Annotated in this window: 61 protein-coding genes (1 of these 61 only partly in view); 27 read left to right on the top strand and 34 right to left on the bottom strand. The window is 68.8% G+C overall.

The features are described from left to right. Together QZH52_RS10180 and QZH52_RS10175 are read right to left on the bottom strand one after the other, a co-directional pair. On the bottom strand, positions 1-44 hold the 5' end (the start) of the coding sequence (locus tag QZH52_RS10180; protein ID WP_301807662.1) for a beta-keto acid cleavage family enzyme. It extends 1,021 nt beyond the left edge of the window; 44 of the gene's 1,065 nt are visible here — the first part of the coding sequence; it begins with the start codon at positions 42-44; its stop codon lies beyond the left edge, outside the window. A gap of 93 nt (positions 45-137) precedes the next feature. Beyond that, positions 138-1,097: a Bug family tripartite tricarboxylate transporter substrate binding protein gene (locus tag QZH52_RS10175; RefSeq protein WP_301807660.1), complete on the bottom strand. Its 960-nt coding sequence runs from the start codon at positions 1,095-1,097 to the stop codon at positions 138-140. Between the two features lie 270 nt (positions 1,098-1,367). Between QZH52_RS10175 and QZH52_RS10170 the strand changes: the two genes are divergently transcribed. Then, entirely contained in the window at positions 1,368-1,613 is a 246-nt protein-coding gene (locus QZH52_RS10170) for a hypothetical protein (RefSeq protein ID WP_301807656.1), read from the top strand. Here QZH52_RS10170 and QZH52_RS10165 read toward each other — a convergent pair. Both QZH52_RS10165 and QZH52_RS10160 read right to left on the bottom strand, forming a co-directional pair. Then, complete coding sequence (locus tag QZH52_RS10165; RefSeq protein ID WP_286526013.1) at positions 1,585-1,845, bottom strand: hypothetical protein; 261 nt, start codon at positions 1,843-1,845, stop codon at positions 1,585-1,587. The two genes, QZH52_RS10170 and QZH52_RS10165, sit on opposite strands and share 29 nt — an antisense overlap. Before the next feature lie 103 nt (positions 1,846-1,948). Beyond that, on the bottom strand, positions 1,949-3,124 hold the full coding sequence (locus QZH52_RS10160) for an NnrS family protein (RefSeq protein ID WP_301807653.1): 1,176 nt from the start codon (positions 3,122-3,124) through the stop codon (positions 1,949-1,951). 44 nt (positions 3,125-3,168) lie between these two features. Here QZH52_RS10160 and QZH52_RS10155 point away from each other — a divergent pair, with 44 nt between their 5' ends. The 3 genes from QZH52_RS10155 to QZH52_RS10145 are packed head-to-tail and all read left to right on the top strand — an operon-like array spanning position 3,169 to position 5,538. Then, positions 3,169-3,723: an RrF2 family transcriptional regulator gene (locus QZH52_RS10155; protein ID WP_301807651.1), complete on the top strand. Its 555-nt coding sequence runs from the start codon at positions 3,169-3,171 to the stop codon at positions 3,721-3,723. Between the two features lie 55 nt (positions 3,724-3,778). Next, the gene (locus tag QZH52_RS10150) at positions 3,779-4,903 is read left to right on the top strand and encodes a 3-deoxy-7-phosphoheptulonate synthase (RefSeq protein WP_301807648.1); all 1,125 of its coding nucleotides are present in this window, start codon (positions 3,779-3,781) and stop codon (positions 4,901-4,903) included. Then, entirely contained in the window at positions 4,900-5,538 is a 639-nt protein-coding gene (locus tag QZH52_RS10145; protein ID WP_301807645.1) for an ABC transporter ATP-binding protein, read from the top strand. The genes QZH52_RS10150 and QZH52_RS10145 overlap by 4 nt, the downstream gene beginning before the upstream one ends. Before the next feature lie 3 nt (positions 5,539-5,541). On the opposite strand, the gene QZH52_RS10140 is transcribed toward QZH52_RS10145, so the two are convergent. From QZH52_RS10140 to QZH52_RS10130, 3 genes are all read right to left on the bottom strand, one after another. Beyond that, complete coding sequence (locus tag QZH52_RS10140; protein WP_301807641.1) at positions 5,542-6,042, bottom strand: SET domain-containing protein; 501 nt, start codon at positions 6,040-6,042, stop codon at positions 5,542-5,544. A 63-nt stretch (positions 6,043-6,105) separates the two neighbouring features. Then, entirely contained in the window at positions 6,106-6,546 is a 441-nt protein-coding gene (locus tag QZH52_RS10135; protein WP_301807636.1) for a nuclear transport factor 2 family protein, read from the bottom strand. Between the two features lie 34 nt (positions 6,547-6,580). Beyond that, on the bottom strand, positions 6,581-8,602 hold the full coding sequence (locus QZH52_RS10130) for an NADPH-dependent 2,4-dienoyl-CoA reductase (protein WP_301807633.1): 2,022 nt from the start codon (positions 8,600-8,602) through the stop codon (positions 6,581-6,583). Positions 8,603-8,688: 86 nt separating this feature from the next. Here QZH52_RS10130 and QZH52_RS10125 point away from each other — a divergent pair, with 86 nt between their 5' ends. Both QZH52_RS10125 and QZH52_RS10120 read left to right on the top strand, forming a co-directional pair. Beyond that, positions 8,689-9,216, top strand: coding sequence for a PadR family transcriptional regulator (locus tag QZH52_RS10125; protein ID WP_301807631.1), 528 nt, complete (start codon positions 8,689-8,691; stop codon positions 9,214-9,216). Between the two features lie 69 nt (positions 9,217-9,285). Then, positions 9,286-9,780 (top strand): H-NS family nucleoid-associated regulatory protein, encoded by a 495-nt coding sequence (locus tag QZH52_RS10120; protein ID WP_301807629.1) that lies wholly within the window; start codon positions 9,286-9,288, stop codon positions 9,778-9,780. 122 nt (positions 9,781-9,902) lie between these two features. Here the strand turns inward: QZH52_RS10120 and QZH52_RS10115 are convergent, their stop codons facing one another. Continuing rightward, on the bottom strand, positions 9,903-10,196 hold the full coding sequence (locus QZH52_RS10115) for a hypothetical protein (RefSeq protein WP_301807626.1): 294 nt from the start codon (positions 10,194-10,196) through the stop codon (positions 9,903-9,905). On the opposite strand from QZH52_RS10115, the gene QZH52_RS10110 reads away from it, so the two are divergent. After that, positions 10,195-10,503, top strand: a complete 309-nt coding sequence (locus QZH52_RS10110; RefSeq protein WP_301807624.1) for a hypothetical protein — start codon at positions 10,195-10,197, stop codon at positions 10,501-10,503. The genes QZH52_RS10115 and QZH52_RS10110 overlap by 2 nt on opposite strands. A gap of 11 nt (positions 10,504-10,514) precedes the next feature. Here QZH52_RS10110 and QZH52_RS10105 read toward each other — a convergent pair whose 3' ends face one another. The 4 genes from QZH52_RS10105 to QZH52_RS10090 form a co-directional block, all read right to left on the bottom strand. Next, positions 10,515-10,862, bottom strand: coding sequence for an SH3 domain-containing protein (locus QZH52_RS10105; RefSeq protein WP_301807621.1), 348 nt, complete (start codon positions 10,860-10,862; stop codon positions 10,515-10,517). Positions 10,863-10,867: 5 nt separating this feature from the next. Beyond that, positions 10,868-11,104, bottom strand: a complete 237-nt coding sequence (locus QZH52_RS10100; RefSeq protein ID WP_301807619.1) for a YMGG-like glycine zipper-containing protein — start codon at positions 11,102-11,104, stop codon at positions 10,868-10,870. 11 nt (positions 11,105-11,115) lie between these two features. Further along, positions 11,116-11,499: a hypothetical protein gene (locus QZH52_RS10095; RefSeq protein WP_301807613.1), complete on the bottom strand. Its 384-nt coding sequence runs from the start codon at positions 11,497-11,499 to the stop codon at positions 11,116-11,118. A gap of 99 nt (positions 11,500-11,598) precedes the next feature. Continuing rightward, the gene (locus QZH52_RS10090) at positions 11,599-12,429 is read right to left on the bottom strand and encodes a class I SAM-dependent methyltransferase (protein ID WP_301807611.1); all 831 of its coding nucleotides are present in this window, start codon (positions 12,427-12,429) and stop codon (positions 11,599-11,601) included. A gap of 118 nt (positions 12,430-12,547) precedes the next feature. Here QZH52_RS10090 and QZH52_RS38870 point away from each other — a divergent pair, with 118 nt between their 5' ends. After that, entirely contained in the window at positions 12,548-13,357 is an 810-nt protein-coding gene (locus QZH52_RS38870; RefSeq protein ID WP_436411560.1) for an META domain-containing protein, read from the top strand. 101 nt (positions 13,358-13,458) lie between these two features. Then, on the top strand, positions 13,459-13,815 hold the full coding sequence (locus QZH52_RS10075) for a hypothetical protein (RefSeq protein ID WP_301807610.1): 357 nt from the start codon (positions 13,459-13,461) through the stop codon (positions 13,813-13,815). 4 nt (positions 13,816-13,819) lie between these two features. Here QZH52_RS10075 and QZH52_RS10070 read toward each other — a convergent pair whose 3' ends face one another. From QZH52_RS10070 to QZH52_RS10040, 6 genes are all read right to left on the bottom strand, one after another. After that, positions 13,820-15,244, bottom strand: coding sequence for a cytochrome P450 (locus tag QZH52_RS10070; RefSeq protein ID WP_301807608.1), 1,425 nt, complete (start codon positions 15,242-15,244; stop codon positions 13,820-13,822). After that, positions 15,244-17,055: an FAD-dependent oxidoreductase gene (locus QZH52_RS10065; protein WP_301807604.1), complete on the bottom strand. Its 1,812-nt coding sequence runs from the start codon at positions 17,053-17,055 to the stop codon at positions 15,244-15,246. Before QZH52_RS10065 ends, QZH52_RS10070 begins: the two co-directional genes overlap by 1 nt. A gap of 83 nt (positions 17,056-17,138) precedes the next feature. Beyond that, the gene (locus QZH52_RS10060) at positions 17,139-17,762 is read right to left on the bottom strand and encodes a TetR-like C-terminal domain-containing protein (RefSeq protein WP_436411559.1); all 624 of its coding nucleotides are present in this window, start codon (positions 17,760-17,762) and stop codon (positions 17,139-17,141) included. Further along, positions 17,755-18,408 carry an ATPase gene (locus QZH52_RS10050; protein WP_301807597.1) on the bottom strand — a complete coding sequence of 218 codons (654 nt, stop codon included), beginning with the start codon at positions 18,406-18,408 and terminating at the stop codon, positions 17,755-17,757. The genes QZH52_RS10060 and QZH52_RS10050 overlap by 8 nt, the downstream gene beginning before the upstream one ends. Then, positions 18,408-18,755, bottom strand: a complete 348-nt coding sequence (locus QZH52_RS10045) for a type II toxin-antitoxin system prevent-host-death family antitoxin (protein WP_301807594.1) — start codon at positions 18,753-18,755, stop codon at positions 18,408-18,410. The genes QZH52_RS10050 and QZH52_RS10045 overlap by 1 nt, the downstream gene beginning before the upstream one ends. A gap of 62 nt (positions 18,756-18,817) precedes the next feature. After that, positions 18,818-19,129, bottom strand: a complete 312-nt coding sequence (locus QZH52_RS10040; protein WP_366919288.1) for a plasmid stabilization protein — start codon at positions 19,127-19,129, stop codon at positions 18,818-18,820. Between the two features lie 358 nt (positions 19,130-19,487). On the opposite strand from QZH52_RS10040, the gene QZH52_RS10035 reads away from it, so the two are divergent. Next, complete coding sequence (locus QZH52_RS10035) at positions 19,488-19,691, top strand: hypothetical protein (protein ID WP_301807589.1); 204 nt, start codon at positions 19,488-19,490, stop codon at positions 19,689-19,691. A 15-nt stretch (positions 19,692-19,706) separates the two neighbouring features. Here the strand turns inward: QZH52_RS10035 and QZH52_RS10030 are convergent, their stop codons facing one another. From QZH52_RS10030 to QZH52_RS10005, 6 genes are all read right to left on the bottom strand, one after another. Next, complete coding sequence (locus QZH52_RS10030) at positions 19,707-20,837, bottom strand: YihY/virulence factor BrkB family protein (RefSeq protein WP_301807587.1); 1,131 nt, start codon at positions 20,835-20,837, stop codon at positions 19,707-19,709. Between the two features lie 264 nt (positions 20,838-21,101). Further along, positions 21,102-22,040 carry a 2-hydroxyacid dehydrogenase gene (locus tag QZH52_RS10025; protein WP_301807585.1) on the bottom strand — a complete coding sequence of 313 codons (939 nt, stop codon included), beginning with the start codon at positions 22,038-22,040 and terminating at the stop codon, positions 21,102-21,104. Between the two features lie 2 nt (positions 22,041-22,042). Continuing rightward, on the bottom strand, positions 22,043-22,516 hold the full coding sequence (locus QZH52_RS10020) for a type II 3-dehydroquinate dehydratase (protein WP_286369681.1): 474 nt from the start codon (positions 22,514-22,516) through the stop codon (positions 22,043-22,045). Between the two features lie 6 nt (positions 22,517-22,522). Beyond that, a complete protein-coding gene (locus QZH52_RS10015) occupies positions 22,523-23,140 on the bottom strand; it encodes a glutathione S-transferase (protein WP_436411564.1) in 618 nt (205 codons plus the stop codon). 2 nt (positions 23,141-23,142) lie between these two features. Further along, on the bottom strand, positions 23,143-24,120 hold the full coding sequence (locus tag QZH52_RS10010; RefSeq protein ID WP_301807580.1) for an NAD(P)H-quinone oxidoreductase: 978 nt from the start codon (positions 24,118-24,120) through the stop codon (positions 23,143-23,145). Positions 24,121-24,169: 49 nt separating this feature from the next. Next, positions 24,170-25,318, bottom strand: a complete 1,149-nt coding sequence (locus QZH52_RS10005) for an ABC transporter ATP-binding protein (RefSeq protein WP_301807578.1) — start codon at positions 25,316-25,318, stop codon at positions 24,170-24,172. A 278-nt stretch (positions 25,319-25,596) separates the two neighbouring features. On the opposite strand from QZH52_RS10005, the gene QZH52_RS10000 reads away from it, so the two are divergent. Both QZH52_RS10000 and QZH52_RS09995 read left to right on the top strand, forming a co-directional pair. After that, positions 25,597-26,847, top strand: a complete 1,251-nt coding sequence (locus QZH52_RS10000) for a flavin-containing monooxygenase (protein ID WP_301807574.1) — start codon at positions 25,597-25,599, stop codon at positions 26,845-26,847. A 5-nt stretch (positions 26,848-26,852) separates the two neighbouring features. Next, positions 26,853-27,995, top strand: a complete 1,143-nt coding sequence (locus QZH52_RS09995) for an alpha-hydroxy acid oxidase (RefSeq protein WP_301807571.1) — start codon at positions 26,853-26,855, stop codon at positions 27,993-27,995. On the opposite strand, the gene argE is transcribed toward QZH52_RS09995, so the two are convergent. The 4 genes from argE to QZH52_RS09975 all read right to left on the bottom strand — a co-directional run bounded on the left by argE (position 27,992) and on the right by QZH52_RS09975 (position 31,307). Next, the gene (gene argE / locus QZH52_RS09990) at positions 27,992-29,173 is read right to left on the bottom strand and encodes an acetylornithine deacetylase (protein ID WP_301807568.1); all 1,182 of its coding nucleotides are present in this window, start codon (positions 29,171-29,173) and stop codon (positions 27,992-27,994) included. The two genes, QZH52_RS09995 and argE, sit on opposite strands and share 4 nt — an antisense overlap. A gap of 18 nt (positions 29,174-29,191) precedes the next feature. Beyond that, on the bottom strand, positions 29,192-30,151 hold the full coding sequence (locus tag QZH52_RS09985) for a LysR substrate-binding domain-containing protein (RefSeq protein ID WP_301807565.1): 960 nt from the start codon (positions 30,149-30,151) through the stop codon (positions 29,192-29,194). 65 nt (positions 30,152-30,216) lie between these two features. Beyond that, positions 30,217-30,888 (bottom strand): DUF1028 domain-containing protein, encoded by a 672-nt coding sequence (locus tag QZH52_RS09980; protein ID WP_301807559.1) that lies wholly within the window; start codon positions 30,886-30,888, stop codon positions 30,217-30,219. A gap of 5 nt (positions 30,889-30,893) precedes the next feature. Further along, entirely contained in the window at positions 30,894-31,307 is a 414-nt protein-coding gene (locus QZH52_RS09975) for a RidA family protein (protein WP_286369672.1), read from the bottom strand. Between the two features lie 295 nt (positions 31,308-31,602). Between QZH52_RS09975 and QZH52_RS09970 the strand changes: the two genes are divergently transcribed. Genes QZH52_RS09970 through QZH52_RS09960 form a run of 3 tightly spaced genes read left to right on the top strand, consistent with a single transcriptional unit; the run spans position 31,603 to position 34,334 of the window. Further along, positions 31,603-32,631 (top strand): ABC transporter substrate-binding protein, encoded by a 1,029-nt coding sequence (locus tag QZH52_RS09970; RefSeq protein ID WP_301807551.1) that lies wholly within the window; start codon positions 31,603-31,605, stop codon positions 32,629-32,631. Positions 32,632-32,662: 31 nt separating this feature from the next. Next, the gene (locus QZH52_RS09965) at positions 32,663-33,511 is read left to right on the top strand and encodes an ABC transporter permease (RefSeq protein WP_301807548.1); all 849 of its coding nucleotides are present in this window, start codon (positions 32,663-32,665) and stop codon (positions 33,509-33,511) included. Between the two features lies 1 nt (position 33,512). Beyond that, a complete protein-coding gene (locus QZH52_RS09960) occupies positions 33,513-34,334 on the top strand; it encodes an ABC transporter permease (protein WP_301807545.1) in 822 nt (273 codons plus the stop codon). Between the two features lie 5 nt (positions 34,335-34,339). Here QZH52_RS09960 and QZH52_RS09955 read toward each other — a convergent pair whose 3' ends face one another. Continuing rightward, positions 34,340-34,726 (bottom strand): VOC family protein, encoded by a 387-nt coding sequence (locus QZH52_RS09955; RefSeq protein WP_301807543.1) that lies wholly within the window; start codon positions 34,724-34,726, stop codon positions 34,340-34,342. Positions 34,727-34,903: 177 nt separating this feature from the next. Here QZH52_RS09955 and QZH52_RS09950 point away from each other — a divergent pair, with 177 nt between their 5' ends. Further along, on the top strand, positions 34,904-36,712 hold the full coding sequence (locus tag QZH52_RS09950) for a tetratricopeptide repeat protein (RefSeq protein WP_301807541.1): 1,809 nt from the start codon (positions 34,904-34,906) through the stop codon (positions 36,710-36,712). Between the two features lie 9 nt (positions 36,713-36,721). Here QZH52_RS09950 and QZH52_RS09945 read toward each other — a convergent pair whose 3' ends face one another. The 3 genes from QZH52_RS09945 to QZH52_RS09935 are packed head-to-tail and all read right to left on the bottom strand — an operon-like array spanning position 36,722 to position 40,127. Continuing rightward, positions 36,722-38,350, bottom strand: coding sequence for a rhodanese-like domain-containing protein (locus tag QZH52_RS09945; protein WP_301807539.1), 1,629 nt, complete (start codon positions 38,348-38,350; stop codon positions 36,722-36,724). Then, a complete protein-coding gene (locus QZH52_RS09940; RefSeq protein WP_301807537.1) occupies positions 38,347-38,919 on the bottom strand; it encodes a cysteine dioxygenase family protein in 573 nt (190 codons plus the stop codon). Before QZH52_RS09940 ends, QZH52_RS09945 begins: the two co-directional genes overlap by 4 nt. Continuing rightward, positions 38,916-40,127, bottom strand: coding sequence for an acyl-CoA dehydrogenase family protein (locus QZH52_RS09935; RefSeq protein ID WP_301807534.1), 1,212 nt, complete (start codon positions 40,125-40,127; stop codon positions 38,916-38,918). The genes QZH52_RS09940 and QZH52_RS09935 overlap by 4 nt, the downstream gene beginning before the upstream one ends. Positions 40,128-40,237: 110 nt before the next feature. Between QZH52_RS09935 and QZH52_RS09930 the strand changes: the two genes are divergently transcribed. The 10 genes from QZH52_RS09930 (at position 40,238) to QZH52_RS09885 (ending at position 49,474) form a co-directional block, all read left to right on the top strand. After that, positions 40,238-41,254 carry an ABC transporter substrate-binding protein gene (locus QZH52_RS09930; protein ID WP_301807533.1) on the top strand — a complete coding sequence of 339 codons (1,017 nt, stop codon included), beginning with the start codon at positions 40,238-40,240 and terminating at the stop codon, positions 41,252-41,254. Between the two features lie 37 nt (positions 41,255-41,291). Next, positions 41,292-42,395, top strand: coding sequence for an LLM class flavin-dependent oxidoreductase (locus QZH52_RS09925; RefSeq protein ID WP_301807531.1), 1,104 nt, complete (start codon positions 41,292-41,294; stop codon positions 42,393-42,395). Positions 42,396-42,429: 34 nt separating this feature from the next. Beyond that, entirely contained in the window at positions 42,430-43,263 is an 834-nt protein-coding gene (locus QZH52_RS09920) for a class II aldolase/adducin family protein (protein ID WP_301807529.1), read from the top strand. Positions 43,264-43,283: 20 nt separating this feature from the next. Then, positions 43,284-44,288, top strand: a complete 1,005-nt coding sequence (locus tag QZH52_RS09915; protein ID WP_286530249.1) for an ABC transporter substrate-binding protein — start codon at positions 43,284-43,286, stop codon at positions 44,286-44,288. Beyond that, on the top strand, positions 44,285-45,367 hold the full coding sequence (locus tag QZH52_RS09910; protein WP_301807521.1) for an ABC transporter permease: 1,083 nt from the start codon (positions 44,285-44,287) through the stop codon (positions 45,365-45,367). The genes QZH52_RS09915 and QZH52_RS09910 overlap by 4 nt, the downstream gene beginning before the upstream one ends. Continuing rightward, complete coding sequence (locus tag QZH52_RS09905) at positions 45,361-46,146, top strand: ABC transporter ATP-binding protein (RefSeq protein ID WP_301807519.1); 786 nt, start codon at positions 45,361-45,363, stop codon at positions 46,144-46,146. The genes QZH52_RS09910 and QZH52_RS09905 overlap by 7 nt, the downstream gene beginning before the upstream one ends. Before the next feature lie 7 nt (positions 46,147-46,153). Then, the gene (locus QZH52_RS09900; RefSeq protein WP_301807514.1) at positions 46,154-47,314 is read left to right on the top strand and encodes a c-type cytochrome; all 1,161 of its coding nucleotides are present in this window, start codon (positions 46,154-46,156) and stop codon (positions 47,312-47,314) included. Positions 47,315-47,358: 44 nt separating this feature from the next. Then, positions 47,359-48,315 (top strand): ABC transporter substrate-binding protein, encoded by a 957-nt coding sequence (locus tag QZH52_RS09895; protein WP_301808198.1) that lies wholly within the window; start codon positions 47,359-47,361, stop codon positions 48,313-48,315. A 140-nt stretch (positions 48,316-48,455) separates the two neighbouring features. Then, complete coding sequence (locus QZH52_RS09890) at positions 48,456-48,872, top strand: GFA family protein (RefSeq protein WP_301807511.1); 417 nt, start codon at positions 48,456-48,458, stop codon at positions 48,870-48,872. Positions 48,873-48,937: 65 nt separating this feature from the next. After that, positions 48,938-49,474: a hypothetical protein gene (locus QZH52_RS09885; protein WP_301807508.1), complete on the top strand. Its 537-nt coding sequence runs from the start codon at positions 48,938-48,940 to the stop codon at positions 49,472-49,474. A gap of 45 nt (positions 49,475-49,519) precedes the next feature. Here the strand turns inward: QZH52_RS09885 and QZH52_RS09880 are convergent, their stop codons facing one another. Then, complete coding sequence (locus QZH52_RS09880; protein WP_301807506.1) at positions 49,520-50,965, bottom strand: coniferyl aldehyde dehydrogenase; 1,446 nt, start codon at positions 50,963-50,965, stop codon at positions 49,520-49,522. Continuing rightward, positions 50,962-51,867: a sterol desaturase family protein gene (locus QZH52_RS09875; RefSeq protein ID WP_301807503.1), complete on the bottom strand. Its 906-nt coding sequence runs from the start codon at positions 51,865-51,867 to the stop codon at positions 50,962-50,964. Before QZH52_RS09875 ends, QZH52_RS09880 begins: the two co-directional genes overlap by 4 nt. 115 nt (positions 51,868-51,982) lie before the next feature. Between QZH52_RS09875 and QZH52_RS09870 the strand changes: the two genes are divergently transcribed. Further along, positions 51,983-52,873, top strand: a complete 891-nt coding sequence (locus QZH52_RS09870) for a LysR family transcriptional regulator (protein ID WP_301807501.1) — start codon at positions 51,983-51,985, stop codon at positions 52,871-52,873. Positions 52,874-52,977: the final 104 nt, after the last annotated feature.

The raw sequence follows: 52,977 nt of genomic DNA, 5'->3' as shown, positions 1-52,977 counted from the left end.
GGCTGCTGGTTTTCGGGGAACAGGTGGCCATCGAGGAAGTTCATGGGTACTCCGGCGGAAAGACTTGTGGTTTCGATTTCAGTAGGGAATGTCGCGGGGCGGATTTGAGTCGTCGCACGTTCATGGCCTTGCTCCCTTCACATCCTGATCTCGTACTTGCGCACGATGGCGGCGTTGCGCTCGGACATCTCGCGCGTTTCGCGCTGCAGCGCGGGCGTGTCGGTGTTGATCTCAGGCTCCAGGCCCACGTCGAGCAGCTTCTGGTGCACGGCGGGAGCGCCGGCGGCCTTGGCCACGGCCTTCTGGATCTGGGCCAGCAACTCGGGCTTGAGCTTGGGCGATCCGATCATTCCCACCCAGCCCATGAACTGGACTTCGGGATAGCCCAGCTCTGTCATCGTGGGAACCTCAGGCAGATGCTGCGAGCGCCTGGCCCCGGAGAAGGCGTAGGCCCGCAGCTTGCCCGCCTTGATGAGCGGCACGGAAGTGAGCATGCCGTCGAACATGATGTCCACCTGCCCGCCGAGCACATGCTGCAACGCCGGCGGCGAGCCCGGATAGCCCACATGCTGAAGGTCCAGCCCGGCCTTGTCGCTGAGGATCAGCCCCGCGTAGTGCGAGACGGTGCCAGGGCTGTAGCTGGCATAGGTGCCGCTGCCCTTGCGGGTCCGCAGAGAGGCCAGCAGACTCTTGAAGTCGGTCGCCGCCACCGTGGCGGAAGTGACCAGCACCACGCCCGAGCGCGCCAGCGAGGCAATGGGCAGCACGTCCTTCAGCGCGTCGTAGGGCGGCTTCATCACGTGCGGAATCTCAGCCAGTGCGTTGCTCGCCGTGATGGCCAGGGTGTAGCCATCGGCGGGCGCCTGCAGCATGGCCTGGATCCCGATCGCCGCGCCTGCGCCGGGCTTGTTTTCCACCACCACAGGCTGCCCGGTGTCGCTGGACAACTGCTGTCCCACCACGCGGGCCACGATGTCCATGGTGCCGCCCGCCGGGGCGGCGACGACGAGCTTGATGGGTTTCTCGGGCCACGCCCAGGCCGCGCAGGCGAGGGTCATTCCCAGTGCCGCGGCGGCGGCTCGAACATGCAGTTGCATCGCGGTGTCTCCGTTGTGGTCGACCGCAAGTTTGAGACTTCAAACCCTGCCACGAATTGCAAATTTGGGACATTCACTTGGGAATTTGGGACATCGTGCATTGGGACGCATGTCTTCCTGCCGCCTCGGCACGGCCCGGCGCGGCTTGCTTGCCATGCCGCCGACCCCGCGGACATGCCAATCCCGCGCGCCGTGCGCAATGGTGCAAATGCACTATTCAACCGGGCGACGCGCAGCCCGAGACTGGGGGTAGAAACCCTCAGTCTCGCCATGCTCACGCTTCATCGGAAAGAAAAGATCCTTCGCAAGGCCGGCATCCCGGTGCCGCCGTTTCCAGCCCGCCGCCTGCCGCTGCAGGAGCGCCACCTGCGCGATGCCGCCAGGGTGCCGCAGGAAGAGCGGGATGCGGACGCCGAACAGCGCGCCGCGGTCCAGGCCTGGCGGCAGGCGGTCGATGCCCTGCACGCGGCGCTGGCGGAAGGCCGCGTCAGGTCAGCGCACCCGGAATCGTCATGATGTCCCAGGCGCCGCCGAAGCCGCTCGGCGTCGGCCGCTCGACCACCGGCTGGAAGCTGGCCAGCACCCGGTTGCCCGCCGCCTGCGCCGCCTGGTAGGACGGCAGCGGCCCGCTGCCCGCATCGACCACCTCGCAAGGCCCCAGTCGCAGCCATCCGCCGGGTCGCACGACCATCCAGTAGTAGTGGCCGGCGATGGGTTCTTCGATGACGAGGCTGAGGTCAGGCTTCATGTGCGATGGGTTCAAACTCATGTGCTGGCATGGGATTGAATCGAAGCCGCGCAGGCGCGCCAAGGAAAAAGATCACGCCGGCAAGCCCTATTTGCGGCGCCGGTCAGCCATCGCGGCCGTCCGCCCGCGGGCTGGCGAGCCACGGCGAGAACTGGGCGAGGAAGAGCGCGAACGCCAGCGTCCACGCACCCGCCGCGACGAACAGCGCCGTGCCTTGCCACTGCGGCGGCAGCCCAGGGGCGGCCACCCGCACCAGCGCCGCCGCCATCACCAGCGCATAGGCCGCGATCTCGTTGCGCGAGGCCGTCAGGTCCCGGCCGGTGTGGCCGCGGGCAGTCCGGGTCATCATGCCGATGACCAGGCCGCCGATGCAGCCGACCGCCAGCGCGTGCACGCCGGCGGCGCTGCCGATCCAGCCGGCCTCGGCGGCAGCCAGCAGCGCCAGGCCGGCCGGCAGCCACGCATAGGAGGCGTGAAGCACCCACAGGATCGGCCGCCGCCGGCTCGCCGCCGGCGCCCAGCGGCCGAGTCGCAGTCCTTGCAGGACGGCGGCGACGGCCAGCGTGGCGGCACCGAGCGCGCCGAAGGTTCCCGCGACCCACAGGCCGAGGCCCAGCGCCGTGCAGCCGACGGCCGCCGGCGTCAGCCAGCGCGGCTCGGTGATCCGCAGGCCCGGGGTGACGCTCTGGGTGAAGGCCGGTATCACGCGGCCGGCGACGATCGAGACCAGGATCACGATCAGCGCCAGGCCGCCATGCAGCGCGCGCATCGGATCGGCCCAGGACACGCCGATGGAACCCAGGTGGAATGCCGAATTGGCCGCCGCCAGCAGCGCCAGCACCACCACCACCTTGAGGTTGCGCGTGTTGCGCGCGCGCAGGATCAGGGCGGCGAAGACCAGCGCGGCGGCGACCAGGAACAGGGTGTCGATCGCCGCGAAGACCGGCGCCGGCGCCGCCACCGACGCGATGCGCCCCGCCAGCCAGAGCAGCCAGAGCGCCGCCAGCGGCGCGCCGCGCGGCGTCTGCAGGCCGGTCCAGACCTTGCCCGCGGTCAGCAGGAAACCGACGATCACGGCGGCGACGAAGCCGAACAGCATCTCGTGCGCATGCCAGTAGATCGGCGGCAGCCGGTTCGGCAGTGCGGCGTGGCCGCTCAGGAGTGCCGCCCACAGCGCCATCCAGGCCACGCCGGCGACCGCCGCGCCGAGGTAGAAGGGGCGGAAGGCCAGCCGCAGCAGCGGCAGGCCCGTCGGTGGGGGTGCCTTTAACATATACATGACATGTATCTTAAAGTCGGCACGACTTCAAAGCAATACATAAAATGCAGCTTATGCGACTGACGCTCTTCACCGACTACTCCCTGCGCGTGCTGCTGGTGCTGGCGACCCGCACCGATTCGCTGGTCACGATCGCCGATCTGTCGAAGGCCTTCGACATCTCGAACGCGCATCTCATGAAAGTCACCCATCTGCTGGGCAAGTCGGGCTGGGTCGAGACCGTGCGGGGGCGCAACGGCGGGATGCGGCTGGCGGCACATCCTTCGAAGCTCAGGATCGGCACCATCGTGCGCCACCTCGAGAGCGATTTCGCGCTGGTCGAGTGCTTCGGCGACGACAACCGCTGCGTGCTGACCGGCGGCTGCGAACTGGCCGCGGTGCTGGCGCGCGCGATGCAGGCCTTCCTCGACGAACTCGACCGCTACAGCCTGGCCGACCTGGCGAACGCCAGCCCGGCGCTGATGGTGCTGCCGCTGTGGCAGGCGGTCACCTGGCACGCGCCGGTGCGGCCGCCCAGCATCGAGGTCGTGCCGGGCGTCGCCCAGGCGCTGCTGAGCGAACCCGCCCCCGCCCGGCCGCGGGGCAGGCGCGCCGGCTGAGGGCGCGGTCCGGAGGACAATCGGGGAAATTCCGCTCGAAATCACAGCCACGACCATGTCCCGTCTCGACGATCCCCTCCACGATGCCGAAATCGGCTCCCGCGACAGCACCCTCGATACCACCCGGATCGACGACGTGCGCATCGGCGCGGTGCGCCCGCTCATGACCCCGGCGCTGTTGCAGGAGCGCGTGCCGGTGCGCGACAACACGCTCGCGCTGGTCGAGGGCAGCCGCGCCGCGATCGCCGACGTGCTGCACGGCCGCGACGACCGGCTGGTGGTCGTGGTCGGCCCCTGCTCGATCCACGACCACGACCAGGCGATCGAATACGCGCAGCGCCTCAAGGTGGTGGCCGATTCGCTGCAGGACGACCTGCTGATCGTGATGCGCGCCTATTTCGAGAAGCCGCGCACCACCGTGGGCTGGAAGGGCTACATCAACGACCCGCACCTGGACGGCAGCTTCGCGATCAACGAGGGCCTCGAGCGCGCGCGGCGCCTGCTGCTCGAACTCACCACCCTGGGTCTGCCGACCGGCACCGAGTTCCTCGACTTGCTGAGCCCGCAGTTCATTGCCGACCTGATCGCCTGGGGCGCCATCGGGGCGCGCACCACCGAGAGCCAGAGCCATCGCCAGCTGGCCTCGGGCCTGAGCTGCCCGGTCGGTTTCAAGAACGGCACCGACGGCAGCGTCAAGGTCGCGGCCGACGCCATCCTCGCGGCCCGCGCGCCGCATGCCTTCATGGGCATGACCAAGATGGGCATGGCGGCGATTTTCGAGACCCGCGGCAACGACGACTGCCACGTGATCTTGCGCGGCGGCAAGGCCCCCAACTATTCGGCCGCCGACGTGGCGGCCAGCTGCGAGGCGCTGCTGGCGAACGGCCTCCGGCCCCAGGTCATGATCGACGTCTCGCATGGCAACAGCAGCAAGCAGCACCAGCGGCAGATCGTGGTGGCCGGGGACGTGGCGGCGCAGATCGCGGCCGGCGAGCGCCGCATCACCGGTGTGATGATCGAGAGCCATCTCGAAGAAGGCCGGCAGGACCTGAAGCCGGGCGTCCCGCTCAAGCACGGCGTCTCGATCACCGATGCCTGCATCGGCTTCGCGCAGACGGTGCCGGTGCTCGAAGGGCTGGCGACCGCGGTCAAGGCGCGGCGGCGCCTGTCGAAAGCGTGACGCGCGAGCAGGCCGGCGAGCGACCGGTGCTCGACATCCGCGATCTCGGCTTCGCCTATCCCGGCCAGCCGGCGCTCGCCACCGGGTGGACGGCGTCGATCGGCGCCGGCGTGACGCTGCTGCACGGCGACACCGGCAGCGGCAAGTCCACCTTGCTGCGGGTGCTGGCCGGGACCCTGGCCGCGCGCGGTCAATTGAGTCTGAACGGCGTCCGGCTGGACCAAGATCCCGAGCGCTATCGCCGCAGCGTCTTCTTCGTCGATCCTGCGACCGACGCCTTCGATCCATTGACGGTGTCCGCGTGCACGGCCGCGCTGCGCGAGGGCGACGTCGGCTTCGACGCGGCACTCTGGCAGCGTGTGGTCGACGGGTTCGCGCTCGCGCCGCATCTCGAGAAGTCGATGTTCATGCTGTCGACCGGCTCGAAGCGCAAGGTCTGGCTGGCGGCCGCGCTGGCGTCGAGCCGGCCGCTGCTGCTGCTCGACGAGCCGACCGGCGGTCTCGATGCGGCCTCGATCCGCTGCCTCTGGCGCACCCTGGCCGAGGTGTCGCCCAGCCGGGCCGTCGTGGTCGCGAGCGGCGAACGCATCGATGCGCTGCCGCTGGCCGCGACCCTCGCGCTGCCGTTGCGCTGAACGCTATCGCGCCACCAGGCCGGGATGCGGCTCGGCTTCGGGCGCCAGGTCCAGCATCGTGCCGCGGCAGTTCTCGGCACCGCAGTGGCACGGATAGTCCGCAGGCGATGAGCCGTCGTCGGCCGTGAGGCCGTAGTCGATGAAGAGCTCGTCGCCGGCTTCCACCGGCACCAGGGTCTGGAACCTGAGCTCGAGGCGGCCCGCCTCGTCGTATTCCTCCACCGCCTCGCAGTTCGGATTGCACGAATGGTTCAGGTGGCGGGTGGCGTTGCCGCCCTTGCCGCCATCGATGATCTCCTCGTTGGACAGCATGAACAGATAGGTGAGCTGGTCATTCCACTTGCGGGCGGCGACCTGTTCGGCGGTGTAGCGGCGGCCCTCGTAGAGGCCCAGCAGGGCCTGGGCGGGCAGGTCCCGGGTGGCGAAGGCGCCGAGTCCGTGGACCCCGCTGGGCGACACCCGCAGGCAAGGCGTGGAGGAAGCGGGTTTTCTGGCGGCGGTCATGGCGTGCGGGTCGGAGGGCGTTTGCGGAGCGCAAGGAGCGCTGCGGGCCCGCATCGTACCCGCTCAGCCCGGGCTCTTGAACGCCGGCAGCCTGGCGCCGAGTCGCTCGCCCATGGCCTGCCCGAGCGCCTGCAGGCCGCTCAGCGGGCGCACCATGACCTCGAACTCGACGATCTTTCCGTCTTCGTCGAACCGGACCAGGTCGATGCCCTTGAGCTTCTTGTCGCCGACGCGGGCGCTGAACTCAAGCACCACGTTCAGGCCGTCGTCGCTGGCCAGCTCGCGGTGGTAGGCGAAGTCCTCGAACACGTCGATGACGGTGCCGAGCACCAGCAGCACGGCTTCGGCCGGCGCATACGCGTTGAACGCCATCGGCGAGCGGAACGACGCATCGGGATGCACGATGGTCGCCAGCTGGCTCAGGTCGCGGCGAGCGATCATGTCGTGCCAGGCGGCGAGGGAGGTGGCGACGGCCGGCTTCAGCCGGGTGAGGTTCGAAGTCATCGAGAGTCTCCTGTCCTGAGGTTCGTGAAACGGATCAGATGCTTGCGGCCAGTCGCGTGCCCTGGTCGATGGCGCGCTTGGCGTCGAGTTCGGTGGCCACGTCGGCACCGCCGATCAGGTGCACGCGCAAGCCCTGCGCCTGCAGTTCCTGGTAGAGCTCGCGCTGCGGCTCCTGCCCGGCGCAGATCACCACGTGGTCGACGGCGATCAGTCGGTCCTGGCCGTCGACCGTGATGTGCAGGCCGGCATCGTCGATGCGCCGGTAGCCGACGCCGGGCGTCATCGACACGCGCCTGGCCTTGAGCGAGGTCCGGTGGATCCAGCCGGTGGTCTTGCCGAGCTGGTCGCCGACCTTGCTGTCCTTGCGCTGCAGCAGTGCGACCTTGCGCGGCGCCTGCGCCATCCGCGGGGCGCGAAGGCCACCGGGCTCGGCGTAGGCGGTGTCGACGCCCCACTCGGCGTAGAACTTCTCGGGCGCCATGCTCGGGCTTTCGCCCTCGTGCAGCAGGAACTCGCTGACGTCGAAACCGATGCCGCCGGCGCCGACCACCGCCACGCTGTCGCCCACTTCCCTGCCGTCGCGCAGCACGTCGAGGTAGCCGAGCACCTTCGGATGGTCGATGCCCTCGATCGCCGGCACCCGCGGCACGATGCCGGTGGCCAGCACGATGTCGTCGAAGCCGCCGTTCTTCAGCGCCTCGGCCCCGACCCGCGTGTTCAATCGCAATTGCACGCCGCGCAGTTCGATCTGGCGCCGGAAATAGCGCAGCGTCTCGTTGAACTCCTCCTTGCCGGGCACCTTCCTGGCGATGTTGAACTGGCCGCCGATCTCGCCCGCGGATTCGAACAGCGTCACCGCGTGGCCCCGCTCGGCGGCGGTCACCGCGAAACTCAGGCCGGCCGGCCCGGCGCCGACGACGGCGATGCGCCTGGGCTCGGGCGCCGCATCGATCCGCAGCTCGGTCTCGTGGCAGGCCCGCGGGTTGACCAGACAGGAGGTGATCTTGCCCGCGAAGGTATGGTCGAGGCAGGCCTGGTTGCAGCCGATGCAGGTGTTGATCTCGTCGCCGCGGCCCTCGCGCGCCTTGCGCACGAAGAAGGCATCGGCGAGCAGCGGCCGGGCCATCGAGACCATGTCGCAGCAGCCCTCGGCCAGCAGCCGCTCCGCGACCTCGGGCGTGTTGATGCGGTTGGTCGCCACCAGCGGGATGCCGACCTTGCCCATCAGCCGCTGGGTGACCCAGGCATAGGCGCCGCGCGGCACCTTGGTGGCGATCGTCGGGATGCGCGCCTCGTGCCAGCCGATGCCGGTGTTGATGATGGTGGCGCCGGCCCGCTCGATCGCCTGGGCCAGTTCGATGACTTCGGCGAGCGTCGAGCCGCCCTCGACCAGGTCGAGCATCGAGAGCCGGTAGACGATGATGAAGCGCTCGCCGACCCGTTCGCGCACCCGGCGCACGATCTCCACCGGGAAGCGCATCCGCCGGGCGTAGTCGCCGCCCCATTCGTCGTCGCGGTGGTTGGTGCAGGCCGCGATGAACTCGTTGATCAGGTAGCCCTCGGAGCCCATGATCTCGACGCCGTCGTAGCCCGCGTGCCGCGCGAGTGCGGCGCACTGCACGAAGTCCTCGATCGTCTGCTCGACCTCCTCGCTGCTCAAGGGATGCGGCACGAAGGGGTTGATGGGCGCCTGCAGCGCACTCGGCGCCACCAGCGACGGCTGGTACGAATAGCGGCCGAAGTGCAGGATCTGCATCGCGATCCGGCCGCCTTCGGCATGCACCGCCTGCGTGATGAGGCGGTGGCGATCGGCCTCCTGCTCGGTGGCGAGCACCGCGCCGTGCTTCATCGGGCGGCCGCGCTCGTTGGGCGAGATGCCGCCGGTCACGATCAGTCCGACCTCGCCGCGCGCGCGCTCGGCATAGAAGGCGGCCATGCGCTCGAAGCCCTGCGGGGCTTCTTCGAGGCCGACGTGCATCGAGCCCATCAGTACGCGGTTCTTGAGCGAGGTGAAGCCCAGCTCCATCGGCTTCATCAGGTGGGGGTAGTGGTTCATCGAGGTCTCATGTCTATGCAACGGGTTGCATAAATGTGCCCGAGTTCTCTCGTTCATGCAACTGGTTGCAATTACAATCGCGATCGATGTCATTGCCCCACGCCTTGTTGACCGCGCTGGTCGAGCGGCCCGGTTCCGGGTCCGAACTCGCGGGCCGCTTCGACCGGTCCATCGCCTATTTCTGGCAGGCCACGCACCAGCAGATCTACCGTGAGCTCGCGCGGCTCGAAGATTCGGGCTGGGTGCAGTCGTTGCCGGCAGAGCAGGGCAGGGGCCGCAAGCGCACCTACAAGATCCTTCCTGCCGGGCGCAAGGAACTGAAGCGCTGGGTGCTCGAGATCGAAGACCCCACGCCCTTGCGCGACACCTTGATGGTCCGCCTGCGTGCCGACGCCGCACTGGGGGCGACCGGACTCGACAAGGAGATCGTCCGGCGGCTGGAGATCCATCGGCGCAATCTCTCGGTCTATCGCGAGATCGAAGCGCGTGATTTCGCCGACACGGCGGACTCGCGCCAGAGGCAGGTGCAGCACCTGGTGCTGCAGGCCGGAATCTTGCTGGAGAGCATGTGGGTCGAGTGGTCGAAGAACGCCTTGAAGGTGCTCGGCAGGTAGGCGGAATCGGCCCGGGCGGCACAGGGACTAAGCTATGGCTCCTTTCTCAATCACAGGGTAGTAGTGCCTATGACGACATACGCTCAGATTCAAAAGAAGATCGCATTGCTTCAGCGCCAGGCCGACAGCCTGCGCGACAAGGAGGTCGCCGGCGTGATCGACCGCATCAAGGTCGCGATCTCCCACTACGGATTGACTGCGCAGCAATTGGGCTTCGGCGGCTCGGGTGCGGGTCCCAAGGCGGCGCGGGGCACCAGGAAGTCGACCGCGACGGGGACCCGCTACAGCGACGGCGCCGGCGGCGACTGGTCGGGACGCGGCCCCCGTCCCCGCTGGCTGCGCGAGGCACTGGCGGCCGGCCGCTCCCTTGAAGACTTCCGGGTTTCGGGCGCGGCCGCGAACACCGCGCCACCTGCCAGGAAGGCGGCGCGCGCGCAGCGCCGCCCGTCGACCGTGATCTACCGCGACGATGCCGGCCATTCGTGGACCGGCCGGGGTCCGCAGCCCCGATGGCTCAAGGAAGCGCTGGCCCAAGGCAAGACCCTGAGCGAACTGGCCGGCTGACCGGACGGCGTTCCGGGGAGGCGGGAGATGGCACTTGTCGCGCGAAAGGCGACAGAGTCCTGAACGGTTCCGTGCATTTGTACGCAAATCTCGGTATACAGCGAGTTGTAAACCTTTCGGCTTCATTGAGGTCGTTTCACAATCGCTTCAATCCCGCTCGCCCCGCCCATGAAAGCTACGCCCTTCCTCGGAACATTGCATCGACTCCGCAGTCGCCTTCGGCTCCTGTTCGGCCGGCGCCGGACGGTGCGTTCGGCGCCGCGCGTGGTGGCTTCGGCCGCACCCAGGCTGCGGCCCGAGACGCCGATGCCGACGCCGCCGAGGACGGTGGCATCCCGGCCGATGCCGATCGCGTCCGATGCGTCGATGCCGGTGCGCGAGGCGGCGAAACCGGTCGACGTGCCGGCGGTCGTCATGCCCGTCGTCCCCGCTCCGGTGCCTGCCGTGGCTGCGGCGCCGATCGTGGCCAAGGCAGCCGAAGCGCAGTCGCCGGCCAAGACCATGCGTTCGCTCGAGGAGGTCCGCGCCGACCTCGCCCGGCTGCGCGAGAGTGCCAAGGAGCGGCATGCGCGGGCGCCGGTTGCGCCCCGCCGCGACATCAGCTTCGAGCCGACCGATTTCATGGATTTCGCCAAGCCGGAGCCGGCACCCGAGCGGGACGAGTCTTTCGAGCAGACGGCGTTCCTCGACTTCACGACCTTGAAGCCGCGCGTCGAGCGCTGAGTCCGGCGGCTCTAGCCGGCGGGCCGCACCGGCGTGTCTCTCGGCCGCGCCGGCGGTGGCCGCGACGATCCCCGGTCGTCGACGACCGGGACCCGTCCGCGAACCGGATCCTGCAGGTAGCGTGAATCCACCCAGCCCCGGTGGCGCCGCGTGACCACCTGGCACCAGCGCCAGCTGGCGATGCAACCCGTCACCCGGACCGAGGTGCGTGCGGGCAGGACCGTCATGACTTCGAAGAAGCGATCGGGCCCGGTGCGCATGTTGACTGCGCGCGTGGTCGATGTGTTCAGCGCGAGCACCGACAGCGGCAACAGCAGCAGCGCCGCCAGGACAATGCGCTTGGCCTGCGGTGCCACCACCCGCCTCACCAGCCCATCTGTTGCTGCCTGCCGCCCCTGATGTTGCCGGCCACGCCGCCGGCGAGGCCGCCGATGGCGGCACCGGTCCAGGCGTCGCCGCCCGAGATGGCCGCGATGCCGGCGCCGCCCGCCGCGCCGATCGCCGCCCCGCTCATGGTTCCCTGTTGCTGCGGCGTCATGTCGGTGCAGCCTGCCATCAGCGCGATCGCCGAGACGATCGCCATCCAGTGAAGTCGTTTCATGTCGCTCTCCGTTACTTGTTCTTCTGCAGGCCGGGCAGGGCCATCTCGAACCAGAGGGTGTCGAGCACCGGCCGCTTCAGCTTGGTCGGGTTGGCCGCATACCAGCGGTCGAGGCCTTCGCGCACGCTGTCGAGTGTCTGGCCCTGCATGCCCCTGGCGAGGCGCGGCACGAAGTTCTGCGCATCGGTCGGCGGGTTGGCGGCGAAGTACGCGGTCTGCACCTGCACCAGGTTGGCGATGCCGACCAGGTAGGCTTTCTTGACGGCCTCGCTCGAGGCGGTCCATTGCTCGCCGGTGACCAGCGGAAGATCTGCGGCGCGCGCGGGCAAGGCCGCCATCGCCAGTGACATGCAGGTGGCGGCCAGCGCCGCACGCAGCCGAAGTTTCAGTGTCATGGCGTTCTCCTCGAATGGACGTTGGATGCGGGTGGGCGTCGATATTGCGCTGGGGTTTCGACGCGTGTCAAACACATCGAAGAAGGGTCGCCGAGGCGATCAGTCGCCGGCGCGCCGGGCGCGCACGTGCAGCGACATCGGCGCCACGCGGGTGTCTTCGATCACGGGATGGTTCGCGTGCGGGGCCGTGCCGGCCGTGGGCTCGCCCAGCTTCTCGACGACCAGCCCGGCCGCGGCGAGAAGGTCGAACCACTGGCTCAGCGTGCGGTGGAAGATCGGCGTGCGAAAGGGCGCGACCTCGTGGCGTTCCTTGCCCGTGAGCGTTGAGAACCACCAGCAGTCCACGCGCCCCTCGGTTGATTCGAAGTAGTCGCCGATCTCGATCGCGCGCGCCTTGCCCTTGCGGTTGCGCAGCACCCTGCGGCGCGGCGGCACGAAGCACGGATGCAGGATTGAGAACTGCACGAAGCCACCGGGCCGCAGCACGCGGCGAATCTCCCGCAGCGCGCGTCCCGGGTCCGGCATGTCCATCAGGGACATGAAGGCGGTGACGAATTCGAAGGCGCCATCGTCGAACGGCAGCTGCATCGCGTCGCCGATGGCGTAGTCGATGCCGAGCGGGTCGCAGGCTTCGCTGGCCTGCGCGTAGCGCACAAAGGTGGGTGCGATGTCGACGGCCGACATCTTCGCGCCGAGCCCGGCGAGGTGCCGCGTGTTGGCGCCTTCGCCGCAGCCGACGTCCAGGCCGCGCAGGCCGGCGATCGGCGGCAGCAGCGCGAGAAAGGCGGGCGTGTTGAGGAGGTCACGGAAGACGTCGACGCCGAGCCGGGCCTGTCGAGCCCATGCGTCGGCGTTGTCTTCCCAAAGCCTGGCCACTTCCGTGGCCGCCAGTTCGCGCATCTTGCGCCGTCGCTGCGAAGTCTCCTGCATGACATCATTGGGGCGTCTCGGGATGAGATCGTCGTCCCCTATCGAGGGGAGTCGAGCCGTCGCTGCACGGCCTGACTAAGATGCCGGTCCGATACCTCGAATGTCAGGGACAAGCGAAATGACGAAGCCATCCACCCGTGCTCTGATCTCGACGGCGGTGCTCGCCGCGGGCGCGGCCTGCGGGGCGCAGCCGCTGGGCGCCGCGCCGGCGGCTGCGGCCGCCGAGCCCTCGACCATCGAGGGCCCGACCTGGCGCCTCACCGACCTGCGCGGCATCGATGCCGCGGCGCTGCCGAGCGGTCCGGGCTCGGTCACGGCCCGCTTCAAGGACGGCCGCGTCGATGGCTTCTCGGGCTGCAACCGCTACTTCGGCAGCTATGCCTTCAAGCAGGGCCGCCTCGTGATCGGACCGCTGGCCGGCTCCATGATGGCCTGCGATCCGGCGTCGATGGCGCTGGAGACGGCCGTGCACCGGGCGCTGGCGGGTGCGTTCCGGCCGGTGCGCACCGATGACCGGCTGAGCCTGCTCTCGGATCACGGAGATGTCGTGCTGGCCTTCAAGGCCGAACCGGCGCCGGCGCTGGTCGGGCTGCGCTCGAACATCACCGGCTTCAACAACGGGCGGCAGGCGGTCGTGAGCCCGCTGGCCGGAACCACGCTGACGCTGGCCTTCGGCGATGGCGTCGTCAAGGGCTTCGGCGGTTGCAACAGCCTGCGCGCCAGGTACAGCGTCAACGGCGACCAGATCAGCGTCGGGGCGGTGGCCACCACGCGCAGGACCTGCCCCGGGGAGGGCGTGATGCAGCAGGAGCGCGAGTTCATCGCGGCACTCAGGTCGACCAGGACCTGGGCCTTCAGCGGCGCCTTCCTCGACATGCACCGGCCGGACGGCGAGCGAACCCTGATCGGGAGCCGCGAGGGCGACTAGGGTGAACACCCCCTGGGCCCGGGTGGACATCATCTGGGGGCCTTGGCACCATGCAGTGGCCTGCACGTTCGCGGGAGGTCCTCAACATCATGAAGGTTTGCATGAGAAAAATCGTTCCCTTGGTCGGCGCAGCATTGATCCCACTGATGGCCGGCGCGGCGATGGCGCAGAGCAGCGGCGAGGTCGACCCCGGCCAGGGCAAGGCGCCGCCGGCCGCCAAGACCACGCCGGCGGAGCGCTCCGAAGCACGCACCGAGCGCCGCGCGAGCGGTGGCCAGGCCGCGCGCGGCCCGCAGATGGGCGAGGCCCAGGCCAATCCCCTGACCGCGCCCTCGCAGCCGCGTGCCGAGCGCCAGGCCGCGACCGCCAAGCGCCGCGCCGCGAATGCGGCGGCCAACAAGGAAGGCAAGTTCTCGCGCGGCGGCAACGCCGACGCGCCGGAACGCCAGAAGCCCTGAGTACTCAGCCGCGCGCGCGCAGCCGCATGCGAAGACCCACGGGGGTCATCGTGAAGGCGAGATGCTCGCGCGCCGGCTGGCCGTCGGGCGTCTCGACGCTGGTGATGTCGAAGCAGTTCAGCAACTGCGCCATCGCCATCTTCATTTCAAGCAGGGCGAGGTAGCGGCCCGGGCACATGCGGGGTCCGGCGCCGAAGGGCATCGAGATGCGCTTCGCATTGCCGGCGACGGCGGCGGCCGGCCCTTCGGCCAGCCAGCGCTCCGGCTCGAAGGCCGAGGCGCTCGACAGGTGGGCGTCGCTGACGCTGTCGACGCGCATCAGGTTGATCACCACCGTGCCGGTCGGCACCTGCACGTCGCCGACCCGGGTCTCGCGCTCGGCCTGCAAGGCGAGGATCGGCGCCACCGGCTTGAGGCGCATCGTCTCGTGCGCGCAGGCCTCGACGTAGTCGAGTTGCGCCAGCTGGTCGAAGCTAGGGCAGCGCGTGTCGCCGAGCAGGCCGCGCACCTCGTCGGTGGCGCGCTGCAGCGCGGCCGGATGGCGCCACAGCAGGTCGATCATCCAGGCGATGGTGTTGGCGGTGGTGTCCTCGCCGGCCAGCAGCATCGTGAACACGTTGCCCGCCACCTGCAGGTCGGTGATGCCGCTGCCGGGCTGGTCGGCGGCCGCGATCATCGCTTCGAGCAGGTTGGTCGGGTGGGTGCGCAGCGCCGGGTCGGCCGCCATCCGGCCGCGCGCGTCGGCGATGAACTGCGCCACCGCCTCGTTGACCGCCTCCACGCCGTGCTTGAGTTCGCGGTCGGCCCGGCTGGGCCACAGGCGCCAGGTCGGCAGCGGCGCCAGCATGCGGCGCACGAGGGCCGGGAAGATCTTGTCGAGGTGCTGCTGGATCACGTCGCCGTCGGACTCCAGCGTGTTGACCTCGGCGCCGAACGCGAGCCCGGCGATCGTGTCGACGGTGTAGCGCATCAGGTCGGGCTGTAGGTCGATCGCGTCGCCGCGTCGGGCGGCCGCCTGCCATCGGCCGACCAGCCGCTCGGCGACCTTCTGCAACGACGGGAAATAGTGCCGAACGTGCGCCGGATCGAAGCTGGCCATCACCATGCGCCGCTGTCGCCGCCAGTCTTCGCCGTTGGCGCCGAAGACCCCGGGCTTGAGCCCCATCTCGCTGGCCACGGCCTCGAAGCGGGTGGTGCGCTTGAAGCCGTCAGGGCGGTCGCGCAGCGTGCTGGCCACCGCCTCGTGGTCGCCGACGATGAGCAGCCTGCGGCGCCCCATTTGCAGCTTGAAGAAGGGGCCGAATTCGCGGCACCACTGCTCCAGCTGCTGGTGCATGCGCGAGGTCTCGATCTGCAGCAGGTTGCCGATCAGCGGGGCGCCGCTGGGTCCCGGCAGGTCGTCGATGTGGCGCGGGGCCGTGGTTTCCATCATGCTTTCCTTGTGAATCCGTCGGCGCTCCAGCGCTCGCTGCCGACGCCGTGGTGGACGAAGAAGAGGCCATCGGGGTCGTAGCGTTCCTTGGCCGCGAGCAGCCGCGGATAGTTGCCGCCCCAGAAGGAACGCTGCCAGTCGGGCTCGAAGTAGTTGCTCTCCGACAGGTAGGAGCCGGGTTGCGGGACCAGCCGGCGCAGTTCGTCGAAAGCCCCGCCGATCGCCGCCGCCTGGCGTTGTGCCAGCGCGGCATCGGGCTCGTGCCCCGCGACGCCGGGAAAGGCCGGCGGCCCGTCGGCGCCGCCGATCGCGAGCGCGAATGCGTCGAGCACGGCGGGGTTCATCGCGGTGTCGCGGGCGGCGGCCAGGGCCTCGGCCGGCGCGCCGGCCAGCCCCTTGTTGACGTGCAGCGACACCCCCCAGTGCCGGCTGGCGGCGAACAGCGCGTCACACAGGGCGCTGCGCCGCTCCGGCTGGAGCAGCGCCGCCGGCAGCCAGGCCGACTGGTAGCCATGCAGCACCTGGCCGGCCTGGCGCTGGTCGCCCGGCCAGAACACGTTGCCGGCCGGCGCGCCGGGCCGGTCGTCGGTGCTGATGAAGCCGAACATGCGCTTGAACAGCGTCGGGGACCAGAAATCGCGCGCCGAGGTAGAGACGATCCTGAGCGGCGAGTACTCGGTTTCGAAGGCCTCGGGCGCGGCGTCGACGGCATCGAGAAAGGGCTTCCAGACGGCCTGGGCCTCGGCGCGGGACAGGCCCTGGAACACCATCGCGACGCGCAGCGTGTTGTCGGGCCGCAGGCGGATCTGTTCGCCCCAGTGCGGGTTGTGGAGCGCGGCGGCATAGAAGTCGACGATCAGGCCGACCAGGCGGCGAAAGGCCGGCGCCGATGAAGCCTTGATCGTGAGGTTGACCGCACCGAAGGATTCGGGGAGCGCATGCACCTTCAAGGTCAGGCGGGTGACCACGCCGAGGCTGCCGCCACCGCCGCCCTTGAGGCCCCAGAACAGCTCCGGTTCGCTGCAGGCGTTGGCGATCCGCACTCGGCCGTCGGCGGTGACCACCTCGGCCTCCAGCAGGCTGCCCGAGGCCAGGCCGTAGGCCTTCGAGAAGCTCCCGAAGCCCCCGCTCTGCACCAGCCCGGCGACGCCGACCGTCATGCAGCCGCCACCTTGCACGTAGCCACCGCCGCGGCTGGTGACCGCGTCGTAGACATGGGCCCAGACCGCGCCGGCGCCGACAGAGACGGCCCGCACCGGCGCCGCCCGGCCTTCGCAGCCCTTGCCGACGAAGTCGTCGTGGAGCAGGACTTGGTTCATCCGGCGGGTCCAGACCAGCAGGGAATCGGGCGCGCTGGAGGTGCCTTGGTAGCTGTGCCCACCGCCCTTGACCACCAGCCGCAGCCGGTGTTCACGGGCGAAGTCGATCGCGGCGGCGACGTCGGCGGTGCTGCGCGCGGCCACCGCATGGACGCTCGGGCTGGAGGTCCAGGCGCCGACCCAGCCGAGGGTCTGCGTCAGGCCGATCTCGTCGCCGAGGAAGTAGGGGTTGCGCACCGCGTTGAAGAACTGCGTGCAGGCGGGTCCGGCGGGTGCCTCGAGGCAGGGCGTGAACGGCGACTGCACCTTGACCAGTGCGTCGCCGCCCAACCGTTCGCCCAAGCGCTGCCATTGCGCATCGCTCGGCCAGTCGGGGTCGCCCGGTCGCACCCGGCCGGCCGTGGCGGCCGCGCGTGCTGGCGCCAGCAGACCCCACGGGGTGGCGAAAGGGGTCGCGGCGGCGAGTTGCACCAGACGTCTTCTGCGCATGGGAATGCCTTGGTCGAGGACTGCATGGGTCGAGCGGGCTGAAGTATGCCGAACACGGGGTGCGAAGTCTTGCCCGGGCGGCCTCAGCGGGACGGCGGCTCCGCGGCCAGCGCCACGTTCTCGAGCGCAGCGTCGACCAGCGCCAGCGGGTCGCGGAAACCGGCGGAGGCCTTGAGCACGCCGTGCAGCCGCTGGTCGATGAGCAGCGTCGCGAGGCCATGCACATAGGCCCAGGCCGCGGTCACCCGCATCGCGTCGGACGCCGAGAGCGCGTCCGCGCCGGCGGAGGGCGCCTCGCCGATGGTCGGTGCCATCACCTGCATGGCGGCTTTCGCGGCCTGCGACAGAGACGGCCGGCGCATGTCGATGATCTCATTGCGGAACATCAGGCCGAACAGCGCGGGGTTATCGTGCGCGAAGTGCACATAGGCATGGGCGATGGCGTGGCGGCGCTCGCGCCGGTCGGCGACGCCGTCCATGGCCGCCAGCATGGCGTCGCGCACCAGTACCGTCTCGGCCGCCGCCAGCAGGGTCAGCGGCAGTCCGCCGTGGTGGTAGGGCCTGGATTCCAGCGACCTGGCGGTGTTCGATGCCCGCCACGTGGCGGCCGGGCCGCTGTGCATCGCGTCGCTGCCGCACCGGGTGCCGGACGGCTTCCACGGCAACTGGTTCGGGGCCGACTTCCCGCGCTGAGGGCGCTCAGCCATGCTGCTCGATCGCCGCCTGCAGGATCGGCCGCGCCCATTCGGGCGTCGCCGCCAGCGCCGCCGCATCGTCGGCGGCGGGGAACACCAGCCAGCCCCCGGCCATCTCGAGCAACAGCAACGGGTCGGGAATCGCCTCGCCCGGCGCCGCCTCGGCGCTGTTGTCGAAGACCTGCAGGCGGGCCAGCAGCGGCATCAGGCGGATCAGGTTCATGCGCGACCGGGTCCAGCGCTCGCGGATCTTGTCGGTCGGGATGTCGTGGCCGCCGGCGGCGACCCGGGCCTGGACGCGCCGCAGGTGCATCTCGGTCGTGGCGAGGCCGCAAAAGATCATGACCACGTCGTGGGTGCGCGCGGCCTGAGCGAGCAGTCCGGGGATGGTGCTGGCGCCGAGCGTGGTCTCGAAGGCATGGTTGCGGCGGCCGGCGATGGCGGCGGCGAGTTGGGCGCGGCCGTGTTCCCAGGCGCGGCCGTTGGCATCCTCGATCTCGAGGCCGAGCTGGCCGACCAGTTCGCGCGCGTAGCTGTCAGGGTTGTACCAAGCCAGGCCGTGCTCGACGAGCTGGGCGCCGCCGACCGAACTCTTGCCGGCGCCATTGACGCCGGCCAGCACCAGCACGAAGGGCCGCGCCGCGCCGGCCGCGGCCATCAGAACGAGGCGCCGGCCTTCGGACGCCGGGCCAACCGGCCACGGGCCGCGAACAGATCGCCCACCTGCCGGGCGGCCTCGGGCTGCCGCAACACGGCCAGGCGGCTGTCGAAGCGGGCCGACAGCTCCGCGAGCACCGTCTGCTCGCGGGCACCGAGCGTCTGCAGGTCTTCAATCAGCTGCTGGTAGGTTGCGGCGTCGAGCAGCACCATCTCGACCGCGGCATGGTTGGTGATGGCCACGCTGCCGCTCTGGCGAACCTGGCGCACGACGTCGCCCCACTTGTTCTTGACCTGCGAGGCGTTCTGGCGCGGCAGGTCGTGGAGGGCGGGCAAGGCGGTGATCATGGGCGACTCCGGGTGGAGTTGCCATTATGGCAAAAATAGACAAATTGTGAGTGTTGGCAGGCTCAGCTGCGGTGTTCCGCGTTGCGCTTGCGTGTGGCAGCAGCTTTTCTGGCCGATGCGGAGCGCTCCGCAGCAGAGCGCGAGGCCGCCGCCGCACCGCCCAAACGACCGCCCTTGCGGGCCGGCGCATGGTTTTCGGCTTGGCCGCGTCCGCTGCCGCTTTTCTTGCCGCCACCGGTCTCGGCGTTCACCGTCGCCCAGGCGCGCCGCTCGGCCTCGCCCTTGCCGACACCGCGGTGTTCGTAGCCTTTCTCGATGTGCTCGGCTTGCCGCTTCTGCTTGTCCGTGTAGGACGACTTGTCACCCTTGGGCATGATCGTTTCCTTCTGGTTGAGCAAGGCTCGTTTCTTGCTCGTCCTGCGCCACCTGCGAGTAGGCGGCGAGAGGCGATCCGCGTCGGAGCCGGCTTGCAGAGCATCGACGGGTCGGATCGGCGTTCAGGTGCGCTTAAGGCACGAGGGGTTGAATACGCGAGCAATCCGGATCTGCGGCCATCGTCCTGGCCGCTGAACCTCATCCGACACGAGCCCAGGCTGAGGTCCTACAGTCGCCGGCGCGTCGTGCGTGGACAGTGCGTAACGCCGCCCACCGCGAGACATCTGGATGTCGCTCTTGTCGGCGCCACGCGCATGGCGAGTTGATGCGCACCTTATTTGATTGAGGAGTTTTGCAGTGAAGACGACGTTGCGAGCACTCACCGAGATCAGGCTTCGCCGCTCAGAAGAAGTGTTCCAGGGCCGCGAGCCTGACGGGGGATGCGATCACCTGTGGATCCCCGACAACCGCGTCAACAGAGAAAGGCTCGTCCTGGCCGTGGAGCTTGGCAATCGCCTGCATGGCCCGGCCACCCATTGGATCGAAAAGCGCCAGGCCTGAGGCGAATCCACCGGGTCAATCCGCCCGAAGATCTTTCCTGCTGGCGGCGAGGCGCCTGCGTTGTCGCTGGATGGAGCGCTTCGCGGCGGCGTTGGCGACGACGAGAATCGCGAGCACGATGACCTGCCTTGCGAAGGCGGCTGTCGCCCGCTGGCGGAATCGTTGCGCTCTTTCCAGGGCCAAGGCTGTGGCCTCCGTTTCTTGCGGCCCGGTCGAGGCCACTGTGCGGCTCTCCACGATCGCCGTCCCGGCTTCGGCCACTTCGGCCGCCATTTCGGTGGCCTGCTGCGCCTTCACACCGGCCAGCGATCCGTGCGAGTCGGCGTAAACCTTTGTGAACTCGGCACCCAGGAGAAAGATCTGGGCGGCGTAGTAGACCCAGGCCACTAGCACCACCAGCGAACCGGCCGCGGCGAACGATTCCCGGACGCCGCTCTTGCCGAGATACATCCCGATCGCGAACTTGCCGAGCTCGAACAGGATCGCGGTCACCGCGGCCCCGATCCACACGTCGCGCCAGGCAATGGGCGCTGTGGGCATGAGCTTGAAGATCATGGCGAAGAGGAGGGCGATGATCGCGACGGAGATCGCCTCGTTGAGAATCTGCAGCACAGCCTCCCAGCCCGGCAGCAGGCCGCCGAACCATCCATCGAAGGCAGCCAGGCCGGCGCTCACCATCAACGAGACCATCAGCAGGAAGGCCAGCCCCAAGATGAGGCCGAACGACAGCAGGCGGGCTCGCAGCACCGACCAGACGCCCGAGGGCTTGTCTTTTTCCGGAACGTGCCAGATGCGGTCCATGGCGCTCTGGAGTTCCGCGAAGACGGTGGTGGCGCCGACCAGCAAGACGATAGCGCTGATGATGCCGGCGATCCGGCCTCGCTCGGGATCGGCGACGCTGCGCAGGAGCGCTTCCACGGCCGTCGCGCCCTCCTGGCCGACCAGCCCCGCGACCTGGGCCACGATCTGCGCCTGGGCAGCGTCGCGCCCGAACAGGGCGCCCGCGATGGCGATGACGATCACCAGCAGCGGGGCCAGCGAGAAGATCGTGTAGTAGGAGATCGCGGCGCCCATGCTCGGCGCATAGTCATCGGCCCAGGCGCCCACGGCCTTGCGGCAAAGCGCGAACAGTTGTTTCCAATTCATGACGCGGCCCGCTGGAGTTCGATGACGCACTGTCAGGCGAACCGAAGCCGGTCGAAGGTCGGCAATGCTGCGACTTGGGGTAGGCGGCCTTCCCGTGCGGGGCGTCGCTTGGTACTACTACTGTGGAATGACCTGGTATTGCGGCGGCTGCGGAGCGAGCCGGAAAGTCGTCGCATGCTCGAATCGAGCTTGCTCCCGAAGTCGTCGACGACCTTGACCGCTTTCTTGGATCACATGGCGCAGTTCGCGTGCGCGCCCAGGCCGTCAATACCCGCGCGACGGCTCGATGATGTTGTCCGGCAGTTCGCCTGCCGCGACGCGCAGGATATTGGCCGCAATCTGTTTGGCCGAGGAAGAAGGGATCGCCACGGATGCGAGGTGCGGAGTGATCAGCACGTTGGGCATCTGCCATAGCGCGTCTTCGGCCGGCAGGGGTTCGCGCTCGAAGACATCGAGCGTCGCGGCGCCGATGCGGCCGCTCTGCAGCAGTTCCGTCAGAGCGGCCTGGTCCACCAGGGCGCCCCTGGCGACGTTGACGAAGGCCGCGCCGGGCCGCATCTTTTCGAGACGTTCGCGATCGAAGATCTGCCTGGTCTGCGGCGTGAGCGGCAGCATCAGGACGACGATGTCGGCCTGGCCGATCACGGCATCGAGCGTCTCCATGCCGGCCGAACATTCCACGCCGTCGATCTGCGCCAGGCTGCGCGACCAGCCCAGCGTCCTGAAGCCCTGGCGCTGGATCTCGTGCGCTGCCTTGGCGCCCAGCTGCCCCAGTCCCAGCACCGCGACCGTGATGTCCTCCGGCGAACGCGGGTGGCGATAGGCCCACCTGCCCGCGCGTTGGGCCTGCTCGAAGTGCGGTATATCCCGAGCATGCCGGATTACGGCGAACAGCACGTAGCCGGCCATCATCCGCGCCATCTGCGGATCGGTGATGCGGGTGATGGGGATGTTCGGCGGGAGATCGTCGCGTCCCACCAGCGAGTCGACGCCTGCCCCCAGGTTGATGATCAGCCGCAGCTTCGTCATCCGTTCGAAGATGCCCTGCGGGGGCTTCCAGACCATGGCGTAGTCGATCTCTTCCGGCCGCTCGGCCTGGCCGGCATGAACCACCCGGAGCGCCGGAAGCTGCGCCTGGAGCGCCTGCTTCCAGGTCTGGAAATCGTCGAAGTCGCTGTAGAAGCCCAGGGTGCCGACACTCATTTTCAAGAAGCCTGTTGGTTCTTTCGCACCAGCCGCGCGACCGCCTCGATGGCGAGCTCGTAGCCGTCGCCGCCGAGTCCGGCAATGACGCCATCCGCCGCCTTCGATATGAAGGAGTGATGCCGGAAGGGCTCGCGCTTCCAGATGTTGCTCATGTGGGCCTCGATGATCTTCCCGGGAAACGAGAGCAAGGCATCCAGGATGGGGATGGAGGTGTAGGTCAGTCCGGCCGCATTGATGACGATGCCGTCGGCGACGCCGCGCGCTTCCTGGATCCAGTCGATCAGTTGTCCTTCATGGTTCGACTGCAGGAAACGCAGGCTGACCTGCAGCGAGGCCGCCTTCTGCTCGCAGCGCGACTGCAGCACGGGGAAGCTGTCGGTGCCGTAGTTCTTGTTGGCATCCAGGCCGTAGAGGTTGGCGTTGGGGCCGTTCAGGAACCAGACGGTGATGGGAGAAGTCGAGGTGTCGGTCATGGGTCTTCAAGCTTCGTAGGGTCGGGTGGCCTGCATGGCGGGCAGGTGCTGGAAGGCTTCGTTCCAACGGGCGGCGTTGCCGCATTGCGCGCGCCAGTCCAGTTCGGGAAAGCGGAAGTCCAGGTAGCCCAAGGCGCAGCCGATGGTGATCTCGCCGATGGTGGGCTTGTCGGGGCTCAACCCGGATGCGATGGCTTCGATGGCTTCGAGGCAGGCCGTGACCTTGGTCAACAGGGCTTCGCGCCAGGTGGGCCACTGGAATTCGGCGGGACGCGCGGTCAGCTCGTAGCGCGCCAGCAGCGCGGCGTCGAGCAGGCCATCGCCCAGCGCCTGGCGGCTGAGCGCCGTCCATCGATAGCCGCCAGCCGCCGGAAATATCGTCTGCGTGTCCGCCTGGCTGGCCAGGTACTCGCAGATCACCCGGCTGTCGTAGAGGGCCTGGCCGTCTTGCAGGATCAGGGTCGGGACCTTGGCGAGCGGATTGTGGGCCGCGATGCGCGGGTCGCGCCGAACCGGATGGGCGGCGCTGTCCAGCAGTTGGATCTTGTCGGCCTGTCCGGTCAGATGCGCACACACCATGACCTTTCGCACGAAGGGCGATGTCGGAGCGAAGAGGAGCTTCATCATCAGGGCACCAGCACCAGCTTGCCGAACACCTTGCCGCTTTCCAGCAAGGCATGCGATGCCGCGGCCTCCGCGACCGGAAAGGTGCTGTGGATGCGCGGCGCGATCCGCCGGCTTTTCAGGAGCGGCATCACATGGTGGGCCAGGCGCTTGGCCATGCGGGACTTGTCATGGTGACTCTGCGGACGCATCGTGGAGGAGTGCAGGCTCAACTGGCGCTGCATCAAGGTCAGCAGTTCGATGTTGACCGCCGAGCCCTGCATGAACGACAGGCTGACATGCCGCCCGCCGAAAGCCATGGCTTGCAGATTGCGGCGCACATAGTCGCCGCCGACGATGTCGAGCACCACGTCCACCCCGCGCCCCGCGGTGTAGTCCAGGCAGGCCTGCGTGAAGTCGGTGGTCGGCCAGCAGATCGCCAGATCGGCGCCCAGGGCCGTCAGTTCGGGGAACCGGCTTTCATCGTTGTCGGTCACGATGACCGTGCAGCCGGCCGCATGGGCCATCTGGATCGCCAGCGTGCCGATGCCGCCCGCGGCGCCGTGGATCAGGACCGTCTCGCCCATCGCTAGGCGCCCGAGCTCGAACAGGTTGTGCCAGACCGTGAAGAGGCCTTCGGGCAAGGCCGCCGCCTCGATGTCGGACAGCGGCGCCGGCACCACGAAGGAATGATCGACCGATGCCGTGCACCACGGCGCATAGCCGCCTCCGGGCACCAGGCTCATCAACCGCTGGCCCATCAGCGCGGTGTCGACGCCCGGGCCGCAGGCGACCACCTCGCCGCACACCTCGAGGCCGAGCACGTCGGTGATGCCCGGCGCGGGCTTGGCGATGCCCTGGCGCTGCATGACATCGGGCCGGTTGATGCCGGCGGCCAGCACGCGCAGCAGCACTTCACCGGCGCCGGGCACGGGCATGGGGCGCTCGGCCAGCACCAGCACGCTGGCATCGCCGGGCTCCCGGGCGACGATGGCTTGCATGGAACCTGGAAGGGAGCTTCTGATGTCGGTCATGGGTTTGTCTGGCCTTTTATTTTCGGGAGCTGAAGACGCTGATGCCCTCGTCGAGAAGCGCCAGCCCGGCGACCGAGCCGACGGGCCAGTGCTGCATGGCGGCGAGGCCCGCACTGCGTACCGTGACGACCTGCCGGGCCGTCATCGGGACATCCACATCGACGTAGGTATTGATGTGGTCGCCCTGGAAGACATGGTGGATCACGGTGCCGCTCAGGACCGATCCGGCATGCAGGGTCTCCAGCTGAATGTGCTCCGGGCGAACGTAGACGTCCAGCCTCTCGCCTTCGTGCGATGCGTCGACCAGTCGCGCATGCGGCAGGCTGAGATGGCCGGAGCCCAGGCGCAGCTGGATCTCGTGGGCGGTCTTGCCGTGGTAGTGGGCCGGCAGGATGTTCACGTCGCCGAGAAAGGACGCCACGAACGGATCCTGCGGACTGCGGTACAGGTCGGCCGGCGATGCGATCTGGCGGATGACGCCGGCCGACATCACGGCGATCCGGTCCGACATGGCCAGCGCCTCGCCCTGGTCATGGGTGACGAAGACGGTGGTCAGGCCCAGGCGGCGCTGGATCTCGCGAATCTCGACCTGCATCGAGCCGCGCAGGCTCTTGTCCAGGGCCGAGAAGGGCTCGTCGAGCAGCAGCACCTTGGGCTGGATGATCAGCGCGCGCGCCAGCGCCACACGCTGCTGCTGGCCGCCGGAGAGTTCGCGCGGCTTGCGGTGGCCGAGGCCGGTGAGCTTGACCATGGCCATCGCCTCCTTGACGCGCTGGGCCACTTCGTCCTTGGCCACGCCCCGCATGCGCAGGCCATAGCCGATGTTGCGCTCCACGGTCATGTGCGGAAAGAGCGCGTAGTTCTGGAAGACGATGCCGATCTGTCGCTTGTGCGGCGGATCGCTGGTCACCGGCTGGCCCTCGATGAAGATCTCGCCGCTGTCGGCCTCGGCGAAGCCCGCGATCAGGTTGAGCAGCGTCGTCTTGCCGCAGCCCGACGGACCCAGTAGGGTGAGGAACTCGCCCCGCCTGATCTTCAGCGAGACCTCGTGCAGCACGGTCTGGTCGTGGTACTTCTTGACCACGCCTTCCAGGCTGACGGCCGTGTCGGCCTGCGGATGCGAAAGGCTGGGCTGCGCTGCAGGGTCGGAGTGGACTACTTTCATGCCCGAACGATAAGGCATGGGTACGCGACCGGGTCTTTGCCGAAATTGATGCGGACCCTCGGAAAAACGAAAGGCCTCGACGGCCGCGGGGCACAGGCCTGTGCGAGGGCTTCTGTCGAGAGTCACGCAGGCAGCGCTTTGCTTTTTCCTAAGTCCTGAATCCGAAAAACGTGATTCTCAAATGCGGTGTGCTTCATCAGACTCGCCTGCATCGATGACTGGTGTCTCCAGGTTGCCTGGCGACTTGCATCAGTGGCGATCTTCTTTAGGAAACACACATGTCAGTGGAAAAAATCAATACCTTGGTGGTCGGTGCCGGGCAGGCGGGCATTGCCATGAGCGAGCATCTGTCGCTCATGGGTGTGCCGCATCTGGTGCTGGAGCGCAATCGGATCGCCGAACGCTGGCGCTCGGAGCGTTGGGATTCCCTGGTCGCGAATGGCCCCGCCTGGCATGACCGTTTTCCGGGGCTCAAGTTCGAGGATGTTTCGCCCGAGGCCTTTCCGCCCAAGGAGCGCATGGCGCAGTATTTCGAGGACTACGCCGCCATGCTGAAGGCGCCGGTGCGTACCGGTGTCGAGGTCAGGCAGGTCGAGCGCAACGCGGGTCGCCCGGGCTTCAAGGTGACGACCTCCGAGGGTGTGATCGAAGCGACCAATGTCGTCTCGGCCACCGGTCCTTTCCAGATCCCGGCCTATCCGAAGATCGTTCCCGAAACCGACGCGGTCCAGCAGTTGCATTCCTCGACCTACAAGAACCCGGGCCAGTTGCGGGAAGGCGCCGTGCTGGTGGTGGGTGCGGGAGCCTCCGGCTCGCAGATCGCCGAGGAGCTGCGCAAGGCCGGCAAGACGGTCTATCTCTCGGTGGGCGAGCACTACCGGCCGCCGCGTTCCTATCGGGGCCGCGACTACTGCTGGTGGCTCGGTGCCCTGGGCCTGTGGGACGAGGTCAAGATCAAGCCCAAGAAGCAGCACGTCGCTTTCGCGGTCAGTGGCTACGAGGGCGGCAAGACGGTCGACTTCCGTCGCCTTGCGCACATGGGCGTGACGCTGGTCGGCCTGACCAGGACCTACAAGGACGGCGTCATCGAATTCGAAGAAGGCCTGGCGAGGAACGTCGCGGAGGGCGACCAGGCGTACTTCGACGTGCTGCGCGAAGCCGATGCCTATATCGAGCAGAACGGCCTGCCCTTTGCGCCGGAGCCCGAGGCCTGGGAGCTGCTGCCGGATCCGGACTGCCTGAAGGAACCGATCATGAGCCTGGACCTCGCGAAGGCCGGCATCACGACGATTCTCTGGGCCACCGGCTTCACGTTCGACTACAGCTGGCTGAAGGTCAATGCCTTCGACGAGAAGGGCGCGCCATTCCACAAGCGGGGCATCTCGGCCGAGAGCGGCATCTACTTCCTGGGATTGCCGAACCTGGTCAACCGCGCCTCGTCCTTCATCTACGGCGTATGGCACGACGCGAAGTACATCGCCGACCATATCGTGATCCAGGACGCCTACATGTCGTACGGCAAGACCTGAGCTGCATGGCCGAGATCACTTGTATAGAGGACCTGCGCCGCCTGGCGAGGAAACGCGTGCCCCGCATGTTCTACGACTACGTGGATGGCGGCTCGTGGACCGAGTACACCTACCGTGCGAACGAAGAGGATTTCGGCGAGATCGAGTTTCGCCAGCGCGTGGCGGTGGACATCACCGAGCGCAGCACCGCCAGCACGATGGTGGGCCAGCCGGTCAGCATGCCGGTGGCGATCGCGCCCACGGGCCTCACCGGCATGCAGCATGCCGACGGCGAGATCCTGGCGGCGCGCGCGGCGCAGAGGTTCGGCATACCGTTCACCTTGTCGACCATGAGCATCTGCCCGATCGAGGCGGTGGCCGAGGCGACCGGCCGCCATCCGTTCTGGTTCCAGCTCTATGTGCTGCGCGACCGGAGCTTCGTCGAAGGCCTGATCGAGCGGGCCGGCAACGCGAACTGTTCCGCGCTCGTGGTCACCATGGACCTGCAGGTCTTCGGCCAGCGGCACAAGGACAAGAAGAACGGCCTGTCGACGCCCCCTCGGCCGACCCTGCGCAACCTGCTGAACCTGGCGAGCAAGCCGCGCTGGTGCTGGAACATGCTGGGCACCCGGCATCGCCAGTTCGGCAACATCGTCGGCCACGCGAAGGGCGTGGACAACATCGGCTCGCTGGTGGAGTGGACCCGCGAGCAGTTCGATCCCCGCCTGTCGTGGCAGGACATCGAATGGATCAGGAAGCGCTGGGGCGGCAAGCTGATCGTCAAGGGCATCCAGGAGCCCGAGGATGCGCGGCTGGCGATCGACAGCGGGGCCGATGCGATCGTGGTGTCGAACCACGGCGGGCGGCAGCTGGACGGCGCATCGTCGTCGATCTCCACCCTGCCGCGCATCGTGGAGGCCGTCGGCCACCGGGTGGAGGTGCACATGGATGGCGGCATCCGCTCGGGGCAGGACGTGCTGAAGGCGATCGCGCTCGGGGCGCGCGGCACGTACATCGGCCGCGCCATGATGTACGGCCTGGGCGCCATGGGAGAGAAGGGCGTCAGCACCGCGTTGGAGCTCATCCGGAACGAACTCGATCTCTCCATGGCCTTCTGCGGCAAGACGGATGTCCGCGGCGTCGACCGCGGCATCCTGCGCATGCGCTAGCGGCAGAGGAAGTCGACGAGGGCGGCCATCATCCGGTCGCAGGCCTCGATCTGCGACAGCTCCACGTACTCGTCGGCCTTGTGCGCCACCTCGATGCTGCCGGGGCCGCAGATCAGCACCGGGGTTTCGCGCCAGCTCTGCTTGAACAAGCCGCCTTCGCTGCCGAAATCGACCTTGGTGCAGCGGGTGCCGGGGGGCAGCAAGCTGCTGAGCAGGCGCACTGCCTCCGAGTCCTCGGGCGTGCTCAGGCTGGGATAGCTGTTGGTCAGCTGGATGTCCGGCAGGGGGGCCTCGGGATGCACCGCATCGGCCGCCACGCGTTCGACCAGGCGCTGCAGCACGCGGGCCAGGATCTCCTCGGGCTGGTCCTCGGAGACATGGCGGATCTCGAAGCTCAACTCGCATTCGCTGGGCACGATGTTCAGCGCCCGGCCGCCCTGGATCACGCCGACATGGACCGTGGAGTAGGGCACGCCGTAGCCTTCCTCGCGGGGGCCGGTCTCGGACAGCTCACGCTGCACCTCGCGCACCGAAGCGACCAGGTCGCTGGCCATGTGGATGGCGTTGACGAACCTGGGCGCCAGGCCCGAATGGCCGGCCTGCCCGCAGCAGACCGCCCGGTAGGCCGCCTTGCCCTTGTGGCCGGTGCCGATGCGCATCAGGGTGGGCTCGCCGACGATGCACAGGTGGGGCGCGGGAAGCTGGTTCTCGAGCCGGCGCAGCAGGTGGCGCACGCCGACGCAGCCGATCTCCTCGTCGAAGGACAGGGCCAGTTGCAGCGGTCGCGCCAGCGGCCTGCGGGCCGCGGCCACCATGGCGACGACCGCGCAGGCGACGAAGCCCTTCATGTCGGCCGCGCCGCGCCCGTAGATGCGGCCGTCCTTGTGCGTGGCCTCGAAGGGCGGCGAAGTCCAGGGCTGGCCGTCCACGGGCACCACGTCGGTGTGGCCGGAGAGCAGCACACCGGGCACGCCTTGCGGACCCACCGTGGCGAACAGGTTGGTCCGGCTGGCGTCCTGCGGGTCGGGCGCGAGGATCGATTCGATGCCGGCCTGTGCCAGGATCTCCTGCACCTTGTGGATGAGCCCGATGTTCGGTTTGAGGGACACCGAGGGGAAGGCGATCAGGGTTTCCAGCAACGAGATGCTGGAGATGCTTGCAGAACTTGCTTGATCCATGGCGATGCTTGGGGCGCTTCAGGGCGCCGTGATGTGGGGGTCGAAGAAACTCGCCGCGCTCATGCCGGGGATGTACTGGTCGGAGATGTAGGCGCGGCAGCGTTCCATGAAGACGCGGGTCAGTCGCGACTGCTTCATCGGCTTGTAGGTGGCCAGGCCGAGCTGCATCGGGCGATGGGTGCCGGCCAGGCGCACGCGCACCATGCGCTTGCCGTCGAGCGCCTGGTTCGATTTGGGCCGCACGTTGAACACGGCATAGCCGATGCCGTTGGCCACCATGGAGCGCACCACTTCCTCGGAGCGCGAGCGCGCCACGATGTTCGGCGTGACGCCGGCCTTGGCGAACAGCGAGGTGAAGTACTCCCGGCTCATCGGAAGGTCCAGCAGCACGTACGGCTGGCCCGCCAGGTCCTCGAAGGTGACGGCCTTCTCCTGCGCCAAGGGATGCAGTTCGCTCACCAGCACATAGGGAGGCAGCGTGGCGAGGGTTTCGAACTCGATGTCCTCGCCCAGGGTCAGGTCGTAGGTGATCGCCAGGTCGATCTCGAGCGCGCGCAGCTTGTTCATCAAGACCACCTGGTCGCCTTCGACCATCTCCACGTCCACCGACTCGAACGCGCGCGAGAACCCGAAGATGACCTCGGGCGCGATCATCGCGGTGAGCGACTGGAAGCTGCCCACGCGCAAGGCGCCCTGCATGACATCGCTCGAGTCCGAGGCGATCTCGTACAGGCGGGAGGACTGGTCGAGCACGTCCTCGCACTGCTTCAGCACCAGGGTGCCGATGGCGGTCAGGCCAAGCCCCTTGGAGGGATGGCGGACGAACAACTGCACGTTCAGTTCGGATTCGAGATGGGCAATGGCCGCGGAGATCGAGGGCGAGGAGATATGGATCTGCGCCGACGCGGCGGCGATGCTGCCGTGGGTCGCGGTGGCGACGAAATACTCCATCTGACGCAGGGAAACGCGGTTGAGCATGTCGAGGAAGAGAAGAGGCCGTGGAGCGGCACGTGACGTCAAAAGTCCAGTGTAGCGGCGGCCCTTCAGAGGTTTCCTGGCACCCCGAAGCTCGGGGCGGCGCGCGGGTCCAGCGCCCGCGTGATGTAGGCCTGCAGTTGCGGTTCGTAGACCTTCCAGGTCGCGTAGAGGGCCTGCACCGGGTCGAGCTCCACCCAGTCCAGCCGCAGGTCCACGATCGGCCAGCTCTGCTCCCCGTAGACCAGCAGGCCGGCCGAATGCACGGGGCCTTCCTCGCCGCCGGCCGCCTGGCCGGCGAGCATGGCCTGCATCAGGCGTTCGGCCAGGGAGCCTTCGGCGCTCTCGAAGGCCGACAGCATCGCCTGGGGCACCTCGCGCGTGAGCAGCATGTTGCCGGCGCAGGCAGCATGCGTGCCGACCACGCTGGCCAGCGTTCCGAGCGCCTGGGCGCCGGTGAAGACCACCGGCGGATTCGACGCATCGATGGCCATCAGCTGGCGGTAGTCGATGAAGGGGCGCTTCTGCAACTCGGCCACTGCCTGCGCCGGCGTCAGTCCGCTGGCGAGCAGGTCCAGGGCGAGCGGGCCCAGATCCGGATCGGTGATGTTCTGGCTGGCGGCAGCGCCCACGCCCTTGCGGCCGCGGATGCAGCGCGCGGCGACCGCGGGAGAGGACGAGGCCACTGCGGCACCGAACTGCCGGGTGGCGGGGCAGCGCGCGATGATGGAGAAAGTCATGGGGCTCAGTCGGGAATCATCGCGGTGGCATCGATTTCCACCAGCCATTCCGGACGGGCGAGGGCAGACACCACGATGCCTGTCGACACCGGGAAAACCCCCTTCAGCCAGCGGCCCACGACCAGGTACACGGCCTCGCGGTAGCGCGGATCGATGATGTAGATCGTGATCTTGCAGATGTCCTGGAGCTCGCCGCCGGCCTCCTCGAGCAGCATCGCGATGTTCGCCATGGCCTGCTCCGCTTGCCCGCTGACATCGCCGATGCAGACGCTCTCGGAGGTCTCGAGGTTCTGTCCGATCTGGCCGCGCAGGAAGACCATGCTGCCGCGGGCGACGACGGCCTGGCAGAGGTCGTTGTCGAGCTTCTGTTCGGGGTACGTGGCCTTGGTGTTGAAAGGCCGGATGCGGGTGTGTTTCATGTTGCTCGGGGCTGGTGACGGGAATGGCGATCCTCATCTGCGCCGGCCCCTGGAGCCATTTGTATTTTCCGGGCGACCGTTTAGGAATTTCCGAGCGTTGCCCCCGACCCGCGCCCATCAGGAAAATTGAGGCACCTCTAAGTAAAAGGCGACTTGGCCGCGAGTCGCGAGTTCCACATCATCCGGTCGCTGAAGTGAGTGGACCTGGTGCTGGCGTAATGCTTGCATCATCAGTCGACTCGCCGACCGATGGCAGCTCCGACCAACGTTCAACTTTTCGATTTGAGGGTTTTCAATGATTCGCAAGCTTTTGACACTGTGCATGCTTTCCGCCACGCTGGCCGCCGCTTCGGCCTACGCGCAGGACAACGCCCTGGTGGTGAGCACATGGGGCGGCAGTTTCCGCGACCTCATTGACGAGAACATCGGCAAGGAATTCACCAAGCAGACCGGCGTGCCGGTGAAGTACGTGACCGGCGGCACCATCGACCGCCTGAACAAGGCCAAGCTCGCCTCCAAGCCCGAGAGCGACATCACGTTCACGACCTCGCATGTAGGCTGGCTCTACGTCAACGGCGATCTGTTCGAGCAGCTCGACACCAGCAAGATCCCGAACGCCAGCCGCCTGGTCGACCGCGCCAAGATCAGCCCGTACCACATCGGCAGCTGGGCCTATGTGTATTCCATCGGCTATCGCCCCGACCTGCTGCCGCCGAGCGTCAAGTTCGAAAGCTGGAACGACCTGTGGAATCCGGCCCTCAAGGGCAAGATCAGCGCCCCCGATTTCGACCCCAGCCACCTGATCGCGGTGTCGGCGATGCTGTCGGGCGGGGATGCCAAGTCCTGGGAAAAGGGCCAGGACAAGCTCAAGGCGCTCAAGCCCAACTTCAAGGCCTTCTATACCAACGACGCCAATGCGCAGCAGCTGATCGCCACCGGCGAAACGCCCGTGGAAGTCATCCTCTCGATGAATGCGTATCACATGGCGAGCCAGGGCGTGCCGATCAAGGTGGTCATGCCCAAGGAAGGTGCGGTGCTCGGCGTCGACACCATGGCCATCATGAAGGGCAGCACCAAGACCGACCTGGCCTACAAGTTCCTGAACATCGCGCTGTCGCCCGAAGTGCAGTCGAAGATCGTGGCTTCGAAGAAGGCCAGCCCGGTGGTCGACAACGCGACGGTCTCGGCCGAAGACGCGAAGCTGCCGGGCGTGTTCACCACCAAGGCCCAGTGGGACAGCCAGACCATCGTCATCGACAACAAGCTGCGCGCCGAGAAGACGGCGGAGTGGCGCAAGTGGTTCACCGAAAACGTGATGAACTGACCCGGTCGGGTCTCAGGAACAAGGCTAAGGAATGCGCTCCGATCTACGGGCCTGGCTGATCTCTCCGGCCGTCATTGTGGCGATGGGCATCGCCGTGTCGCTGGCCGCGGTGTTCCAGTTCAGCTTCAGGACCTTCGTTCCTGGCTCGCTGGATGTCGGAGGGCTGACCTTCGCCAACTTCACCGGCATGGGCAAGTCGATCTATCTCGATGCCTTTGCCAACACCCTGCTGCTGAGTGTGGAGACCACGGTCTTCTCGCTGCTCGCCGCCTATCCCCTGGCCTATGCCCTGGTGCGCGTGAAGAACCGGGCGCTGAAGTCCTTCATCCTGATCGTCTCGATCACGCCGCTGTTCCTGGGCGAGATCGTCCGGACCTACTCGTGGATCGCCGTGCTGGGCAGCAACGGCTTCATCAACGGCACCCTGCGCAAGCTCGGCCTGATCGAATGGCCGTTCGAACTCATGTTCACGCACCTGGGCGTGTTGGTCGCGCTGGTGCACGTGACAATTCCGGTGGTGGTGCTGATGCTCGCCACGGCGATCTCGCACATCAACCGCGACTACGAGAAGGCCGCGCAAAGCCTGGGCGCGGGCCCCGTCAAGACCTTCATCACGGTCACGCTCCCGCTGTCGATGCCCGGCATCCTGGCCAGCATCACGACCGCCTTCGCCTGGACCTTCAGTGCCTTTGCGACGCCGCAGATGATCGGCGGAGGCCGCGTGCCCACGGTGTCGACACTGGTCTACCAACTCGGGTTCTCTTCGATGAATTTTCCGCTGGCAGCCAGCCTGAGCGTGATGGGGCTGATGTTGACGGTCGCGGCGCTTTTTGCCTTGGGACTTTTGACGAAGCGCCTGAAGGCCTTTGGAGGACACTGACATGAGAATCCGAAGTTCCCTGCCTCTGCCGCTGCGCGTGGCCGGCCCGCTGCTGATCGCCATCCTGCTTGCGTTCGTCCTGCTGCCGGTGGTGGTGGTGACGATCGCCGCCTTCAACGAAAAGGCGATTCTTGCCTTTCCGCCTGAATCGTATTCGCTCAAGTGGTTTGCGCGGGTGTTCAGCTATCCGGATTTCCAGGAAGGATTCCGCTCGAGCATGGTCGTCACCGGATGGTCTTCCTTCCTGGCCTTGGTGATCGGGACCTGCCTGTCCATCGCCGTGAAGCGCCTGGAGTTCAAGGGCAAGCAGCTGCTGCTCGCGATCCTGCATTCGCCGCTGGTGGTGCCGCATTTCACCTTGGGACTGGGCCTGCTGATCCTGGTGTCGCAGACCTCGGTGCAGCGCGGATACGGCATCGTGATCCTGTGCCACGTGATGCTGGTGCTGCCCTTCGTGCTGCGCAGCGTCTATGTCTCGATGGAGAACCTGGACGAACGGCTGGAGCAGGCGGCCGCCAGCCTGGGCGCGTCGCCGGTGAGGGTGCTCTTCACGATCACGGTCCCGCTGCTGGCGCCGGGCCTCTTCGGTGGATGGCTGTTCGCGGCCATCATGTCGTTCAGCGAATTCACCGCATCGCTCTTCGTGACGACGCAGGACACGCAGACGCTACCGGTGGCCATGTACAACTATGTCCGCGAGTTTGCCGATCCGACCCTGGCGGCGCTGTCAGCCGTCTACATCGCGGTGACGGCGGCGCTGCTCGCGTTCGCCAACTATTTCCTGGGCTTGGGGAAGGTCCTCAATATCGAGGACAGCCACTAGGACCCTCAGTCCAGATCCTCGTGCAGGCAGAGGATGTTGCCTTCCGGGTCCTCGAACCAGGCCGCCTTCTCGGAGCCCAGCACGCAGACGTGGTCCACGGTCTTCAGCCCGGGCAGGTCGTAGTCTGCGAAGCGCACGCCGCGCTGCGATAGCGCGGCCACCGCCTGGTCGATCTGCGCCACCCGGAAGCTCAGGGCCGTGTGGTCGGCCTTGGTGCCCTCTGGCTTCGGGAACAGGGCCAGCTCGGTGCCGCCGCAGCGGTAGATGAACTTGCCGTCCGGCTTGGCGCCCAGCGGCTCCAGGCCGAGCGCCTGTTCGTAGAACTGGCGGGCACGCGCCAGGTCCTTCACGGGCAACATGCAGGTCACGCTGCTGGCGGCAAGCGGGTTCATGGCGCGCTCCTCGGGAGTTGACGCATGGGTTGTACGCCGGTTGAATTGCATTGCCAATGGGCTATTGCACCGCGTGCGGCCGGATGCCAGAATTTTTGCATCGATCCGGCTCATCCACAGACGGGGCCAGCCGAGCACGCATCGCAGGTCCCGCCTCTTCTCCAGAGGGGAAATGCCATGCCATCGCACCACCGCTTCGTGATCCGTCGCCGGTTGTTGCCGGCGGTTGCCGTCGTCGTCGCAGGCACCGGCCTGCTGCTGCCCGACGGGGTCGGCGCCGGGCGAGCAGGGCCGCCCTTCGATCCGCTGCTGTCGGGTGGCATCTGCGGGCCGGTGGTCAGCGCGCCGCCGGCGCTGCTCAAGGCCCTGGTCCGGGTCAAGAGCGAGACCGCCCCGTTCCAGCCGGTGCCGATGCAGGCGGCCGGCGGCACCGTGCCGCTGTACGCCAACCTCGGCACGCTGGCGTTTCCGATCAGCACCCGCAACCCCAAGGCCCAGGCCTATTTCAACCAGGGATTGCGGCTGTCCTTCGGCTTCAACCACGCCGAGGCGCAGCGCGCGTTCCAGGCGGCGCAGCAGCTCGATCCTGATTGCGCCATGTGCTTCTGGGGCGAGGCGCTGGTGCTGGGCCCGAACATCAATGTCCCGATGATGCCCGAGGCCAATGCGCCGGCACTGGCCGCGCTGGCGAGGGCGGTGGCGCTCAAGGGACGGGCGAGCGAACTGGAGCAGATGCTGATCGGCGCGCTCGAGAAGCGCTACGCCGCCGATGCCCCGCCCGACCGCAGCGCACTGGATGGCGCCTATGCCGACGCCATGAAGGCCGTGGCGGCGAGATTCCCGACCGACGACACGCTCCAGGTGCTGTATGCCGAAGCCGCCATGGACACGCAACCCTGGGACTACTGGCAGGCCGGCGGCGCCGAGCCGAAGGGTCGCGGCGCCGACATCGTCGCCACCCTGGAGACGGTGCTGAAGCGCAACAACACCCACCCGGGCGCCATCCACCTGTACATCCACGCGGTGGAGGCGTCGGCCCAGCCGGACCGCGCGCTGCCCTACGCGAAGCGGCTGGGCGCGCTGGTGCCCGGTGCCGGCCACCTGGTCCACATGCCCGCGCACATCTACTACCGCGTGGGGCTGTACCGTGATTCGCTGGAGGCCAATCGCCGCGCGATCCAGGTCGACGAGGCCTACTTCAAGACTTCGCCGTCGGACCCGCTCTACAAGGCCGCCTACTACCCGCACAACATCCACTTCGTGATGGTCTCGGCGCAGATGGGCGGCGACGGCGGCACCGCGGTCGATGCCGCCGCGAAGCTGGACGCCTCGGTGCCCGCCGAACTGGTGAAGATGTTCCCGATCCTGCAGCCGATCAAGGCGGCGCACTACACGACGCGTGCCCAGTTCAGCGACCCGGACACGATCCTCAAGCTGGCGCCGCCGTCCGACGACGTCGTGCTGGTGTCGACCATGTACCACTATGCGCGCGCCATCGCCTACGCGCAGCGCAAGGACAAGGCCGGGGCACAGCGCGAGATCGACGCCATCGCCGCGATCGAGCGCACGGCCGACTTCAAGCCCTTCGAGCCCTGGGGACTGCCGGCCAAGGAGATCGTGCGCACCGCGGGGCTGGTCGCCACCGGCCGGCTGGCCGATGCCACCGGTGACCTCGACGCTGCCGCCAAGGCGTACACCGAGGCCGTTGCCATCGAAGACGCGCTGGCCTACACCGAGCCGCCCTACTGGTACTACCCGGTGCGGCAATCGCTCGGCTCGGTCCGGCTGCGCCAGGGCAAGCTCGACGAGGCCGAGCAGGCGTTCAGGGACTCGCTGGCCCGGGTCCGGAACAACGGCTGGGCGCTGGCCGGCCTGGCCGAGGTCGAGCGCCGCAAGGGCGACGCCAACGCCGAGCGCGCGGCCCGGGAGGCCTATCGCCGGGCCTGGTTCGGCCCCAAGGACGGACCCGACCTGGCACGGCTCTGACCTTCGGTTTCAGAGCACGCGGAACCCGTGCGTGCCGTCGGCGCCCAGCTGCGCGACCAGGCCGAACTCCCAGTCCAGATAGGCCTGCATCGCCTCGGCGGGCGCATCGGTGCCCTCGTAGGGCCGGCGGTAGCGATCGGTGGGCGGCGTCGCGGAGCGTGGCAGGCCGCTCTCGGCCGGCAGGCCGGCCGCGAACCATGCGGCATTGCCGCCCGCCAGCACGGCCACCTCGGCAGCGCTGCGGCGGGCGTCGAGGGCTGCCCGCAGGTCGGCGGCGGCGAAACGTGCCAGCAGGCTGCTGCCGCAGGTCAGCAGGTAGCGGCGCGCGGGCGGGATCGTGTCCAGTGCCTGCGCGAGCTGGGCGCGGATCGCGAACCAGGCGCCCGGGATGTGGCGCTTCGCGTGCTGCACGCTGCCCGTGAGATCGATCACCGCGATGTCGCCCGGTGCGGCCCGCAGTGCCTGCGCCAGATCGGCCGGCGAGACTTCCTCCACCGGCGGCGCGGCCGGGTGCGCCGCCGGCGCCGCACCGATGGCACTGCGCGCCGCCTCCGGCTGCGGCTCGGTGACGTAGACCTCCCATCGCATCTGAGCCAGCCACGAGGCCGTCATCGGCGCCCGCACGCCGTCGTCGTCGGCCAGCACGATGCGCGCCCCGCGCACCGGCACGTGATGGTCGGTCTCTTGCACCAGTTGCCCGCCGGGCGCGCTGGCGAAGCCCGGCAGATGGCCGGCCTCGTATTCCTCCGGCGTGCGGACGTCGAAGCGGTAGACGCTGCGGTCCGGCGCATCGAGGGTGGGCAGGGCGTCGAGGGCGACCCAACGCACGCCCGCGCGCCGGGCCACGTCCTGTGCACTGGCTTGGGCGAGGGCGCGATTCGCCGCGCCCGGCGCGGGCGCCTGGCGCGCGGCCTCGTGGTCCAGCACCTGCCCGGCGAGCTTCCAGCCGATGGTTCCGTTGCGCAGCGCCGCGACCGGATTGGGAATGCCCGCGTTGACCAGCGACTGCGTGCCGATGATGCTGCGCGTGCGACCCGCGCAGTTGACGATCACCCGCGTGGCCGGGTCGGGCGCCAGCTCGCGCACCCGCAGCACCAGTTCGGCACCGGGCACGCTGGTCGCGGTCGGGATACTCATGGTCCGGTATTCATCGAAGCGCCGCGCATCGAGCACCACGACATCGGCGCGCGCATCGATCAGCGCCTTGACCTCCTGCGCCGAGAGGGAGGGCGTGTGGCGCTCGTGCTCGACCAGTTCGCCGAAGGCCTTGCTCGGCACGTTGACGTCGCGGAACAGCTCGCCGCCCGCGAGGCGCCAGCCATCGAGGCCGCCTTCGAGCAGATGGACGCGGCTGTAGCCCAGCGCGGAGAGCCGGCCGGCGGCCAGCGGTGCGAGGTCGGCCCCCGCGTGCTCGCCGTAGAGGACGATGAGGGTGTCGCGGCGCGGGATGCGCCGCCAGGCGTCGAGCTCGATGCGCGACAGCGGCAGGTTCGCGGCCCACAGCGGATGGGCCTGCGCGAAAGGGTCTTCCTCGCGCACGTCGAAGAGCGCGATCTCGCGCTGCTCGAGCAGCTGCGCCCGCACGTCGGCGAAGGACAGGGTGGGGAATCCGGTGGCTTGGGCGGTGGCGGCGGTCATGTTCTGCGGAGATCGGGAGGCTGCGTGTTGGCATAGCCGGAGACGAAGGGCTTGCGCCCGCCGCCGGCTGGATAAGTATGGCGCTTCACGGCGCCGATGTCGGCGCCATAGACATGGATGCTGATCGACACCCGGTCGTCGAAGGCGTTGTGCACGCGGTGCACGTCGCCCACCGTGGGCGACACCGCCCCCACGTCGCCGGGCTCGAGCCGCACCGGCGGTCCGGCGGCCGCCATCCGGCCGTCGTGCTCGCGATAGGGCTGGCTGTACTCGGCGCCGCGCAGCATGCCGATGAGGCCCCACACCGTGTGGTCGTGCACCGGCGTGGCCTGTCCGGGCCCCCAGACGAAGCTCACGACCGAGAAGCGTCCGGTCGCATCGGCATGCAGCAGGTACTGCTGGTAGCGCACGGGATCGGGTTGCGCGAAGGCTTCGGGCAGCCAGTCGTCGCGCGCCACCAGCCCGCGCAGCAGGCTGCCGCCGGATTCGAGGATGTCTGCTTCGCCCGGGCGCCGGTCGAGCAGGCGAGCGAAGCCGGCGACGAAATCGCGCAGCGGCGCCGCGCTCATCGGACGGTCGCGGCGCCCAGCGCGCCCTTGCCGGCGGCCACCAGGATCGCGTCGTTCTGCGGTGTGTGGATGCGGCTGCACAGCACGTCGCGGTAGTGGCGCTCGAGCGGGTTGTGGCGCGTCAGGCCGTGGTTGCCGCTCGATTGCAGCGCGAGTTCCACCGCGCGGATCGCCTGGGTCGTGACCGTGTACTTCAGCAGGCCGCTGTCGGCCGCCGAAGGCGCATGGCCGGCGTCGACTTCGGCGGCCGCCTCGTCGAGCAGCACGCGGTTGGTGCGCAGCAGCGCCTCGATCTCGCCGACCGTCTCCTGCACCCGCGGCAGGCTGGCCAGCGGCGCACCCAGGCCGCTGGGGGCCCGGTGGTTGAGGAATCCGAGCAGCCAGTCGCGCGCGGCCCGCGCCACCGCGTCGTAGAGCGTGGCCAGCAGCACCACCATCCAGGCCTGCTGCGTCGCATGGGCATCGACGTCGGTCTGGCTGCCGGCGTCGGGCGCCCATTCGGCCGGCGCCCGCAGGTCGACCGCATGGTCGAGCGGGATCGCGACCTCTTCGAAGATCACCTCGTGGCTGCCGGATGCGCGCAGGCCCAGGTGGTCCCAGCTCGCGACCACGCGAACGCCCGGCGCGTCGCGCGGCACCAGGAAGACGCCGACCCGCGGCGACGGCTCGTCCGTGCGGCCCCACACCGAGAGCCAGCGCAGGCCCTCGATGCCGGTGGTGTAGAGCTTGTGGCCGCTCAGCTTCCATTGGTCGCCGTCGCGGCGCGCGGTGGTGGCGGGCAGGCCGCCGCGTGCGGGCGAACCCAGCGCGGGCTCCACGCGCAGGGCGTTGATCAATGCGCCATCGCGCACGGCGTCGCGCAGCACGCGTTCGCGCAGGTGGGCGGGCCAGCGGCTGTCGCTGCGGCCGATCGCGTGATGCTGCAGCCAGGTCATCGTCAGGATCAGCGCGGTCGCGGGCTCGCCGTACGCGACCGCGGCGAGCACGCGGCGCGCCGCATCGAGCGAGGCGCCGCCGCCGCCGTGTTCACGCGGCGCAACCAGAGCGATCAGGCCCTGCGCCTGCAGCGCGGCGAAGTTGTCGCGCGGGAAGCTGCCGTCGCGGTCGTGGTCGGCCGCGGTTTCGGCGAAGCGGGCGGACAGGCGCGCGAGCAGCGCGGCGTCCTCGTGGGGGGCCACCGGCAGGCGGCGCAGGGCTTGGGAACTCATGGCTTCGGACCTTAGCGGCCGAGGCGCGCGGGGCCAACGACGGAAGCCGCATATCCAAACTCGGATTCATGCGTTCGCTTTCGGGCGCCCGGGCCTTACGGTCTGGGTCCATGACATTTCCATCCCACGCCACTTCCACCGCCTGGTCGCGCCGCCGCTGGCTGCAGTCGGCGGGCGCCGCCACCGCCCTCGGCGCCGCCGGCACGCTGGCCCGTGCCGCTGCGCCGGACCTTTCGGGGCTCACGCTGCGCATCGGCACCTACAAGGGCCTCTGGCGCCCGCTGATCGAGGCCTCGGGCCAGGGCCGCACGCCCTACAAGATCGACTGGCGCGAACTCAACAACGGCGTGCTGCACATCGAGGCCATCCAGGGCGACGCGCTCGACCTGGGCTCGGGCAGCGAGATCCCCGCCGTCTTCGCTGCGCGGCAGAAGGCCAGGGTGCGCTTCATCGCCGTGATCCACGAGGACCTGAACAACCAGGCGACCCTGGCGCGCAAGGACGCGCCGATCAGGACCATCGCCGACTTCAAGGGCAAGCGCGTGGGCTACGTGCGGGCCACCACCGCCCACTACTACCTGAGCAAGCAGCTCGCGGAGGCGGGGCTTTCATTCGGCGACATCCAGCCCATCAACCTGAGTCCGGCCGACGGGCTCTCGGCCTTCGCTCGCGGCGATCTCGATGCCTGGGCCATCTACGGCTACAACGGCCAGCTGGCGCGCACCCAGCACGGGGCCCGGGTCATCAAGACCGGCAAGGGCTATCTGTCGGGCAACTTCCCGGTCTATGCCAATCCGCGCGCGGTGGACGACCCGTTGCGCCATGCCGCGATCGCCGACTTCCTGCTGCGGCTGCAGCGCGCCTATGCCTGGGCCAACGACAACTACCTCGACTACGCGAAGGCGCAGTCGGCCGAGACCCGGGTGCCGGTGGGCGACATCATCGAGCTCTTCAACGGGCGCAGCAACGACTACGCACTGGGCCCGGTCACCCAGGCCGCGGTGCGCAGCCACCAGGAAGTGGCCGACACCTTCCAGAAGCTCGGCGTGCTCGACGGCGCCGCGGACGTGGCGCCGCTCTGGGACCGCAGCTTCGACCCCGCGCTGTCGCGCGCCAACCCGGCCTGACCGGCCCCACTTTCCCTCCATCCAAGGACGCAACTCCATGAGCGACATCGAATTCATCGGCATGATCCAGGCCCAGAAGGTCTCCGAGATCCATCCCGCACGCGGCCCCGCCATCGATCGCGACTACGTGCGCGCCTTCGCCCAGGCGCACGAGCAGGCCGGCTTCGACCGGGTCCTGGTGCCGCATCACTCCACCAGCCCCGACGCGACCCTGACCGTGGCCTACGCCGCCTCGGTGACCGGGCGCATCCACTTCATGCTGGCGCATCGCCCCGGCTTCGTGAGTCCGACGCTGGCCGCGCGCCAGTTCGCCTCGCTCGACCAGTTCAGCGGCGGCCGGCTCGGCGTGCACTACATCTCGGGCGGCTCCGACGACGAGCAGAAGCGCGACGGCGACTGGCTCGACCATGACCAGCGCTATGCGCGCACCGACGAATACCTCGAGGTGCTGCGCAAGGTCTGGACCGCCGACAAGCCCTTCGACCATGAAGGCCCGCACTACCGCTTCAAGGACGCCTTCTCGGAAGTCAAGCCGGTGCAGACGCTGAACGGCAGGCCGCACGTGCCGGTGTACTTCGGCGGCGCTTCGGAGGCCGCGATCCCGGTGGCCGGCAAGCATGCGGACGTGTACGCGCTGTGGGGCGAGTCGCTGGCCCAGGCGCGCGAGCTCACCGGCCGGGTGCGCGCCGAGGCCGCCCGGCACGGGCGCCAGGTGCGCTTCTCGGTGTCGTTCCGCCCCATCCTGGCCGAGACCGAGGCCAAGGCCTGGGAGCGCGCCGACGGCATCCTGGCCGAGACCCGCCGGCTGCGCGTGGTGCAGGGCTTCGGGCGCGGCGGCCCGCTGCAGAGCGAAGGCGCCAAGCGCCTGCTGGCCGCCGCCGAGCAAGGGACGCGGCTCGACAAGCGGCTGTGGACCGCGGTCGCGCAGGAGATCGGCGGCCGCTCGAACAGCACCGCGCTGGTCGGCACGCCGGAGCAGGTGGCCGATGCGCTGCTCGACTACCACGCGCTCGGCGTGACCACCTTCCTGATCCGCGGCTTCGACCCGCTCGAGGACGCGATCGACTACGGCCGCGAGCTGATCCCGCGCACCCGCGAGCTGGTGGCGCAGCGCGTCGCCGCCCAGCGTCAGGCCGCTTGACCGCGCCGTGCATCCACGTGCCCGAAGGAATCGCATGAGCGCCGTACTCGACATCGACCGCAGCGGGGAGCGCTCGCGCACCCGGCTGGCCCTGAACCCGAACCCGCAGCGCAAGTACTGGTTCGATCCGCCGGCACCGCGCAGCGGCGTGGAAGCCGAGCGCCGCCACCGGCAGGAGCGGCTGGCGGGGGCCTTCCGCCTGTTCGCCCGCTTCGGTTTCGCGCAGGGCCTGGCGGGCCACATCACGGCGCGCGACCCTGAGCTGACGGACCACTTCTGGGTCAATCCGCTGGGGGTGCATTTCTCGCGCATCAAGGTGTCGGACCTGCTGCTGGTCAACGCGGCCGGCGAGACCGTGGTCGGCGAACGCCCGCTCAACAAGGCGGCGTTCGCGATCCATGCCGCGATTCACGAACACGATCCGAAGATCATCGCGGCCGCGCACACGCATTCGACCTACGGCAAGGCCTGGTCGACCCTGGGCCGCAAGCTCGACACGCTGACCCAGGACGCCTGCGTGTTCCACGACGACCACGCGCTGTTCGACGACTTCACCGGCATGGTGGTCGACGAGAGCGAGGGACTGCGCATCGCCAGGGCGCTGGACGGGCGCAAGGGCGCGATCCTGATGAACCACGGCATCCTGAGCGCCGGCCCGAGCGTGGAAGCCGCCGCCTGGTGGTACATCGCGCTCGACAACGCCTGCCACACGCAGCTGCTGGCCGAGGCGGCCGGCACGCCGCAGCCGATCGACGACGCGGTGGCTCGCCACACCCACCAGCAGATCGGCGGCCCTGAGGGCGCGCTGCATGCGTTCGAGAGCCTCTACGAAGGGCTGGTCGAGGCCGAGCCCGAACTGCTTCTTTAACCAGCGAATCCCTGATCTCCATGAACCACGACACCTCACTTTCCCGCCGCGGCGTGCTGCGTGCCGGCGGCGCAGCCGCGGCCGTCGCCGCGAGCGCCCTGATCGCCACCCGCGCCTGGTCGCAGCAGCGCAAGCTGACCTTCGCGTGGAACGCCTCCGCCTTCTGCCTCTCGCCCGTGGTGGTGGCGCAGGAGCGCGGCATCTTCGAGAAGAACGGGCTGCAGGTCGACCTGATCAACTACACGGGATCGACCGACCAGCTGCTCGAATCGCTCGCCACCGCCAAGGCCGATGCGGCGGTCGGCATGATCCACCGCTGGCTCAAGCCGCTCGAATCGGGCTTCGACGTCAAGATCGTCGGCAGCTCGCACGGCGGCTGCGTGCGCCTGGTGGGCGTCAAGGAGGCCGGCGTCACCGACCTGCAGAAGCTCAAGGGCAAGACCATCGGCGTGTCGGACATCGCGAGCCCGGGCAAGAACTTCTTCTCGATCCTGCTCAAGAAGAACGGCATCGATGCCGACAAGGACGTCACCTGGCGACAGTACCCGGCCGACCTGCTCGACATCGCGGTCAACAAGGGCGAGATCCAGGCGATCGCCGACGGCGACCCGACGCTCTACCTGATCGAGAAGCGCAACAAGGGGCGCTACCAGGAGCTCGCATCGAACCTCTCCGGCGAGTACAAGGACAAGGTCTGCTGCATCGTCGGCGCCCGCGGCGAACTGGTGCGCAAGGAGAAGCCGGTGGTGGCGGCGCTGGTGCGCTCCATCGTGCAGGCCTCGGACTTCGTGGCCGAGAACCCGAACGAGTCGGCCAGGCTGTTCGCGAAGTATTCGCCGAAGGTGCCGGTCGAGGACTTGCAGGCGCTGCTCGGCACGTTGACGCACGCGCACCACCCGGTCGGCAAGAACCTGCGCGACGAGGTCGAGTTCTATGCCCGCGACTTCCGCTCGGTCGGCGTGCTGAAGTCGAGCACCGATCCGGCGCGGCTCGCCAACCACGTGTCGGTGGACGTGCTGGCATGACGACGGCCGGGAACATCCTCGGCGCGCCGCCGCCGCGGCAGCAGCCGGCGCCGGCGCGCGTGCCGGTCCGGCGCGACGCGCGGCCCGCGGTCACGCCCGCCGTGCTGGACGAGCCTGCCGCGGCCGGCGTCTGGCGCACCGGCCTCGTCGCGGCGGCCGCATGGCTGGCGCTCGGTGTGCTGACCGTCTGGTGGCCCAATCGCGAAGTCGGCTTCAGCGACTGGAACTTCACGCAGGAGTTCGGCATCGGCGCGATCGCCGTCGCCATCGCACTCGGGGTGGTGGCCTTGCTCGCCGCCCGCGCCGGACGGCTCGGCCGCAAGCTGCGCCCGGCCGGCCAGTGGCTCGTCGCCGCGCCGCTGCTGCTCGCGCTCTGGGAGGCGCTGACGGCCAAGCTGGGCCTGCTGCCGCCGCCCTTCTTCGCGCCGCCGCAGAGCCTGCTCGACGTCGCCGTCGAGGACTGGGCGCGGCTCGGCCTGTCGACCGCGCATTCGCTGCGGCTGCTCGCGCATGGCTTCGTGCTGGGCGCGGGGGTCGGTTTCGCCACCGGCGTGTGGATCGGCTGGTCGCGCATCGCCGGCTACTGGGTGCATCCGGTGCTGCGCTTCCTCGGTCCGGTGCCGGCCTCGGCGCTGCTGCCGCTGGCCTTCTTCTTCGCGCCGTCGAGCTATGCCGCGGCCGTGTTCCTGGTCGGGCTCGCCACCTTCTTCCCGGTGGCGGTGCTGACCTGGTCGGGCGTGGCCTCGGTGAACAAGAGCTACTACGACGTCGCGCGCACGCTGGGCGCGACCGAATGGTTTCTGGTGCTCCGGGTCGCGGTGCCGGCGGCGCTGCCGCAGGTCTTCGTCGGCCTGTTCATGGGCCTGGGGGCCTCCTTCTCGGTGCTGGTGACGGCCGAGATGATGGGCGTCAAGGCCGGCCTCGGCTGGTACCTGCAGTGGGCCCAGGGCTGGGCCGCCTACCCGAACATGTACGCGGCGCTGCTGGTGATGGCGGTGCTGTGCTCGGGCCTGATCACGCTGCTCTTCAAGGTGCGCGACCGCGCGCTGTCGTGGCAGAAGGGGACTGTCAAATGGTGAGCACGGCCAGCGTCGCGCAGGCCGGCGCGCGCATCGACATCCAGGCGGTCAGCCACTGGTTCAGGCAGCAGCAGGGCGGCGTGCTGCAGGTGCTCGACGGCATCGACCTGCAGGTGCGCGCGGGCGAGTTCGTCGCGCTGCTCGGGCCCAGCGGCTGCGGCAAGTCGACGCTGCTGCGGCTGGTGGCCGGGCTCGAGCCGGCGACCACCGGTCGCATCACGCAGGACGACGCACCGATCGCGCGGCCCGATCCCTCGCGCATCGTCGTCTTCCAGGACCCGACGCTCTATCCCTGGCGCAGTGTCTGGGACAACGTGGCGCTGGGCCTGCAGGCGCGCGGGCTGCTGAAGTCGCAGCGCGCGCGCGTCGACGACGCGCTGGCGCTGGTCGGGCTCAGCGACTTCGCGAAGAGCTTCCCGCACCAGCTCTCGGGCGGCATGGCGCAGCGGGTGGCGCTGGCGCGCGCGCTGGTCAACGACCCGCAGCTGCTGGTGCTCGACGAGCCGCTGGGCAAGCTGGATTCGCTGACCCGCATCGCGATGCAGAGCGAGCTGGTGAACCTGTGGCAGCGCGCCGGCTTCTCGGCGCTGCTGGTCACGCATGACGTGGAAGAAGCCCTGTTCCTGGCCAACCGCGTGATCGTGCTGAGCGACCGGCCGGCGCGCATCACGGCGGAACTGGTGGTCGACCTGCCGTACCCGCGGCATCGCGGCCACCCACGGCTGGCGGCGCTGCGGCACGAGGCGCTGCAGCACCTCGGCCTCGACGCGACCTGGTGACGCCGCGGTGATCCGCACGCCGGATGCCGGGTGGCTGGACCCGCTGGTCTGGGGTCTTCAGGCGGCGCAGGAAGGCCTGCTCGGGCTGCTGGACTGGGCCGGCCTCGCCGGAACCAGCCATGGCCAGGCTGCATGGCCCTGGGCGCTGCGGCTGTCGGGCGAGAACCTGCTGATCGACGCCGGGCAGGCCAGGCGCCTGGCCCTGACCCTGCTCGTGCTGGCGCTTGCGGCGCTGGTGCTGTTGCTTGCGGCCCTTTGGCGCAAGCCGCGCTGGTTCTTGATCGCGGCCGTGCCGCTGCTGCTTGTCGCCGCGCCGTGGCCTCAGGCCGCGGTGCTGTTCGTGCCGGCGGTTCCGACCAGTTTCCATCGCTCGCCGACCGGGTTCGACGTGGCTTCGATCGCGCGCGGCGGCGAACTTTATGCGCAGCATTGCGCTGCCTGCCACGGCGTCGACGGGCGCGGCCAGGGCCCACTCGCGGCGGCGCAGCCGGTCTGGCCGCCGGACCTGGCCGGCCCGCTGCTCTGGCGGCGCGCCGACGGCGAGCTGCTCTGGCATCTGCTGCACGGCATGAAGGATCGCCACGGCGCCGCGACCATGCCGGCCTTCGCGCAGTTCGGCGACGACGATGCCTGGGCGCTGATCGACTTCATGAAGGCCCAGGCTGCCGGCCAGAGCCTGCGCGCGACCGGCGTCTGGGCCGGGCCCGTCCACCTGCCCGATGTCGAGGTGCGCTGCGAATCCCGGCCGCTGCGGCGGCTGTCGGGCTGGCGCGGCCAGCGGCTGCGCATCGTGGCCGCCGGCACGCCCCAGGCCGCGCTGCGCGAGGACCCGCGGGTGGTCACGGTGCTGCTGAGGCGCGAGGACGAGAGGGCGTCGAGCCCCGCTGGCGAATGCGTCGCCGAGTCGACGGCGGCCTGGAACGCGTTCGCGTTGATCGCCGGCACCGGCCAGCTGGCCGGCACGCAGTGGCTGGTCGATCGCGACGGCTGGCTGCGCGCCCTCGGTTCACCGGGCCAGGCGGCCTGGTCGGAAGACGACCTGCTGTGCCGCACCGAGACTGGCGACCGCAGCGCGCCGATGGCGCCGCCGGACGACAGCCTCGGCGCGCTCATCGCGCGCATGGATGCCGAGCCGGTGCGCTTCCTCAAGGGCGGTTTCGTCCGCTGAGTCCCTTCATCCGCCTTCCAAGCTTCAAGGAGTTTTTCATCGTGATCCGCGCACCGCGCCGCCAGTTCATCACCCATTCGCTCGCGGCCGCTGCCGCGCTGGCCTTGCCGGCCGCCGCCCTGCGGGCGCAGCCGCGCCCCGTGCTCAAGGCCGGCGACCAGAAGGGCGGGCTGCGCGCGCTGCTCGAGGCCGCGGGCGGGCTGGAGGGCCTGGGCTACGACATCCAGTGGTCGGAGTTCCCGGCCGCCGCGCCGCTGGCCGAGGCGCTCAATGCGGGCGCCGTCGACTCGGGCCCGATCGGCGACGCGCCGCTGGTGTTCGCGCTGGCGGCCGGCACGCGGGTCAAGGCGATCGGCGCGAACCGCTCCGACGCCTACGGCACCGCAGTGCTCGTGCGCCCCGATTCGCCGCTGAAATCCGCGGCCGATCTCAAGGGCAGGAGCATCGCGACCAACCGCGGCTCGATCGGCCACTACGTCACCCTCAGGGCGATCACGACGGCCGGATTGAAGCCGGAGGACCTGACCCTACGCTTCCTCGCCCCGGCCGACGCCAAGCTGGCCCTGACCCAGGGCGCGGTCGACGCCTGGGCCACCTGGGAGCCCTACACCGCCATGGCGGAAACCGGTGGGCATGCGTGGGTGCTGGTGAGCGGGCGCGGGCTGTTGCCCGGCCTGAGCTACCTGGCCGCGACCGATGCCGCGATCGCGGCCAAGCGGCCGCTGCTGCAGGACTTCCTGCGCCGCGTGGTGAAGGCCCAGGACTGGTCGTACCGCAACGTCGACGCGTTCTTCGCCGGCTGGTGGCCGAGTCGTCTGCGTTGGTGGCGGCTGCGCACGCGGAGCCGCGGGGATCTCTGCGGGGCTAAGCGTCCTGGACGCAGCGCCCTTCGCCATGCCCGAAGTCAAGGTCGGCATTCCGTGGTGTGCGGCAAGGTCGTTCTGGTCAATGAGGCGCTGCCGCTGATCGACCGGGCACCGCTTCGACCGAAGTTCCGTTGATTCATCTCAACATTGACGGTGATGGCTGCCAGGCGTTCGCGGTCTATAGTGGCACCCAGTCGCCGCCCTGATGTGGCTCGGCTCGATTCAGGCGTTGGGCCGCAGGGCCGCGTCGCCTCGCTTCCTGGAGGGCGGAACGAATGAACGGTCATTGCCTTTGCGGCGCAGTCAGCCTCACGTCGCCGGATTCCCGAGCGATCGGCGCGTGTCACTGCGGTTTCTGCCGCAGATGGGGAGGCGGGCCACTTCTGGCCGTTCACTGTGGCCCTGATGTTCAGTTTCAAGGCAGCGAGAACATCACTGTCTATGCGTCGTCGGACTGGGCACAACGCGCCTTCTGCAGCAAATGCGGAACGCACCTCTACTACAAGCTCTTGGCAACAGGCGAGTACTTCGTTCCAGCTGGCGTGTTCGAGTCTGCCGATTTCGACCTTGCCTCGCAGATCTACATCGACAAGAAGCCCGGCTACTATTCGTTCGCCAACCAGACTCCCATGCTCACCGAACAGCAGGTCATCGAGCAGTTTTCCTCACCAGGCAGCGAGACGACGGCATAGCTCAACGGCCGTTCCGAGGGCTGCCGGCCATGGTCCGAGATGGAAGATGCGCCTCCACGACCGACTTGACGCTTCGCGACCTTTCGGCGCAAAGTCGGCTCGCGATCGAAAGCACGCAGGGCCTGCCTGGGTTCTGGGAGGGCATGGCTATGCGAACGACGCTACGTGTATGGCTGACAGGCTTTCCGCGGCGACTGGCGCGGCAGGCGCTGATCCTGGATGTTGCAGATCACCGCGCGGCGCTGAAGCGGGTTCGTCACGCGCTGTTCGGCCTCCGGCCGACCCCGCTCGATTGCACCGTGAGGGGCGGGCTGACGCGCATTCCCGAGACCTTTTCCGAACGCCAGGCCTACCTGGCGCTGGACCTGGCCACACTTCATCTGAGCAGTCGTGCCCGAGCGCTTCACACGTTGCAGGAGTGGGCGCATGCGCGGCTTATGAGCCCGAGCCAAGCCGAATGCCTTGAGCAGATGCTCCTGCTCGACCGGCAAGACTTCCTGGCCACGCTGGCCGACGCGATGAAGCCGTGCGCGCTTCGCCATGAGTTGCGTGCCATGCGGCATCACTTCCGGCGCGGCGGCACGGCTGCCGCCTGGTCTTGAAGACGAAGGCGGCATCGACCTGACCAGCCGCCGCCCGGTGCCGCTTCAGCTGATCAGCCTGAGCAGCCGCCCCATGCGTTCGAAGGTCCGTCCATACGGCGGCCGCAGCAGCGCCGTGCCCGACAACCTCGACTGGTGGAACACCGGCTTCTCCTTGCTGAAGGTGCGAAAGCCGTACGCGCCGTGGTAGGCCCCCATGCCGCTCGCGCCGACACCGCCGAAGGGCAGCTCCTCCTGCCCGAAGTGCCACATGCAGTCGTTCAGCGTGACGCCGCCGGAGATCGTGCCCGACAGCAGCCGGTCCTGCTCGGCGCCCGCGGCACCGAACCAGTACAGCGCCAGCGGCCGCTCGTGCGCGTTGACGTACGCGATCACCTCGTCGAGCGTGTCGTAGGCCAGCACCGGCAGCAATGGCCCGAAGATCTCCTCCTGCATGATCTTCATGTCCTCGGTCGGATCGAGCACCAGCGCCGGCGCCAGCACCCGGCCCGCCGCGCCGCCTGCCATGCCCTCGGCGTGCAGCGGCACGACGCGCGCGCCGCGCGTCTGCGCGTCCGCGAGCAGGCCCTGCAGCCGCGTGAAATGCCGCTCGCTGACGATGCCCGTGTAGTCAGGATTGCCCGCGAGGCGCGGGTACTGCCGCGCCACCGCGCGCCGCATCGCCTCGACGAAGGGGCCGACCGCGCTGCGCGGCACCGCCGCATAGTCGGGCGCGATGCAGGTCTGGCCGGCGTTGAAGAGCTTGCCCACCACCAGCCGCGCCGCGACCAGGTCCAGGTTGGCGCCGGCACCGACGATCGCCGGCGACTTGCCGCCGAGCTCCAGCGTCACCGGCGTCAGGTTGGCCGCCGCCGCCATCGCGACCTGCCGGCCGACCGCCGTCGAGCCCGTGAACAGCAGGTGGTCGAAGGGCAGGCCGACGAAGGCGGTGCCGACCTCGGTGCCGCCGGTGACGACCGTGAGCTCTTCGGGTGCGAAGCACTCCGCCACCGCCGCCCGCATCAGCTCGGCCAGGCGCGGCGTCAGCTCCGAGGGCTTGATCATCACGCGGTTGCCCGCGCCGATCGCCGCGATCGCCGGACCCATCGCCAGCTGGTAGGGATAGTTCCAGGGGCTCACCACGCCGACCACGCCGAGCGGCTGGGGAACGATGCGGCTGAAGCCGGGCCGGAAGGCGAGGCCGGTCGGGGCACGCCGCACCTTCATCCACGACTTGAGCTGCCGGCGCGCATGCCGGATTGCGGACTGCACCATCATCACGTCGGCCAATCGGGTCACGTGCACCGATCGATGGCCGAAATCGGCCGACACCGCGCGCTCGATCTCCGGCGCGATCCGGTCGGTCATGGCCAGCAGGCGATCGAGCCGGTCGATGCGCACGGCGTGCGACGGGTTCATGTCGGCGCCGAAGGCAGCCCGCTGGCGGTCGAAGGCCGCGCGCATGCGCAGCAGCGAGGGGTCCAGGATCTGCTCCCGCACGATCGCGTTCATGGCTTGCCCGCCAGCGCCTGCGGCGCGTGGGTGGATGCATCGCTGTCGACCTCGGCCTCGGCATAGGCGCGGCCGCCAGGCACCAGGGCCGAATGGGCCCGCCGCGAATGGAACAGCGGGTAGAACATCTCGACGAACCAGCGCTCCTTGCCGAACACCAGGTCGTCCTGCAGGCCGACCTTGGCCGGGTAGCGGCGCGTGATCTTGGCGGTGCCGAACAGCAGGTCCCAGACGAACAGCAGGTTGCCGAAATTGCCCTTGTAGTGGCCGATGCCGTCGTCGTTGGTGAGCGCGTGGTGGGCCCAGTGCGTGGCCGGCGTCGAGACGGTGCGCTCCAGCACCCAGGCCAGCGGATGCAGCCACTTGATGCGGTAGAGCGGCGCGTCCCACGGCACCGCGCTGTGGGCGCCCAGGATGACGGTCAGCTTGACCACGATGTAGACCAGGTAGACGTTGCCGAAGCCGAGGTAGATCAGCACGCCCGAGGCCCACAGGCCCGGCATCATCAGGTAGTAGAAGAAGTTGTTGCGGTAGGTGACGCGGATGCTCATGTAGTGCGCCGTGTGGTGCGCGCGGTGCAGCGGCCAGAGCAGCGGCGAGTGCGACACGCGATGCCACCAGTACTGCGTCATGTCGTCGGCGACCAGCAGGATCGCCCCCATCGCCCACCAGGGCAGATGGGCCCAGGCATCGCGCTGCGCCGGCATCAGCAGCGCGCACAGCTTGCCCGTGACCGCGAAGATGAAGGGCTGCGAGAAGGCCAGTAGCGAGAGGAACATGAACAGTTCCAGCTTGGTGTCGTCGGCGGTGGCGTGGAAGTGCCTGTGCTTGCGGGAGCCGACTTCCAGCAGCGCGAAAAAGAGAATGATCGCCACGAGGACGATGTTCTGGACGAGGTTCACTGTCTTGTCTCCTTGCTTTGTGCCCGCAGTGTTCCGCCAATCGGCTATTGAGTCCAATGCATAGTGAAGCTAATCTCGATGCAGTGGCTGCAATTGGCCGTCAAGGAGTGGCGTCATGGACTTGAAGCGCTGGGCCCACATCGTCGCGGTTGCCGACCGGCGCAGCTTCATCCGCGCGGCCGAGCAGGTGCACCTGAGCCAGCCGGCGCTGACCCGCAGCATCCAGGCGGCCGAGGCCGAACTCGGGTTGCAGCTGTTCGATCGCGGCACCCAGGAAGTGGTGCCGACGCCGGCCGGCGAATTCATCGTCGCGCGGGCGCGGCAGCTGGTTTTCGACAACCGCTGCCTGGAGCGCGACATCGCGCTGTACCGCAGCCTGGAGCTCGGCGATACCGCCTTCGGCGTGGGTCCGTTCCCGGCCGCGACCTTCCTGGCCCCGCTGCTGGCCTCGATTCGGCGCGAGTACCCGGCCATCAACCTGCGGGTCGAGATCAGCAACTGGCAGCTGCTCCTGGCGCGGCTGCGCGAGGAAGACATCGAGTTCTTCGTCGCCGACACACGCGACCTGCCGACCGACAGCAGCCTGGAGCTGCGGCCCTTGCGGCGCGAGCCCGGCGGCTTCTACGTGCGCGCCGGGCATCCGCTGGCGCGGCGCAAGCGCGTCGCGTTGCAGCAGCTGTGGGCCTGCGGGGTGCTGTCGGTCCGGCTGCCAGAGGGCGTGCGCGCCATCGTCGCGCAGCTGCTCGGCCTGCCCTCTGCGGCCGAGCTTCGGCTGGCGCTCGAATGCGACCACGTCGACTTGCTGAAGGACATTGCGCTCGGCTGCGACTCGGTGCTGGCCGCCCCGCATGTCGCCGTCGCGCCGGAGGTCGAGGCCGGCCGGCTGTGCGCGCTCGACATCGAGGGCCTGCCGCCGATGGCGTCCGAGATGGGGGTCGTGACGCTGAATGGGCGCACGCCATCGCCGATGGCGAAGCTCATCATGGGCCGGCTGCCGGGGGGCTGATATGGCTTGATCCTGTCAAGAGGGCGAGCCGCTCTCTCCGGGGGCCGGATTTCAGAATCTTTCGCGAATGCCGGATAGGGAACGCGACGGAGCCGGGTGCGTGA

The organism is Variovorax ginsengisoli (genome assembly GCF_030486595.1).
Classification (GTDB): Bacteria; Pseudomonadota; Gammaproteobacteria; order Burkholderiales; family Burkholderiaceae_C; genus Variovorax; species Variovorax ginsengisoli_B.
This window is presented reverse-complemented; position numbering and strand designations above follow the sequence as displayed.

Bases quoted from the DNA above. Each gene is read 5' to 3' on its own strand.
- QZH52_RS10010 (WP_301807580.1), bottom strand. From the start codon at position 24,120: ATGCAAGCCATCGTCGCCCGGGAGCCCGGCGATGCCAGCGTGCTGGTG.
- QZH52_RS10170 (WP_301807656.1), top strand. From the start codon at position 1,368: ATGCTCACGCTTCATCGGAAAGAAAAGATCCTTCGCAAGGCCGGCATC.
- QZH52_RS10075 (WP_301807610.1), top strand. From the start codon at position 13,459: ATGAGAAAAATCGTTCCCTTGGTCGGCGCAGCATTGATCCCACTGATG.
- QZH52_RS10130 (WP_301807633.1), bottom strand. From the start codon at position 8,602: ATGAACCACTACCCCCACCTGATGAAGCCGATGGAGCTGGGCTTCACC.
- QZH52_RS10110 (WP_301807624.1), top strand. From the start codon at position 10,195: ATGCCCGTCGTCCCCGCTCCGGTGCCTGCCGTGGCTGCGGCGCCGATC.
- QZH52_RS10150 (WP_301807648.1), top strand. From the start codon at position 3,779: ATGTCCCGTCTCGACGATCCCCTCCACGATGCCGAAATCGGCTCCCGC.
- QZH52_RS09890 (WP_301807511.1), top strand. From the start codon at position 48,456: ATGAACGGTCATTGCCTTTGCGGCGCAGTCAGCCTCACGTCGCCGGAT.
- QZH52_RS09910 (WP_301807521.1), top strand. From the start codon at position 44,285: ATGACGACGGCCGGGAACATCCTCGGCGCGCCGCCGCCGCGGCAGCAG.
- QZH52_RS09915 (WP_286530249.1), top strand. From the start codon at position 43,284: ATGAACCACGACACCTCACTTTCCCGCCGCGGCGTGCTGCGTGCCGGC.
- QZH52_RS09935 (WP_301807534.1), bottom strand. From the start codon at position 40,127: ATGAGTTCCCAAGCCCTGCGCCGCCTGCCGGTGGCCCCCCACGAGGAC.
- QZH52_RS10115 (WP_301807626.1), bottom strand. From the start codon at position 10,196: ATGACGACCGCCGGCACGTCGACCGGTTTCGCCGCCTCGCGCACCGGC.
- QZH52_RS10000 (WP_301807574.1), top strand. From the start codon at position 25,597: ATGTCAGTGGAAAAAATCAATACCTTGGTGGTCGGTGCCGGGCAGGCG.
- QZH52_RS10005 (WP_301807578.1), bottom strand. From the start codon at position 25,318: ATGAAAGTAGTCCACTCCGACCCTGCAGCGCAGCCCAGCCTTTCGCAT.
- QZH52_RS10065 (WP_301807604.1), bottom strand. From the start codon at position 17,055: ATGCGCAGAAGACGTCTGGTGCAACTCGCCGCCGCGACCCCTTTCGCC.
- QZH52_RS09940 (WP_301807537.1), bottom strand. From the start codon at position 38,919: ATGAGCGCGGCGCCGCTGCGCGATTTCGTCGCCGGCTTCGCTCGCCTG.
- QZH52_RS10165 (WP_286526013.1), bottom strand. From the start codon at position 1,845: ATGAAGCCTGACCTCAGCCTCGTCATCGAAGAACCCATCGCCGGCCAC.
- QZH52_RS10140 (WP_301807641.1), bottom strand. From the start codon at position 6,042: ATGACCGCCGCCAGAAAACCCGCTTCCTCCACGCCTTGCCTGCGGGTG.
- QZH52_RS10045 (WP_301807594.1), bottom strand. From the start codon at position 18,755: ATGATCACCGCCTTGCCCGCCCTCCACGACCTGCCGCGCCAGAACGCC.
- QZH52_RS09980 (WP_301807559.1), bottom strand. From the start codon at position 30,888: ATGACTTTCTCCATCATCGCGCGCTGCCCCGCCACCCGGCAGTTCGGT.
- QZH52_RS10135 (WP_301807636.1), bottom strand. From the start codon at position 6,546: ATGACTTCGAACCTCACCCGGCTGAAGCCGGCCGTCGCCACCTCCCTC.
- QZH52_RS10175 (WP_301807660.1), bottom strand. From the start codon at position 1,097: ATGCAACTGCATGTTCGAGCCGCCGCCGCGGCACTGGGAATGACCCTC.
- QZH52_RS09905 (WP_301807519.1), top strand. From the start codon at position 45,361: ATGGTGAGCACGGCCAGCGTCGCGCAGGCCGGCGCGCGCATCGACATC.
- QZH52_RS09930 (WP_301807533.1), top strand. From the start codon at position 40,238: ATGACATTTCCATCCCACGCCACTTCCACCGCCTGGTCGCGCCGCCGC.
- QZH52_RS09955 (WP_301807543.1), bottom strand. From the start codon at position 34,726: ATGAACCCGCTTGCCGCCAGCAGCGTGACCTGCATGTTGCCCGTGAAG.
- argE (WP_301807568.1), bottom strand. From the start codon at position 29,173: ATGGATCAAGCAAGTTCTGCAAGCATCTCCAGCATCTCGTTGCTGGAA.
- QZH52_RS09985 (WP_301807565.1), bottom strand. From the start codon at position 30,151: ATGCTCAACCGCGTTTCCCTGCGTCAGATGGAGTATTTCGTCGCCACC.
- QZH52_RS10025 (WP_301807585.1), bottom strand. From the start codon at position 22,040: ATGAGTGTCGGCACCCTGGGCTTCTACAGCGACTTCGACGATTTCCAG.
- QZH52_RS09960 (WP_301807545.1), top strand. From the start codon at position 33,513: ATGAGAATCCGAAGTTCCCTGCCTCTGCCGCTGCGCGTGGCCGGCCCG.
- QZH52_RS09945 (WP_301807539.1), bottom strand. From the start codon at position 38,350: ATGACCGCCGCCACCGCCCAAGCCACCGGATTCCCCACCCTGTCCTTC.
- QZH52_RS09925 (WP_301807531.1), top strand. From the start codon at position 41,292: ATGAGCGACATCGAATTCATCGGCATGATCCAGGCCCAGAAGGTCTCC.
- QZH52_RS09995 (WP_301807571.1), top strand. From the start codon at position 26,853: ATGGCCGAGATCACTTGTATAGAGGACCTGCGCCGCCTGGCGAGGAAA.
- QZH52_RS09950 (WP_301807541.1), top strand. From the start codon at position 34,904: ATGCCATCGCACCACCGCTTCGTGATCCGTCGCCGGTTGTTGCCGGCG.
- QZH52_RS10015 (WP_436411564.1), bottom strand. From the start codon at position 23,140: ATGAAGCTCCTCTTCGCTCCGACATCGCCCTTCGTGCGAAAGGTCATG.
- QZH52_RS10120 (WP_301807629.1), top strand. From the start codon at position 9,286: ATGACGACATACGCTCAGATTCAAAAGAAGATCGCATTGCTTCAGCGC.
- QZH52_RS09870 (WP_301807501.1), top strand. From the start codon at position 51,983: ATGGACTTGAAGCGCTGGGCCCACATCGTCGCGGTTGCCGACCGGCGC.
- QZH52_RS10050 (WP_301807597.1), bottom strand. From the start codon at position 18,408: ATGGCCGCGGCCGGCGCGGCGCGGCCCTTCGTGCTGGTGCTGGCCGGC.
- QZH52_RS10090 (WP_301807611.1), bottom strand. From the start codon at position 12,429: ATGCAGGAGACTTCGCAGCGACGGCGCAAGATGCGCGAACTGGCGGCC.
- QZH52_RS10155 (WP_301807651.1), top strand. From the start codon at position 3,169: ATGCAGCTTATGCGACTGACGCTCTTCACCGACTACTCCCTGCGCGTG.
- QZH52_RS09965 (WP_301807548.1), top strand. From the start codon at position 32,663: ATGCGCTCCGATCTACGGGCCTGGCTGATCTCTCCGGCCGTCATTGTG.
- QZH52_RS09920 (WP_301807529.1), top strand. From the start codon at position 42,430: ATGAGCGCCGTACTCGACATCGACCGCAGCGGGGAGCGCTCGCGCACC.
- QZH52_RS09975 (WP_286369672.1), bottom strand. From the start codon at position 31,307: ATGAAACACACCCGCATCCGGCCTTTCAACACCAAGGCCACGTACCCC.
- QZH52_RS10060 (WP_436411559.1), bottom strand. From the start codon at position 17,762: ATGGCTGAGCGCCCTCAGCGCGGGAAGTCGGCCCCGAACCAGTTGCCG.
- QZH52_RS10125 (WP_301807631.1), top strand. From the start codon at position 8,689: ATGTCATTGCCCCACGCCTTGTTGACCGCGCTGGTCGAGCGGCCCGGT.
- QZH52_RS38870 (WP_436411560.1), top strand. From the start codon at position 12,548: ATGACGAAGCCATCCACCCGTGCTCTGATCTCGACGGCGGTGCTCGCC.
- QZH52_RS10020 (WP_286369681.1), bottom strand. From the start codon at position 22,516: ATGACCGACACCTCGACTTCTCCCATCACCGTCTGGTTCCTGAACGGC.
- QZH52_RS10030 (WP_301807587.1), bottom strand. From the start codon at position 20,837: ATGAATTGGAAACAACTGTTCGCGCTTTGCCGCAAGGCCGTGGGCGCC.
- QZH52_RS10095 (WP_301807613.1), bottom strand. From the start codon at position 11,499: ATGACACTGAAACTTCGGCTGCGTGCGGCGCTGGCCGCCACCTGCATG.
- QZH52_RS09970 (WP_301807551.1), top strand. From the start codon at position 31,603: ATGATTCGCAAGCTTTTGACACTGTGCATGCTTTCCGCCACGCTGGCC.
- QZH52_RS09880 (WP_301807506.1), bottom strand. From the start codon at position 50,965: ATGAACGCGATCGTGCGGGAGCAGATCCTGGACCCCTCGCTGCTGCGC.
- QZH52_RS10040 (WP_366919288.1), bottom strand. From the start codon at position 19,129: ATGCCCAAGGGTGACAAGTCGTCCTACACGGACAAGCAGAAGCGGCAA.
- QZH52_RS10100 (WP_301807619.1), bottom strand. From the start codon at position 11,104: ATGAAACGACTTCACTGGATGGCGATCGTCTCGGCGATCGCGCTGATG.
- QZH52_RS10160 (WP_301807653.1), bottom strand. From the start codon at position 3,124: ATGTATATGTTAAAGGCACCCCCACCGACGGGCCTGCCGCTGCTGCGG.
- QZH52_RS10070 (WP_301807608.1), bottom strand. From the start codon at position 15,244: ATGGAAACCACGGCCCCGCGCCACATCGACGACCTGCCGGGACCCAGC.